Origin of the sequence: Kribbella sp. NPDC026611 (assembly GCF_040638345.1) — a bacterium.
Classification (GTDB): Bacteria; Actinomycetota; Actinomycetes; order Propionibacteriales; family Kribbellaceae; genus Kribbella.
The window spans coordinates 659,713-712,032 of the sequence record NZ_JBEZYC010000003.1 but is presented as its reverse complement, the minus strand read 5'-3'; the positions used below and the strand labels follow the sequence as shown (position 1 = coordinate 712,032).

Here is a 52,320-nt window from a genome sequence, read left to right as displayed (position 1 = left end):
CTGCTGGGTGACCGTCGGCTGCTGGGTGACCGTCGGCTGCTGGGTGACCGTCGGCTGCTGGGTGACCGTCGGCTGCTGGGTGACCGTCGGCTGCTGGGTGACCGTCGGCTGCTGAGTGACCGTCGGCTGCTGAGTGACCGTCGGCTGCTGAGTGACCGTCGGCTGCTGAGTGACGGTTGGCTGCTGGGTGACCGTTGGCTGCTGAGGTGCAGTTGGTTGTTGGGTGGCGGTTGGTTGGGTGGTAGTTGACTGATGGGGGGCCGTGGGTTGGGCGGTCGGTTGCGTGGGGGTTGGGGATGGGTTGGCGGGTGTTGGTGGGGTGGGGGGTGGGGGTGGGTCCGTGGGGGTGGGCGACGCGTGGGGAGTGGGGCGAGGGGCTAGTGCGTGGCCTAGGGCGTGGCCGGAGTCGTGCGCGGCTACTCGGCCGCCGGCCAGCAGGCCTGAGCCGAGGAACTGTTGGCCGACGGCGTTTCCGAGGTCGCTCCAGCGGAGGTCGCCGAGTTTGCCGTCGGCGATCGCCTGGGCGGTGACGGAGGTGATGGGGGACGAGATGCCGTTGACCACGAAGGCGTCGGTCTGGCGTTCCAGCGAGTTCCCGATGCGGCGGACCGCCGGGACGGCGTGCGCGACCGCGCCGACCGGCTTCGACACCAGCCACCCGACAGGTTTCAGCACCGGCGCAAGCAGCGCTCCCCCGGCACCCGCACCAGCTGCCACCAGGATCTGCGTCGGGTCCAGGTGGTCGCGGTATCCGCGGGCGATGTCTATCGCGTGTCCGCCCGCCTCGACCAGGCCCTCCTCGACGACCTCATGGACCACCTCACGTCCCGCCGTCGCCAGCATCGCTGCCGCAGCGTCGGAGATGCGCATCGTGGCCGCGGCGGCCCGTACGATCCCCGCGATCCGGAGCGCGATCGCGGACACGATCCGTCCACGGATCCACTGACCGAGCGGAAACGGCATCACGAAGCTCGCCGCGAACGCCGCCGCGTTCGCGATCAGCTCCGCGTAGATCGCGTCCTTGATGTTGGCGATCTGCCGCGCGTAGTCGTGCGACATCGCCGCCATGTCGTTCATCATCGAGATCAGGTCGTCGTACCCGCCGGTCGCGCCGGCGCCGTCGAGCAGATCACGGACGCGGTCGTGGTAAAGGATCCCGTTCGCGTCCGGCCACGCGGCCGGCAGGGCGTTCATCCCCGCCGTGGCCTGCGCCTTCGTCTGGGTGAGCGCCTGCGCGGCGGCCGTCCAGTGGTCACCGATCCGCCGCGCGGCGTCCTCGTCCACCCAGACCGGGAAGAACCCGTCGATCTGCTGGCGCAGCCACAGCCACAGCGTGGTCGTCGGTTCCGGGATCACGGCCGAGCACCCGGGTCAGCTCAGGGAGTTCATGTACGCCGGCTGTTCCTGCTCGCTGAGTTGCAGGTACTTCGTCACGCCCAGCCGTCCACGGTTCCCGGCGTCGTACAGGTCCGGCGCCACCTGCGCAGCCCGCTTCGGGACGACCTCCTTGTACTTGTTGTACGCGTCCCGGTAGGCGATGCTCAGCGCGTCGAACCCGGTCGACACCACCTGCTCGTCGTGGTCGATCGCCGCGAGCAGCCCCGGGAACGCGTTCCCGAAGATCGTGCCCGCCTGGTAGATCACCTGGGCCGCCCGGAAGGTGTCGTCCGGGTACATCTCGATATCGCCGACCCCGCCGAAGTTGACCGGTTGCGGACTCATCGCACCGCCCTCCCCTGCGCCCGCGCCAGCTCCGCGAGGAACGGGCCGAACGCCGGATCATCAGCATCGAGCGACGGCAACTCGGCAGCGAAGGCCAACAGTACGGCGTCCTGCGCCGCGACCCGCGCGTCGTTGACGGCCGTCCGGACCTCCGCGGCCAGCGTCGCGCTGTCCAGATCACGCAGGACCCGCGGGTCGAGCACCAGCTCGGTCAGCTCACCGCGGGCCGTCACCGTCGCCTCGATCAACCCGTCCGCGCCGTCGGCCGTACCGCTCTCGGTGTCCATCAGCCGTTGCGCGTTGCGGGTCTGCTTCTCCAGGTCCTCCAGGTCGTCCAGCCAGCCGCCGCGGATCTTGTGATCGCCGGTCATCACGCCTCCCGTTCCGGAGCAGTCGGACCCTCACGGTGCCGGACGATCCGCTCCCCCGGACGCGTGTGACCGCTTCAGGCCATCGCGCCGGGCGCTCAGCCGTACCGCTCGACCATGATCGGGTGACCATCACCTCACGTCTGCTCGCCGGCGCGCTCCTGCTCGGCGCGGCAACAGCGCCGAGCGCGGCCGCGGCGCCGCCCAAGGGCGCTTGCACCAATCCCGAGCCCGGCCGTCCGGCGGTCAAACTGTTGCCCTGGGCCCAGGACGCCCTGATGCCAGAACGCGCCTGGCCGTACAGCACCGGCGCCGGCGTGACCGTCGCCGTGATCGACTCCGGCGTCGACGCCGACCATCCGCAGCTCCGCCGCCCGGGCAAGGTGCTCCCCGGCCGCGACTTCTTCCTGGTCGGCAAGCTCCCCGGCAACTACGACTGCGTCTCGCACGGCACCGGCGTCGCGAGCATCATCGCCGCGGACGCCACCGCCGGGATCGGCTTCCGCGGCGTCGCCCCCGGGGCGCGCATCCTCCCGGTCCGGGTCACCGACCGCGAGACCACCGATGCCGGCGGCGTCCAGTACGTCGACCCGAACATCCTTGCCAAAGGCATCGTGTACGCCGTCAACCAGGGCGCCAAGGTGATCAACCTGTCGATGGCCGGCGACCAGGACCAGGCCCCCGTCCGGAAGGCGATCGCGTACGCGGTCCGTAAGGACGTCGTCGTGGTCGCTGCCGTCGGCAACAACCAGCAGTCCGCGACCGGCGTGCTGCCGTCGTACCCGGCGTCGTACTCGGGGGTCCTCGGCGTCGGCGCGGTCGACGCCGCCGGTGCGCGCGTCGGCGCGTCCCAGGTCGGCCCGTACGTCGATCTCGTGGCGCCCGGCGACGGCGTCCTCGCCGCGACCCGGCGTACCGGTCACGCCTACGAATCCGGCACCAGCTTCGCGACTCCGTTCGTCGCGGCCACGGCCGCCCTCGTCCGCTCCGCCTGGCCGAAACTCACCGCACCTCAGGTGATCCAGCGCCTCGAAGCGACGGCCACACCAGCGCGTGGTGGTCGCAACAGTGCGGAGTACGGCGCCGGCATCGTCGACCCGTACCGCGCGGTGACCGAGGACCTGATCGCCACCAAGGCGAAGGCGATCCCCGCGATGACCAAGCCCGCTCCGGACAAGCAGCAGCTGGCCGCGCTCGGCTGGTGGCGCTCCGCGGGCGATCGCGCCCGCGAGCTGACTTTGCTCGCCGGCGGGAGCGCACTGCTCGTCGCATTGATCAGCAGCATCGTCCTGGCCGGCCGCCGGCGTCGGTGGGCCGCAAGCCGTACGCCGGTCGTCCGCAGCCGAATGGCCCCGCCGGCGGACGATCTCCCGCCCGAGTACCTCTTCGCCGGTCCTCCCGAACAGCAGTGAGCCTCGGCCGGCAACCGGCCGAGGCTCACAACCTGCTGTGGTTCACACCGCGCTGACGATGCTCATCACGTTGTTCGAGCAGGCCACACCGAGGTCACCGCAGTTGATCACCGCGTCGCCCCGCGCACCGGTGCGATGCGCCTCGTCGATCGTGTCGTTGGTCATCCGCAGCACGTTGCCGTGGAGCTCGTGGAACTCGGGGCTCAGCCAGTTCCCTCCGGCGGCCGTCACCGTGGACAGGTGGTCGGACGCCGTCTCGCCCTGCGCCCCGCCGACCGCCTTGTAGCCGGTGCCGGCACCGAAGATGCCTTCGAACTTCTGCATCAGGAAGTCGCCCTGCATGATTCGTCTCCTCTCGATCAGATGTTGAGCTGCTGCATCATCACGTGGGCGGTCTGCGAGATCGTCCCGTCGATGATGTTGGCGGACTGCTGCAGGCCGGTGCCCTCGTTGTGGCCGCGCTCGATCGTGTGCACCTTGGTCCGGTCGGCCGCGTTCAGGACGCCCTGCTGGTTGAGGTCGGCGGCGGTGCACTGGAACGACGCGCCGAGCTGGTCGGTCTCGGCCATCAGCCGGGACACGTGGGTCTGGTGCTGCTCGGCCGTGGAGTCGGCGTGCGCACCGAGTCGGGCCACGTCTCCGGAGAAGACGTGGATGAACGAATTGGCCATCGGTCGGTTCCTTTCTCAGTCGGATGTGACCGGGTTCGACGGTAGGAAGCGGCCGCCCCCGGCCGGTGCCGACGGCACGTTCCTGCCAGTACGCCGTCGGCGTTCGCGGCCGCCGTGATGATCGAGGCGCAGACCCCCGACGAAATGAGGTTCGGCATGGCGACGATGGTGGTCCGGCGGCCCGAACGGCGCCCGGCGCCCGAGCTGCCGGCCGGAGAGTTGTTGCTCACGGCACCGCCCGAGGTCCCTGAGCCCGGCGGGCGGCAGTGGGTGCAGGCGCTGATGGTGGTGCCGATGATCGCGATGATGGGCGCGATGATGCTGATGTTCGCCGGCAGCATCGGCGGCGGCCTCCGGTACGCCGTCTTCGGCCTGTTCGGGCTGGCGATGATCGGGATGATCGTGGTCGGTCTGCTGGCCCGCTCCGGCGGCGGCAAGACCGAGATGGGCCAGGCCCGCCGGACGTACCTGCGCCAGCTCGCCCAACAGCGCACCCGGCTCAGCCGCTCGATCGACCAGCAGCGATCGACCCTGTCCTACCTGCATCCCGACCCGAGCTCGCTCTGGGTGCTGGCCGGGAGCTACCGGTTGTGGGAGCGCCGCCGCGACGACAAGGACTTCGGGATCGCCCGGATCGGGGTCGGCCCGCAGGGTCCCGCGGTAACCGTGGTACCACCGGACACCCAGCCGCTGGAGCGCCTGGAACCCCTGTCGGCGTTGGCGTTGCGGCGCTTCGTCTCGACGTACGCGACGGTGCCCGGGCTGCCGATCGCCATGGCGGTGACCGGGTTCGCACGGATCCACCTGCCCGCCGACCGGGGCCGCTCGGCGGCGATGGTCCGGGCGATGCTCGCCCAGCTGGCTACGCTGCAGGCGCCCGACAATCTGCGGATCGCGGTCTGCGCCGGTGCCGACGTACGCGCCGAGTGGGACTGGGTGAAGTGGTTGCCGCATGCCCTGCATCCGGAGCGTTCCGATGCCCTCGGACCGCTCCGGCTGCTGGCCGGCTCGATCACCGCGATCGAGGCGATGCTGGACGACGTACTCGCGAACCGGCCGCGGTTCGACCCGCAGTCCGACACCCGCCTGCCCGGCCCGCACCTGGTCGTGGTCGTGGACGGTGGTGCCGTCGACGGCTCGGACCATCTGCTCACCGGTCCGGGGCTCGAAGGCGTGACCGTCATCGACCTCGGTGCGGCGCCGCCGCGGACGATCGACAGTGGCGCGATCATCCTCGACGTCGGCCCGGACGGCGCGCTGACCAGCGAGACCATGGACGGGACGGCCCGGTTGGGGGTCGCGGACGAGCTGGACGTGGTCAGCGCGGAGGGGCTCGCCCGCCAGCTGTCGCCGCTGCGGCTGACCGCCGGTTCGGTCGGCGAGCAGTCGCTGACCGCCGATCTCGGGCTGGCCGAGCTGCTCGAGCTCGGCGACCCGTACGACTTCGACCCGAACGACACCTGGTTGCAGCGGCCGAACCGCGATCGGCTCCGGGTGAAGTTCGGGATCCGGCCCGACGGGCAGCCGATCGAGCTGGACCTCAAGGAGTCCGCCCAGGAGGGGATGGGACCGCACGGCCTGCTGATCGGGGCCACCGGCTCCGGCAAGAGCGAACTGCTCCGCACCCTGGTCCTGGCGCTGGCGATCACCCATCCGCCGCGGTCGCTGAACTTCGCGCTGATCGACTTCAAGGGCGGCGCGACCTTCACCCGGCTGGACAAGCTCCCGCACACCAGCGCGGTGATCACCAACCTGGCCGAGGAGCTGCACCTCGTCGACCGGATGACCGACGCGATCAACGGCGAGCTGATCCGGCGCCAGGAACTGTTACGGGCCGCGGGCAACTTCTCCTCGCTGCGCGACTATGAGAAGGCCCGTGCGGCCGGCGCACCGCTGCCCGAGGTGCCGACGCTGTTGGTGATCTGCGACGAGTTCAGCGAGCTCCTGACGATTCGGCCCGACTTCATCGAGATGTTCGTCCAGATCGGCCGGGTCGGGCGGTCGCTCGGCGTACATCTGCTGCTGGCCAGCCAGCGCCTCGACGAGGGCCGGTTGCGCGGCCTGGAGGCGCACTTGTCGTACCGGATCGGGCTGCGGACGTTTTCCGACATGGACAGCCGGACCGTGCTCGGTATCGGCGACGCGTTCCGGCTACCGCGGGCGCCCGGTCACGGGTACCTCCGGGTCGGGACCGAGGAGCTTGACCGCTTCCGGTCGGCGTACGTGTCCGGCGTGCACGGCCGGCCGACCGCCGGCGCACTGCCGCCGGCGCCGGACGACACGCTCGTCCTGCACGACTACACCAGCGCGTACGTCGCCCCGGAGGTCACGGACGAGGAGGGGCCCGACGAGCAGCCGGTGGGCGACGACCCGTTCGACGACGCGATCGGCGAGTCGCTGATGGACATCCTGGTCGATCGCCTGGCCGGCAAGGGTACGACGGCCCACCAGATCTGGCTGCCTCCGCTGGATGCGTCACCCGGCCTCGACGAGGTACTCGGTACGTCGGCCGTCACCGACCGCGGGTTGACCGCCGGCACCCCTGACCTGGCCGGGAACCTGCGCACGATCGTCGGCATCGTCGACCGGCCGCTCGAGCAGCGCCGCGACCCGCTGCTGCTCGACCTGTCCGCGGGCGGCGGCCATCTCGCTGTCGTCGGCGGTCCGCACACCGGCAAGAGCTCCGCGCTCGCGGCCGTGATCACCGGTCTCGCGCTCACCCACACGCCGCGCGAGGTGCAGTTCTACTGCCTCGACTTCGGCGGTGGCGTGCTCGGCGGCCTGCGCGACCTCCCGCACGTCGGCGGCGTCGCCGGCCGGCAGGACGTCAACGCCGTCCGCCGGACGATCGCCGAGGTGATCGGGATCATCGCCCGGCGCGAGCGCGAGTTCGCCGCCGCGGGCATCGACGGGATGCCGGCGTACCGGCAGCTGCGCCGCAGCGGCGCACCGAGTGACTCGCCGTACGGCGATGTGTTCCTGGTCGTCGACGGCTGGCTGACGATCCGCAACGACTTCGACGACCTGGAGCCGGTGCTGGCCGACATCGCGACCCGCGGGCTCGCGTACGGCGTGCACCTGATGATCGGCGCGGCTCGTTGGTTCGACCTACGAACGAACGTCCGCGACCTGTGCGGCACCCGGCTCGAGCTGCACCTCGGCGACCCGACCGACTCCATGGTCGACCGCCGGACCGCGACGCTCGTCCCGGCCAACACGCCTGGCCGCGGCGTGACCGCTTCGAAGCACCACTTCCTGATGGCCCAGCCGCGGTTCGCCGCCGACGGCGAGGGCGGTACGGCGGCGCTCGTGCAGCACATCCGTTCCGCGTGGACCGGCGAACGCGCGCCCGCGGTCCGGCTGCTGCCGACGAGCCTGCCGTTCGAGCAGCTCGACGGCCAGAGCGACGCCGAGCGCGGGCTCGCGATCGGTCTGACCGAGAGCGACCTGTCGCCGGCGCGGCTCGACCCGGAGGGCCATCCGTGCTTCATCGTGCTCGGCGACACCGGCTCCGGGAAGAGCAGCTTCCTGCGCGGTGTCGCCCGCCGGGTCCAGCAGGTGTACACGCCGGACCAGGCGCGGCTGCTCGTCATCGACCACCGGCGCAGCCTGCTCGGTGGAGTAAAGGGGGAGCACCTGGTCGGCTACGGCACGAACCACCAGAGCAGCGCACAGCTCATCTCCGACGTGTGCCACGCGCTCGAGGCGCGGTTGCCGGGGCCGGACGTGACGCCCGAGCAACTGCGGGAACGGTCCTGGTGGCGAGGCCCCGACCTGTACCTGCTGATCGACGACTACGACCTGGTCGCGGCGTCCGAGGGACACCCGTTGATGCCGCTGATGCCGTTCATCCCGCAGGCGTCCGACATCGGCCTGAAGGTCATCGTGACCCGGCGGATCGGTGGCGCCGGCCGCGGCTTCTACGAGCCGGTGCTGGCGCGGCTCCGCGACGTCGGGTCACCCGGCCTGATGATGTCCGGCGGCCGCGACGAGGGCCCGCTGCTCGGCGGCATGCGCCCGCAGCCGCTGCCGCCCGGCCGTGGCTGGCTGATCGCCCGCCAGGGCAGCGCCGAGCTGATCCAGCTCACCCAAGCCCCGGCGACCGACTGAGTCGCCGGACCCCGACAAGACCCCAGCAGAAAGGACTTCGGCATGTCTCCTCCCAGCGGGTCCGGCGACCAGCCGGACATCGGCGTCGTCACGCCGGACATCTTCTTCACGTTCGCCGACGCGATGAAGAACAACTCCACCGAGTTCCGCGACCGAACGGCCGCGGCCAGGTCGGCGCAACCCGGTACGCCGGGCGTGCTGAGCGGCAGTCCCGCGCTCATCCAGCAGCTGAACGACGCCGCGACGCAGCGGGTGACGTACCTCGACGCCACGACGATCGGGGTCGAGGGCTACGAGGGCTCGATCACGGCGGTGGGCAACGAGCACCGACGTCTGCACTCCGCGACCACTCTGCTGATGCGCGGGATCCTGACCGTGCACTCGTCCAAGGACGGAGGCAACTGATGGCGAACGAACCGGCGGACTCGATTGCCGCGGCCACGACGGCCAAGACGTTCGCGGTGCTGCTCCAGGCCGCGACCGCGATGAAGAACGCGGCCCAGCTCGAGCTGGACACCACGGGTCAGTCGCTGCAGCGGGAAGGCCCACTGTGGAGCCAGACCGGCGCAGCGGTGAACACCCTGGCCAACTCGTTCCAGTCCGCCTCCGGTGCGCTCATGCAGGGCTGGACTAGCAAGCGGGAGGCGCCGGTCTTCGAGAGCGCCAGCTCTGCGACCCAGAAGGCGCTGCACGACTCGGCGTCGGCGGTCGACGGCTCCGAAGGCCGCGGCACGATCGAACAGATGTGTATCGAGACCGTCCACTACATGAACTCGAGCCTGAACGCCGCGACTCAGGCGGAGGAGCAGGTGCGGGCGGCCGCGGCGGCGTACCTGGCCACTCGCCCGACGGGGACCTCTTACCAGGGGATGGGCGGGCCGCTCGGGCGGGGGCCGGATCCGGCGGCGGTAGCGGCCTTCGTGGCTGCCGAGGCTGCTGCCGTCGAGGCGGTACGGCCCGTCGTCCTGCACGTCGGCAATCTGCTGAGCACGCAGAACACCGTGTACTCGTCGATCGGGCAGCAGATTCTCGCAGCTGCCCAGGGCCTCCAGTGGGTCGGCCCGAACGGCCAGGCCCGCGCCGGCACCGGCGGCGACACCGGCGGAAATGCAGGCAGTCGCGCGGGCGATACGAGCGCCGGTGACACCGGCGACCAGACCGGCACTGCCGGTGACCAAGCGGGCGCGGACCAGACGGGCGCCGGCGCCGGCGGCGATGCGGGTGGTGGCGCGGGTGGTGGTGCCGGTGGCGATCAGGGTGGCGACCAGTCCGGGCAGGTGCCTGGGGCGGGACAGCTGCCTGGCGGCGGATCCAGTGCCCTTCCGCCCGGGTCTCCGGGACACGGCACCGGGCTGGCCGGCCTGCCGGCCATGCCCGCACTGACACCACCGATGGGCGACTCGATGATGCCGTTGCCATCTGCAACGATTCCTCCGGTTCCCCCGATGGCCGACGTTCCGGCGCTGCCCGTCGGCGGAGTCGGCGGCCTGGGCGGGATCGGCAGCGGCGGCAGCGGCGGCATCGGCGGCATCGGCGGCGGCTCCGGCGGGATCGGCGGTGGGATCGGGAAGGGCGATCTCGGGAAGTCCGCGGTCGGGCTCGGCAAGGCTGATCAGCAGATCGCGCAAGCTGCTCGGCTCCAGCCGGCAGCCCCGCCGAGCGCCGGCCAGGCTCCAGCCACGCCGGCCGGTCTGACCGGCGGCACCGGAGCGGCGGGCGCCGCGGGCGGTGGCATACCGCCGATGATGCCTCCGATGGGTGCCGGCGCGGGAGCCGAGGGCGGCTCGCGCCGGTCCGGTTCGGGCGCGATTCGCCCGGTCGGGCGGGAGCGTCGCCGTACCAACGGCTCGACGCCTGGGGTCCCGGAAGCCTTGCAGGGCAGGGCGAGCAAGGCGAGCTTCCAGGCCAAACCGGCGCGCCGGGAGAAGGAGCAGGCGGCCACCCTGGAAGTCCTCGACGAGGACCTCTGGACCGTCGAGGCCAGTGAACCGGCCGCGGCCCCGAAACAGGTCCGCCACCCGGCCCACTGAAGACAGCCGAAAGGGACCCCGGACAAGGCACACCTTGTCCGAGGTCCCTTTCAGTTGTTCAGGAAACGGTCACTGGACCGGCTGTGCAGCCGCGGCCGGGCTGAGGCCGCTGCCTTCCGGGATCCGGCTGATCAGGGTGGCGGGCATCCGGACCGGGGTGACGCCCTGGTAGCCGAGGGCCGTGAGGACTTCGGGCTTGGCGACCGGGTAGGCGCGGCCCAGGTCCGTGACGACCGAGATCGTGCCGGCGGCAGCGCGGTCGGTCGGCATCGCCTCGACGACCGCGGCCGCGCCCGGCGGGACGAGGACCCGGTCGGCCAGCGCCGTGCCCAGCGGGCCGCGGTGGGTGGTCGTCGTCGCCGGGTCACGAGCAGGCATCCGCGGGTCGACCGTGATCGCGGGCAGCGCCGGGCCCGGCGCGAACACGGCGCAGACCGTCCCTTGGCCGTCGCGCGGCGCGACGAACGTCGGCCAGTCGCGCGGCACCTGCCCGGAGTCGGTGTCCAACGCCGGCTGCTCGGTCTGCCCGACGGACAGCAGCCCGAGTTCGATCGCCCGCGGTTCCTTCCCGCCGTACGCCGCGCGCATCGGTGCGTACGCGCGTTGGACGTCGTACTGCACCGGCGAGATCGGCACCGGGCGGTCCTTCGCGGCCAGGTAGTACTGCACGCTCCCCGCCGCCGTGTGGACCATGAACAGCTGCCCGATCCTGGTGCCCGGGCGATCCGGGATCGCGTCCGACGGCAGCCCGATCCCGGCCGGCTTGACCGGCGCGAGCCGCTCGCCGTCGGGCAGCGCTGCCACGAAGGCCGCACCGACGAGCGCCCACGGTTTCGACGCCAGGGCGCGGCCGACCGTGACCATGTCCGCGCGGTCGACCTTGTGCCGGTAGCCCTTGCTGATCAGGTACCGGTCACCGGTCTCGATCACCTGGACGAGCATCGCGGCATCACCCATCGGCTGCCCGGATTCCGGCTGCTCACCGACCATCAGTACGGACTCGCTGGTCCGCCTGCCGGTCGGGTCGAGCGCGGGCTGCGAGCACAGCGTCCACCCGCCGGTCAGCAACCGATCCTTCGCCGGCAGCGCGTCGGGCGCGTCCTCGATTCCGATCAGCGGCCCCCGCGGCACGCCGTGCAGCGACTTGGCCGAGACCCGGCGGGTCTGCGTATATTTGCCTAGGGCAAGTAATCCCGAGGTGTAGTTGGTGACCGGGTGCAGGTGGCCGTCAACGTACACGAAGCGGGTGCCGGTCTCCTTCTCGACGATCACCGCGTCACCGCCGGCCCACGCCTTGTTGCCGCCCGGCACGACCATCCCGTACACCCACGCCCCGGCGAGCACCACGACCGCGATCGCGAGGCTGCCGAAGGCCGCGGCGGTCGGCCGGCGGAACGGCGGCTGCTCCGGGTCGGACTCGCGGGTGACCAGCGCGGACACCATCCGCTGGACCGAGAACTGGTGTGACTGCAGCTGGTCCTTGCGGGTCGCCACGTCAGCCGCCGAACCCGCGGACGACGCCGTACAGGCCGAGGACCGCGCACGCGACCGGGATCAGCGCCAGCGTGATCAGTACCTCGACGATCTCGGCGTACCGACCGAGGTACGGGCTCGGAGGCCGGGCGCTGTAGCGCAGGCCGAGGAAGACGGCCAGGACCGCGACCCCACCGGCCAGCGGGACGACGACCGGGACGGCATCGTCGTACTGCCGGCTCAGTGGCCCGATGGCGAGACCAGCCAAGCCGACGAAACCAGACAGCAGCAGCATCAGCCGCTGCTTCACGATCGGATAGAGACGAGCGCGGATCAGTACGCCGGCAGTCAGCAACGCAGCCAGAACGGTCGCGGACCGGCTGCCGTCGCGTAGCAGTTGGACGAGGCACACAGACTCGGTGATCAGCAGCCCACCGAGCATGCCGGTCAGCAGACCGTCCGCACGGACGACCGCGCTGTGCACCTGACGCCGTGGTGGCAGCGGATCGTCCCGGACCAGGTCAGCGGTCGTCCGCGGCAGGATCGGCATCGGCAGCCGGCCGATCCGGATCGCGAGCGGCGCCAGCAGCGGGGAGAACGCGAACAGCGCCGGCCCGACGATCGCGGAGACCTCCGCAGCGCCCAGCGCGTTCGACGTACCGACCCAGCCGCCGATGACTCCCAACAAGCCCGCACTGATCGCCCCGGCGAAGAAGGCGGCGCCGTCCACCACGCCGACGTAGCAGGCGACGGCAGCGACCAGTACCGCGGCCGATGCCGCCAGCAACTGAGGTGCTCCGACAGCCGGAGTTCGCTCAGCTCCTGCAAGCAGCAGACCGCCTCCCACAGCAGCAAACGGCAGGCTCAGGCCGCCGACGATGGCGCCGGCTCCCGCGTCCCCGGCGACTCTCGCCAGTACTACGGCCGCGGCGACCAGCAGCAGCGCGAGCAGAAGCAACCGGCCGGCCGGCTGCGCCCAGGGCTGCCCGGCACGCAGCACCGTGACCAGTGCGACGAGCACACCGGCCGCAGCGAGGAACAGGCCCGCGGCCCTGGTGTGCCAGGCCGTCCATACCGAGCCGAGACGACTGGACCCACGGGCGACCGCATCAACCAGGTCGTCGTACTCCAGCTCCGGCCAGTCGACCTCCCGACGAACCAGGTGCAGGATCTCGCCGTCCTTGACCCGGTGCGAACCCAGGCTGCGTCCCAGCGCCAACGGGGAACCGTCGGTACGCCGCAAGACCCAGCCACCGTCCGGCACGCCGGCATCGGCGAGGTGCTCACCCGCCTTGGCGAGCAGGCCCGGTACCAGCTCCGCCACCGACGACTGCTCGGGCAGAGCCAGGTCCATCCGCCGCTGCGGAGCAGCCACCGTGACTCGTACCAGTCCAGTGATGTTCATGGGTCCAACCATCGGTCGAGCGAGCTGCGCGCAGCAGGCCGCGACAGCTTCCTGCCGTCGCCGGTACGACGGCTTACGCCGCCCTAGCCTGGGCGCGACGAGACGGAGGAGCACCGGTGGAGCTGTTGATTCCCGTGGGACATGACATCGGGGTGCTGCACTCCGACGGTGGTGCGCGGACGCAGCAGGTCCGCGTGGGTGTCGAGCTGACCGAGCTGGCCGACCGGGAGTTCGCGGTGTGGTTGCTGGCCCACGGCGCCGACGACCGGGACCGCCCGACGCGGGCCACGGTAGTGGAGCGCGCCGAGAAGCTCGGGCTGGCTCAGGTGGAGCCGGTGATCGAACGCTTCCTGGCCGACGGCCTGCTCGTGACAGTCGATCCGGAGGCCGACAGTGCGGTGGAGTTCGCGCGGCAGCATCAGCTGTTCCCTTTGCTCTATGGCCTCGGCGCAGACCGGGATCAGCCTTGGCTGCAGGCCATCGGCCTGTTCAACCAGCCGATCGCCCACGCCTCCAGCGCGGTCTACGCGGTCTGGAGCTGGGCCCACTTGGCGCCGGAGCTGTGGACCGGTTGCCACGACGCGGCGAAGGTCGCGCTGCAGGCCGGAGTGACCGCGCTGGAGGAGACAGACCCGAGGCAGGTGCTCACCGGCGTACTGGGACAGGTGCACGGGCTGCTCGCAGTACGGGCAGCGTACTTCGATCGGCGGAGGTTGCGATGACCATGGTCTTTCCGGTCGGTCACTACAACGGCGTGCGTCCGGGCGACGAGCATGTGATCCGGGTCGGCCGGACCCAGCACCAGGTGGACGCGGACGCGTTCGCGGTCTGGGTGCTGGCACACGGCGTACCTGAGGTGGGCAAGGGCGAGTGGACCGTCGACGACGTGGTGGCGCGGTCCGCCGACGCGGCTGTCGAGGACCCGGCCGGTCAGCTCGAGCAACTGGCCGACGCCGGTCTGCTCGCGATGGTCGGCAACACTCCGCTGCCGGCAGCGGAGTTCGCGCAGCGGCATCGGCTGGACGTACTGTTCGTCGGCCTCGGCAACGCGCCGGACCAGCTCGAAGGACACGCGGTCGGCGTACCAGGCCTGGGTACGGCGGCCGTGCTCGACCCGGACTGCTACGAGCTCTGGCAATGGGGCTCGGTGGCGCCGACGCTCTGGCACAGCTGCGAGGTACGGGCGACGGTCACCGCCGAGCTCGGGCGGCAGGCGGATCCGGTGGACGCGATCGGCGAGATCCTCGGGGACCTGCGGTTCCTGGTCGCGCACGGATGCGTCTACCTGGACGTGGCCGGGTGACAAGATGACCTTGATGGCAGAGATCTCACCGGATTCGCTGGTGCCGCGGGCTGTGGGTCCGGTGGCGTCGGTGTTCTTGCTGCCGGGGCCGGGGCCGACCTCGGTGCTCAAGGTGTACCCGCAGCCGTTGGACCGGCGGACCTACAACGGCATCGAGGTCGAGCAGGCCAAGCTGTCCAGGCTGCGATCGGCCTCGTCGATCCTGCTCGTGCAGTCGCTCGAGGAGCTGGCCGACGGCCGGACGGGCTTGCGGATGGAGTTCTGCGCGCAGTCGCTGCCGGAACTGGTCGCGACCGGGCCGCTGCCGATCGGGGACGTGATCGTGCTCGGGCAGATCCTGAGCTCGGTGCTGGCCGAGGCGCACCACGCGGGGCTGGTGCACGGCGGCGTCACCCCGTCGAACGTGGTCGAGCGGCCGAGCGGGCAGCCCGCGCTGGCCGACTTCGGGATGGCGTTACGGCTGCGGTTCCCGCGGGACCTGATGGGTGACGCGGCGTACACGGCACCCGAGGTGCTGCGGGACGGCGAGCTGTCCGAGGCGGCTGACGTGTACGGGCTGGGCGCCGTACTGCACCTGGCTCTCACCGGGCAGTCGCCGTTCCCGGCGCGGCCGGGTGAGTCGGCCGACGACGTCGTACTGCGGGTGCTGCGCGAGCCGCCGGCCGAGGTGACCGGGCGGGACGTACCACCCGCGCTGGCCAAGCTGCTGGTACGGATGATGGCGAAGGACCCGGAGCTCCGGCCGGAGGCAGCTGCTGCCGTTCGTGAGTTCGAAGCGCTGCTGGCCGGTGCTGGGTCGGCTCCTGAGGACGAGCTGGACTTCGACGACTTCCGGGACGAGCTGGCAGCGGGCCGCAGTACTCCGGTGGCGGCTGTCGCGTCTACACCCATCAAGAAGAGGCCGAAGCCGCTGCTGATCGGAGCAGGCGTAGTGGTTGCGCTGGTGGCAGTCGTCGCGGTCCTGGTCCGGCCAGGGCACGACAAGGCGTCCACCGAGCCGCCACCGACGGTCAGTACGCCGGTCACGACCACCCTGTCGCCGACCCAGACCAGCACAACGCCCAAGCCGGTCACGATCAAGCTGAATCCCCCGCAGGACCACGGGACGTCCGTAGCCCTCAGCTGGTCCTACCCGACCGCATCGACGTACTACTACGTGTTCGTTGCCGAGCAGGGCAGCAAGCAGGCAAGGCCGACGTACACAGGGACCCGGACCAGTCTGACCGTGCCGGTCAGCCCCACCCTGAAGTACTGCTTCCAGGTGCAGGGAAGCAACCGCGGAGAGTTCTTCGAGAGCGCCCCTGTGGGCATCCGCGGCGCCTCCTGCGCGAGCTGAGTGGATGGCGGCTGGACCGGTTCTGGACCTTGGTCGCCTAGGCTGACGGAGTGAGGCTGAGCACCTTCCGCCCCAGGCGGCTCTCCGGAACGCTCCGCCGCCGTACCCGCTCCGAGGCGGGACTGGCCGCGGTCGTGGCGGGTTGTGTCGCGCTGATGAGCGTCGTGGTGCTGACCGGAGCGGGCTCGCCGAACAACGGGGTGAAGTTCACCCAGTCCGGCCACTGGGTCTACAACAGCATCCTCGGCAAGGTCTTCCACCTCGACGGCGCCACCGGCGACGTGGACTCCGACACCGACGTCAAGACGGCCACACCGGGTGCTCAGGTCGTGCAGACGGACCAGCAGGGCTACGTACTGTCCCGGGGCCGGATCGACCAGTTCGGCAAGTCCGATCTGACCGTGACCGACCCGGTCGAGGCACCGGTAGCCAACGAGCAGCCGGTCGGTCTGGAGGCCGCCGGCGCGGCCTTCGCAGTGTTCCAGCAGGCCGGCCGCGTGGTGCGCTTCGGTGACAAGCACACCGTCGCCGTACCGGGTGGGCAGCTGGGTGACCCGGTGGTGACGCCTGACGGCACGCTGTGGGTGCACCGGGTGGATCAGGGTGACCTGTGCCAGCTGGCGATGTCAGCTGACCAGATGTCGTGTCCTGCCTCGGTTCCGCGGGGCCACAAGGGCGGGCTGAGCGCGGTCGGCAGCAATGCGGTGTTCGTGGACCTCACCGCGGGACAGGTGTACACGCTGACCGGTGACGGTATCGACGACCGCAGCTCGCTCGGCGACGTCGACGTACCGGACACCGCGCTGGTCGCCGGGAACGATGTCGGCGGCAAGCTCGCGATCGTCGACGCGGAGCACAACAAGCTGCACCTGCTGGACATCAGCCACCGGGACAAGCCGGCCGCGCCGGTCACCACGTCGATCCCGAAGGGCCACTACGACAAGGTGGCGTCGTCCGGCGACGGGCTGGCGCTGCTGGACCGCAAGGACGCCAGCCTGATCACGCTGAACCGCGACGGGCGTCAGGTCGGGTCGGAGAAGGTTCCGAGCCAGCCGGCCACCGGCCGCGAGAGGCCTGAGCCGAACCTGTACCGGGGCGACGACTCGCGGGTGTACGTCGAGAACGGGACCGGTGACCGGGTCGTCGTGGTGAACCGTGACGGCAGCGCCGAGGCGGTCGAGGTCGGTACGTCGGAGACCGGCAAGCCGACCGTGGCCCCGACGACCCCGAAGACCCCGGAGAAGTCCACCCCGCCGAAGACCGAAGAGCCCAAGCAGCCGCCCAAGACCCAGCAGCCGACACAGCCGACACAGCCGCCGCGGACGGAGACGCCCAGGCCGCCGCAGCGGACGGAGCAGCCGAAGCGGCCGACGCAGCCGCGGCACACCGAGCGGCCGACCCAGCCGACCCAGCCAACGCAGCCGCCGCGGACCAAGGAGCCCAAGCCGCCAAGGACCACGCAGCCGACCCCGCCGGCCACCGCGAAGCCGACCCGCCCGGGCGCGCCGCTGAGTGTGCAGGCGCGAGCCCTCGACGGCGGCGCGGTGGTGACCTGGAAGGCGGCGGCCGCGCACGGCGCGACGGTCACGTCGTACCAGCTCACCTGGACCGGCGGCGGGAGGCAAACCGTCAGCGGCGGCACCCGATCGGCCACGATCCCGAACCTGTCGACGAAGACGACGTACGCGTTCACGATCAGCGCGGTGAACGCGGTCGGCACCGGCCCCGCGGTCGTCTCGAACACCGTCCGGCTGAACTACGCGCCGGCCGAGTCGCCGCGCGAGCTGCTGGTGAAGACCGACGGCGTCTCCGGCTCGCTGACGCTCGGGTGGATGGCACCGACGTTCGGCGACGGCAGCTTCGTCCGCTACGAGGTGAGCTACTCCCGGACCGGGCCGGCGATCGCGACGTCCAGCACCGAGCAGGCCACGGTCAGCGGGCTGACCGACGGCAAGGCCACCACGTTCTACGTGCGCGCGATCACGAAGGCCGGCGGCCAGGAGATCTCCGGCAAGTACTCGAGCCTGTCCGCCGCGTCCGTCGGCGCGCCGCAGAAGACCAAGCGCGTGGTGGCGTCCCGCGGCGACGGCACGGAGTACGGCGACTGCCGGCATCCCGAGTGCGCGTTCGTCCAGGTCCGGCTCGAGAACCTGCGGCCGAACACGAAGTACACCTTCAAGCCGTTCACGTCGGGGTGGGGCAACTTCAACCCCGGCTACTCGACCACGACCGACAGCACCGGCGCGGTGCTCGTCGCCGACCAGTTCCCGTGCGACGCGGTCGGCCAGCTGACCTGGGTGACGGTCACCGGGCCGGAAGGCACCTACACCTCGAACAAGTTCTTCTGGAAGTCCGGCTAGTCCTTGCGCGGCCCAGCGATCCCTGCAGCAGCTCCTCGAGCTGCTTGCTGTGCGGGTCGTTCTCGCTCGCTGTGGAAGTCGGCGCGCCTGCTTGCGGCCCCGGCACGTCTCGGTCTCCCGACCGGTGCCCGGACGGTTCCTACCGCGTGAACAGCGTTCGCAGCTCGACCGACGCCTGGAAACGGTCCATCAGCGGACGCCCGCGCAGGGCCTTGCGGAGGTCCCGCACACCGCTCCAGGCCTGCTGTTTCACATCAGGTGTGGTCGGTGCACCCGACCACAAGGCGTGGTCGAGCGCTTGTGCGACGCGCGCCAGCCCGCCTGCCGTATCCGGTAGGTCCCGGGCCGCGTGCCTGAGGTCCCGCACGGTCATGCCGGGGGTGACTGGCAAGCCGTACGCGCGCAGCCGGTCCCGCGCCTCGGCCCACGCGCCGACCACCGACGCACTTCCGCCTCGCCGCCTGCGCCGGAGTGCCCGCAGAGCCTTCAGCAGAGGTACGCCGGCCAACCAGAGCAGCAGCAGCCCCGCAGAGACGATGAAGACGGCCACCAGCGGCACGTGCGGCACTGGGAAGTCCGTGCCGGTGTCGCGCGGCTCGGACGGCGGCGGTACGTCGGGATCCTTGATCTTCTCCACCGGCGGGACCGCGGCCCGCGCCTGGTTGGTGATGTCGTCGATCGACCCGGCCACCGCGGTCTTCCCGGTCGCCGCGTCCTGCGCCGGATCGAGCGGCCACCAGCCGGCCCCGTCCACCGCGACCTCCGGCCAGGCGAACGCGTCGGAGTTGTGCACGACGTAGTACCCGTCCGGCCCCGGTGCCGCCGGTGCCCGGAACCCGACCACGAGCCGGGCCGGGATCGCGTTCAGCCGGGCGAGGACGACGTACGCCGCCGCGAACTGCGCGCTCGTCCCCGGCACCCCCGCGACCGACTGGGCGCCGCCGGACCGCCCGCTGACAAGGAACTTCTTCAGCTGCGGCCAGCCGTACCCGGTCGGCAGCGTCGGCCCGACGGCGACCGTGTAGTGCGAGCGCAGGTACTTCTCGAGCGCGATCGCGGTCGCGAACGTCGCCCGCTTGCCCTGCAGCGGATCGATTGACGCGATGTCCGGCGGCACCGGCCCGAGGCTACTGAGCCCGCCGGGTGCGTCGCCGTCGAGCCCCGCGCCGAGCAGGTACGCCGCGTCGACGTCCGGCTTACGCCAGGTCAGGTCGTACCGCGCCGGCCGGCCGGATGCGAGCAGCGTGCCGCCGATCGGCTCGATCTGCGGGTCGGTCACCCCCGAGACCGTTGCTGGCAGCAACTGACTGGGCAGCCACGGGCCGTCCAGTCCGTCCAGCTCGACGGTCGCCCGCTCGTTCGTCGTCGGAACCCGCACGTCGGCGCCGACCACCGCACCCATCCGCAGGAACGGATGGTTGGTCGTCCAGTTCACGCCGTCGAAGTCGTCCAGCGCGACCTGCCGCCAGCGGTCCACCGGCTGTGACGCCCGGTACCGGAAGACCACCTGGTCGCGCTCCCGCGGGCTCAGGCGGCTGGCCAGCTCGTCCAGCGGACTCGCCTGCCGCTCACCCGGCGACGTGGCCGCCTGCACCTTCTGCAACGAGTACGGCGTCCGGCCGGCCGGGGCGATCGCCCCCACGACGAATCCGCACCCGATCGCCACCACGGTCACCGTCGCGGTCGCGACCCATGGCGCGATCCGGCGGTACTCCGGGCTGTCCGGCATCAGCAGCGCCACCAGGACCAACCCCAGCGCCGCCGCGACGAGTACGGCGGACCAGCCGCTCGCCGCGATGTAGAGCTGACTGATCCCGACGACTCCCAGACCGGGGAGCAGTGCGGCCAGCGGCGGTGCCCGGTCGAGCAACTCGACGGCGAGCAGACAGGCCAGGAACGTCAGCAGCGGGACGAAGATCACCAACTCCGGGTCCGGCCGGGCGGGCCAGGTCGACTCCAGCGTCAACCGCCAGGCGCTCAGCCCATGGCCGATCGCCCGCAGCGACGCGAGCGTCGGAAGCCGGGCCACGGTCGTTGCCTCGAGCACCGTTTCGATGATCGCGAGCAGGCCGCCGCCCACCAACAGCAGCAGTCGCCAGCCGATCAGCCAATGCCGGCAGACCTCGGTCACGACGAAGGCGACCAGCACCACTGACCCGACCGGCAGCCAAAGGCTGGCCAGGCCGAACACCGGTCCGAAGCAGAGACCGCCGATGAGGACGGCCGCCAGCACGGCAATCGTCTGCCGGCGGCTCACCGCAGCACCCCTGTCCACTGCTGCAACACCGCACGTGCGGACGTCCCCAGGACCACGTGCGCGCCGAGCACCGGCGCGACGCCCTGTGCCGGCCCAAGGCCGAGCACGGTGACCGAGGAGTACCGGCGGAGCAGCGGCGCGAAGTCGGACGCCGAGCCGCGGACGCCGGTGACGACGACGATCGCACCGCCTGCCGACGTTCCGGTGGTCAAAGCGGCCGGCACCAGGCCGGACCTGTCGTCGCGCTGCTCGGTGATGCACAGTTCGTCGAGGAACATCCGGGACGCGACCGCTCCGCCAGGCGCGGCCAGGTCGGCGCCGGCAGTGGTGACGAGCCGGCAGCGGTGCCCGGCCGTGGACGCGGCGACCAGGATCGACGCGGCCACCTCGGTCGCTTCCTCGAAGGTTGCCGCTGACAACGGTTCGCCGCGGGTGTCGAGCAGGACGGTGAGCCGCGGCTGGTCGGGATCGGCGTAGTCGCGGACCATCAGCTGGCCGGTGCGCGCGGTCGCCTTCCAGTGCAGGTGGCGTACTTCGTCGCCGACGACGTACGGCCGGACATCGCGCAGGTCGGCGGAGCCGCGGAGCGAGTCGTCCGCCGTACGGCCGACGTGGTGGTGGCGTGGGCGGCCGGCGACCACCGTCTTGGTGGGGTGGCGTTTCGGGTGCACCCACAGCGTCGCGACCTCGCCAGTGGCCTTGCTGTTCTTCGCGAGTCCGAGCGGGTCGCGGCGTTCCAGGGTCAGCGGACCGACGACGATCCGGCCACGGTGTGAGGTCGGTAGCTCGTAGCGGTAAGTCGCTTCGCTGCCTGGGCCGAGGCGCCGGATCCGGACCTCCTGGCGCTCGGCACCGGCCGAGTCGTGGGCCGCGAACGCGCCTTGCCAGCGGGGCGCCTCGTTCCGCACCCGCAGGGTGGCGAGCGCAGGCCGGCCGCGCTCCACCCGGTCCGGGGACAGCACGCGCTGGACCACGACCTGCGGCTGGCGGACGGTCAGCGCGGTCGCCGCGATCAGCGCCCCGAGACCGATCCCGGCCAGCGCCCGGAAGACGCCGTACCCGGCGAGCTCACCGATCACGTACGCCGCGACCGAGCCGAGCAGCACCGCGATCCCACGCCCCGTCAGACGCATGTCAGCTCGCGGTGGAACCGGCCGTCGGCGCCGGTACGGCGGCCAGGACCTCGTCCACCACCGACGCCGGTGGCCGTTGGCTGAGCTCCGCGTCCGGCGTGAGCACCAGCCGGTGCGCGAGGACCGGCTGCGCGACCTGCTTGACGTCGTCCGGCGTGGTGAACGCCCGGCCGTCCGTCGCCGCGAACGCCCTTGCCGCGCGGACCAGGGCGATGCTGCCGCGCGGGCTGGCGCCGTACCGGACCGCGGTGTGCTCGCGAGTGGCGGCGGCCAGCTTGACCGCGTACGAGCTGATGGCCGGGTCGACGTGCACCGACCGAACCGCGGCGATCGCGTTGCGCAGCGCGGGGACGTCGATCACCGGGCTGAGCGAGTCTGGGCCGATCCGGCCGGTGTCGCCCAGCACGATCCGCACCTCGGCGTCGTGGTCCGGGTACCCGATCTCGATCCGCATCAGGAACCGGTCGAGCTGCGCCTCGGGCAGCCGGTAGGTGCCCTCCATCTCGATCGGGTTCTGGGTGCCGATGACCAGGAACGGGTCCGGTACGGCGCGGGTGTTCGAGTCGACCGTGACCCGGCGCTCGGCCATCACCTCGAGCAGCGCCGACTGCGTCTTCGGCGTACCGCGGTTGATCTCGTCCGCGACCACCACGTTCGCGAAGATGCCGCCCGGGTGGAACTCGAACGTCTCGTTGCCCTGGTGGTAGACCATCACGCCGGTGATGTCACCGGGCAGCAGGTCGGGCGTGAACTGGATCCGGTTCCAGGTCGCGTCGATGCTGCGCGCGATACACCGGGCCAGCGTGGTCTTGCCCAGGCCGGGCACGTCCTCGATCAGCAGGTGCCCCTCGGCGAACAGCGCGGTCAGCGCCAGCCGGATCACCTCGGGCTTGCCGTGGATCACCTTCGCCAGGTTGTCCGCCACCAGCCGGTACGCAGCACCCGGCGGGATGGTTGCGCTCATGGTTCTCCCCAGGTAGGCGATGGGCTGCAACCAGTGACCATACCGAGCAGAGGTCCAACCGGCGTCCAGAACCGGTCCAGAACGGTCCGCTACTGCACGGTCGGCAGATGGATCTCGAAGATCGCGCCGCCTTCGTCGGCGTTGTAGACCTTCAGCTCACCGCCGTGGGCCAGCACGACCCAACGCACGATCGACAGGCCGAGCCCGGTCGAGCCACCGCCGGTCGTGTACGGGTCGAACAGGTCCGCGCCGACCGCGGGATCGATCCCCGGCCCCTGGTCGGCCACCGTGACCCGCCCGTCGGCGACCGTGACCGTGACCACCGCCTCGTCCGCACCCGGGGCCCGGCCGTGCCGCATGGCGTTGGCCAGCAGGTTGCCGACGGCCCGTTGCAAGAGCGTCGGATCGGCTCGCACCATGCTGGGCGCGGTGACCAGTGAGAACCGGGCACTGTCGGACGGCATGTCCTCGACTACGCCCGCGACCAGCTGGTCGAGCCAGACCGGCTGCATGGCCAGGTGTTCCACACCGGAGGCCAACCGGGCCCGAACCAGTAGGCCGTCGATGATGTCGCCCATCCGGCCCGCCAGCCGGACAGTCCGCGGCAACAGCTCGCCCCGTTGCTCCGGATCACGCGCCGCCGTCTCTGCCAGTGCTCGCAGCGCAGCCACCGGCGTACGCAGGTCGTGCGCGGTCTCGGCCAGCAACGTTTCCTGTTGCTCCAGCGCGGTCATGGCCGGCCGGATCGCCCTCCCGGACAGCCAGTAGCCGACAACCGCGGCGGCGGCGATCAGGGCCGCGCAGACGAGCAGGACCGTGATCGTCAGCCGCTGGTGCCGCTGGTCCTGGTCGTGCGTGTCCTGCCACGCCAGTACGGCGCCGAAGTACCGGCCGTTGGCGTCCTTGAAGGGCTCGACGGCGACGCGGATGTGGTGCCCGTTCTGGGCGGTGCGGTCCGCGAGCAGGGACGCACCGCCCCCGTTGACCGCCTGCGCCGCCAGGTCCGCCAGCACCTTTTGGTCGACCGGTGTGCAGTGGCGGGCGCTCAGGTACGGCTCGAAACCACGTGCAGTGTCCGGCATGACCGCGAAGTCCGGGCAGCCGTTGGCCAGCGGGTCCGTGGTGACCCGGTTGGTGACCAGTGCGCCGCTGTTGTAGTTGAGCAGCCGCAGCACCGGCTGAGTGACGACGTTCAGGTCGTTGTCGATCTGCGCGGTACCGCGCTGGCCGTCCAGGACCAGGATGACCGGGGCGAGAATGATCAGCGCGAGCGTGTTGGTGGCGGTGAACAGCACGGTCAGCCACCACCGCAACCGCCGCAAGCGGTCGGCGGCCGGCCCGCGCATCCCGCGCCTGCTCATCCGGCGCTCGCCGGGCTGATCAGCCGGTACCCCTGGCCGCGGACGGCCTGGATCAGGTCCGGACCGCCGCGCAACCGGCTGCGCAGGCGGGTGATCGTGACGTCGACGACGTTCGACATCGGGCCGTCGCCGTCCCAGCAGTGCTCGATCAGCTCGGACCGGGTGACCAGCTGCTCCGGCCTGGCCATCAGGTACTCCAGCACGCTGAACTCCTTCCCTCGCAGGGTCAGCAGCACGCCGGCCCGGTGGGCGGTTCGGCGGGCGGTATCCAGCTCGACGTCGGCGTAGCGCACGATCGGCGGGCGGATGGTCGGCCCCCGCCGGACCAGGCTGAGCACCCGGACGATGAGCTCCTCGACCGCGAACGGTTTGACCAGGTAGTCGTCGGCGCCGCTCTCGAACCCGTCCAGCCGGTCCGACAGCGTGGCCCTCGCGGTCAGGAACAGTACCGGAACCGCGAACCCGCGCTGTCGAAGCCGCCGGACGTGCTCGATCGAGTCCCCGTCCGGCAGCATCCGGTCGAAGACCACGCAGTCGTAGGAGTTTACGTACAGCGCCTCGTCCGCGGACGCCATGTCCCCCGCCAGGTCGACCGCGAGATTGGCCGATCGGAGCGCGGCCGGTACCGCCACCTGCAGCTCCGCGTCGTCCTCTACCACCAGCACCCGCACAGTCGTCCCCCGGTGTCATCGAGATGTCATCGTCACCCCGGATCGTATGTGTCATGAACGGTCACGCAGCGCGCACACCAGACCGGCCGGCCTTCCGGGTGCTCGGTCCGCTCGAGGTCGACGGCCCCGGCGGCCACCCGCTCGACGTCTGCGGCGGCAAGCCGGCCACGGTGCTCACCCTGCTCCTGCTGCACCGCAACGCCTGGGTCAGCACCGAGCAACTGGTCGAGGCGGTCTGGGCCGGCCGCGACGTCCCGGCATCCGCGCAGAACAACCTCAAGACGTACGTCTGGCAGCTGCGCCGGGCCCTGCCCGAGGACCGGATCGAGAGCCGCCCGGGCGCCTACCGGGTGCGGGTGGCGGCCGGCGAACTGGATGCCGACGTCGCCGCCGACCTGTGCGACCAGGCCCGCGAACTCCTCGGCCGCGGCGAGGCTACCGAGGCCGCCAGCCTGATCCAGCGCGCGCTCGGGCTGTGGCGTGGCACTCCGTACGACGGGTTGACCACGGACGCGGCCTCCGCGGTGGGTCGGCTGACCGAGCTGCACCGGACCCTCCGCGAGGACCTGGCGGACGCCCACCTGCTGTTGAACCGCCCGGCCGAAGCGATCGCCGTACTGCGGGCGCTCACCGAGGAGGAGCCGCTGCGCGAGCTGGCCTGGGCCCGGCTGATGGCGGCGTACCGCCAGGTGGGGCGCCGGCACGACGCGCTGGCGGCGTACCAGCGAGTGCGGACTGCGCTGGTTCGCGACCTGGGAATCGAGCCGGGCGCGGAGCTGACCGCCCTGCACCAGCGGATCCTCAGCGAGGATCCCGGCGCTGGTACTGGCCCTGTCACCGTGACTGGGCCGGTCAGCTCGAACCTGCCGCCGCGCGTCCGCGGTTTCGCCGGCCGCGAGCCCGAGCTGCGCTCGCTGCGCGGCGCCACCGGCGTGGTCACGATCGACGGGATGCCGGGGATCGGCAAGACCGCGTTCGCGCTCGAGGTCGCCGCCGCCTCCGGCTTCGAGACCCAGCGGTACGTCGACCTGGACCGGCCGATCTCGTTGCCGTCGGCAACCGACCTGCTGATCGTGGACAACGTGCGCGGCGCCGGTCAGCTCACGCACCTGCTGCCGAACGATCCGGACGCACTGGTACTGGTGATCAGCCGGCACCGGCTCGCCGGCCTGAACCGCGAGGCGGCGATCACGCTCGGCTTCCTCGCCCCGCACGACGCCGCCCGGCTCACGGACGTCGAGCAGATCCTGAACTGCTGCCACGGGCATCCGGGCGCGATCCGGCACCTGGCCGAGCGGCTGCGCAACCGGCAGCCGTGGACCGCCGCGCGGATGGCAGCCCAGCTGGACGACCCGGCCGCCCGCTGCCACGCGCTGGCGGAACTGCTCGCCCGCTTCGACGCCGCGTACGACGCGTTGCCTGCCCCGGTCCAGCGCTTCTACCGGCTGACCGCGGTGACACCGTGCTTCGATCTTCGCCAGGCTGCGCGCATGGCCGGGACCAGCCGATCCGACGCCGAGCTGATGATCGACCGCCTGCTGGATCTCAACGTGCTAGCCGAGCCCGCACCGGGCCGGTTCGAGCTGCTGCCGATCGCCCGTGACCACGCCGGCCGGCTGCTCGTGGCCGCCGAGCCGAAGGCCGAGCTGGTCGCATGAACCCGACCGGTCCTGCCGCGTACGGCGCCGCACCCGCATACCAGCCGCAGGCGGGGTACGCGGCAGCCGCGGCGACGATGCCGCAGGCGACCGCCGTAGGCACGCCGGCGGCGCAACCACGCCCTCCGGCCACCCGCAGACTCGTCGCGTCGGCCGCGGTGGCGAAACCGCCGGAGCAGCGGCTTCACGTGCACACCGAGCCGCCGGTCACCACGCCGGACGGCGACTCCGTGCAGCGACCGGATCACGCCGTACGCGTCGGACAGATCGTCTGCTGGCAGCTCGCGCTCGTCGCTGTCGGTGCGGCGACCGCCGGCTCGCGGACCGTGCTGGTCCTGACGTCGTTGGCGGGGCTTTCACTCATCCTGCTGACCACGGTTCGGATTCGCGGCCTGTGGCTGTACCGCTGGGCCGCCCTGCTGCTCGTCTTCGTACTGCGCCACCGCAAGCACGACCTGAGCGACGACATCGCGATCCGGCTGGTCAGTACGTTCCACGGCCGGACCACTGCTGACGAGGTGGTCGTGCGGGAGCAGCCGTACGGCGTCCTGAGCCGGCCGGCCGGTGCCAGCGTCGCCCTGCGGCTCGGACCGGACGCACAGCATCGGTTGCTTCCGCAGCTCGCTTCGCTGGCCGACACCATCGAAGAGCAGCCGGTCAGCATCGGCGTACAGCTCGTGCTGCACACCGGAGTGAAGCAGGGTCCGCAGCCGCGAGTCTGGCTCGCAGTAGCAGCCGAGCGGACGCCGGAGATCGCTACCGACGAGCAGCTGCACCAAGTACTGGCCAACACGGTGCGGCGACTGGTCCGGCGGTTCGACCGCGAGCGGGTCGAGAGCACCCCGCTCGACGGGTCCGACGTCCTCTCTTCGATCGGTGCGCTCGCCCACGCCAACGCCGGCCGCGGCCAGATCGCCGAACGCTGGACCAGCTGGTCCTGCGGGCCGGTCCGGCAGCTGACCGTCCGGCTGGCCGGCTCCGCTTCTTTGCCATCAGCAACTACCCGGGCGCTGGTCGGCACCTTGCTCGGTACCGCGACCGGGGCGGCCCAGACCATCGCCGTCACCGTGACCGGTCGCCCCGCGGCGCGTCACGACGTCGTCCTCCGCCTGGCCGCGGCTCACCCGGCCACGCTCGACACCGCCCTTGCTGTCCTCACCACCCTGGCTCGCTCCTTCGGGGTCGAGCCCGAACGCCTCGACGGCCGGCATGCCACCGGCGTCGCCGTCACGCTACCTCTGGGGGTCCCACTGCCATGACCGTCACAGTTCTGAACCGCCCCGTCGGCTTTCACCAGATCCCCGCGCGCGGGGGCCTCGCCGAGCTGCTGGCCTCGGCCGAGAACGAGGTGATCGCGATGAGCAACCTCACCGGCCCCGGCTTCAGCCCCCAGGAGGTGAAGCACGGCGTGCGGTACCGCGCGCTCTTCCCCGACACCGCGCGCACCAACCCGATCAACGGCCGGCACCTCAATGCGCTGTCGACGGCCGGTGCCGCCGTCCGGACCGTCCCGCACGTGCCGGAGAACGTGATCGTCATCGACGGCGCGATCGCGGTGCTGCCCGCGGACGGCGCGACCGGCAGCGTCGCCGTACTGCGGCTGACCAGCGTGGTCGTCACCGCGGTGGAGCTGTTCGAGCGGATCTGGCCGGACGCCGTACCGCTGGCCGGCTGCGGCCTGCCGGACGCGACGGACCTTTCGCTGCGAGAGCAGGAGATGCTGCGGCTGCTCGCCCTCGGCGCCACCGACGAGGTGGCCGCGGCGCAGCTCGACATCTCGGTCCGGACCGTACGGCGAATGGTCGCGCAGATCATGAACCGGCTCGGCGCGCGCAGCAGGTTCCAGGCCGGCGTGAAGGCCGCCGACCGCGGCTGGCTGCTGGAGCGGGCGTCGTGATCACCTCCGCGAGGGTGCTGGTGGTGGCGGACCGGCCGGGCGCCTACCCGACCATCGGCGCGGCCGTTCTGGACGCGCCCGACGGCGCCGCGGTCGAGATCGCCGCCGGGACGTACGCCGAGACGCTCGAACTGACCGGGCGCTCGGTGACGCTGCGGGCCGAGGAGGGCGCGAGCGTGGTCCTGGACGGGTCGGGTGCCGACTGGCCCACCGTCCGCGCGGTCGACGGCGCACTGACGCTGCGCGGGCTGGAGATCAAGGCGCTCGACGGGATCGCCGTGTCGGTGCACCGGACGGCGCTGACGGTCGCCGACTGCACGGTCGTCGGACGGATCCGCCCGGCGATCAGCGTGCACGCGAGCTCGGAGTTCACGATCTCGGGCTGCACGGTCAGCGGCGCCGGGACCGGGATCGTGGTCGAGGGCGCCGGCGGGCAGATCGTCGACACCGTCGTCCGGGAGATCTCCGGTGACGGGATCGTGGTCGCACTCGGAGCGGATCCAGTGATCCGCGGGTGCACGGTCAGCGGCTGCGGCGGCCGGGGTTTGTACATCTACCAGTACAGCCGGCCGGAGGTGGTCGACAGCGAGATCGGCCGGACCGGCACCGAGGGGATCGGGGTCGGTGGCGGCAGTACGCCGCTGATCCGGCGGACCGGCGTTCACGACACCCGGGGCCCGGCGGTCACCTTCGCCGCCGGCTGCGGCGGGACGGTCGAGGCGCTCCGCCCGTCGAACACCGCGGAGCCGGCCATCTCGCTCGCTCCCGGCTGCACGGTCGAGGTGCTGGCCGAGAGTTCGGCCGCCGCCCAGAGCGGGCCGGTCGACGAATTGCTCGCCGACCTGGACGCCATGGTCGGGCTGCCCGGCGTGAAGGCTGAGGTCCGCGCGCTGGTGGACGAGATCCAGGTGAACGAGTGGCGCCGGTCGGCCGGGTTGTCGATCGGCGCGGGCAGTCACCACCTGATCTTCGCGGGCGCCCCGGGGACCGGGAAGACGACCGTCGCCCGGCTGTACGGGAAGCTGCTGAAGGCGCTCGGGGTGCTGCCGGACGGCGGCTTCGTCGAGGTGTCGCGGCGGGACCTGGTCGGGCAGTACATCGGCCACACCGCGGAGAAGACCGCGCAGGTGTTCGAGAAAGCGCTCGGCGGGGTGCTGTTCATCGACGAGGCGTACACGCTGTCACGCGCGGCCGGGAACGGCGACTTCGGTCAGGAGGCGATCGACGCACTGGTGAAGCTGATGGAGGATTACCGGGACGAGATCGCGATCATCGTTGCCGGGTACACCACCGAGATGACCGACTTCCTGGCCGCGAACCCGGGGCTCGCGTCGCGGTTCTCGAAGACGATCGAGTTCGAGAACTACTCGGCAGCCGAGCTGCTGCTGATCACCGACCGGATGGTCGCCGGCGGGGACTACCTGCTGGATCCCGCGGCCGGGGAGCCGCTGACCGCGTACTTCCACCGGATCGCGACCGGGCCGAACTTCGGCAACGCCCGCGAGGCGCGGCGGCTGGTCGAGGGGATGCGGAAGGCACAGTCGCAGCGGCTCCGGACACTCGGCCGGCGGCCGACCTTGGACGAGCTCCGCTCGCTGCTCGCCGACGACGTGATCACCGCCGCGGGCTGAGACGGCCGCGCCGCGAGAACGCGCGCTGACGCGGCCGTGCCGCAGCGGCCGTCGAGTCTGGCGCGCGACGGCCGCTGCGGTGTGCTGACGTGCGGTGACCTGGTCTGGCGGGCCCTGCCACCGGGGGGTTCAGCTGTGGGCGGTTGTGGGCTTCTCGCGGTCGCGGACGGATGCGAGCCGCTCGTGGGGTGGTGTGTGGTCGGTCGCTCGTGGGGCCGGACACACCGGGCCGCGGCGGATGGGTCCACCACCCAGTCTCCGGCTCTTCCACTGCTTGTCTTCGTAGTCGTAGTAGGTGTCGACGCCTCCGACTGTCATCCAGATCGTCCTCCCGTCGTCCCCCGGCTCCCCTGACCCACCCACAGTCCGTCACGACAACCCTGTCAGACAAGCGATTCCGGAAATCACCACGGATCAACACGCTCGAACGCCTGGATCTGTTGAATTCCACGCCTTTGTGCGTTCTTGGTAACTAACGGACCGCGACAAGGGCGACGCTGTGACCCGGCAACCGGACCGCGTCCTCGGCCAGTTCCGCCGTACCGAAGGACATCACGACGTACGTCGGGTTCTGGTCGACTGGGATCTCGAGCGGATCCGTGGACAGGTTGACCACGACGCGCAGGCTGCCGCGGGCGACCACCAGCCAGGCGCCGGCGGGGTCGTAGGAGATGCCTACGGAGTCCAGGTTGTCGTCGCGAAGCTCCGGCATCTTGGCACGGAACGTGAGCAGGTGCCGGTACCAGTTCAGCAGCTCGTGGTGCGGTGCGTCGTCCAGCTCGGACCAGTCCAGGACCGAGCTCCGCCAGCTCTCCGGGTCCTGCGGATCCGGGATCTCCTCCGCGGTCCAGCCGAACTCGGCGAACTCCCGCCGCCGCCCGGTCCGCACGGCCTCGGCCAGCGCGGGCTCGTCGAAGTCCGTGAAGAACCGCCACGGCGTGGACGCGCCCCACTCCTCACCCATGAACAGCATCGGCGTGTACGGCGACGTCAGCACCAGCGCGGCCCCGATCGCCAGCTGCCCGGGCGTGAGATTCGGCCGGTCGCCGAGCGCGCGGTTGCCGATCTGGTCGTGGTTCGACGTGTACGCGAGGTACGAGCCGCCGCGATGCGTCCGTGGGTCGACCGGATGTCCCCAGAGCTTGCCTCGGAACGTCGAGTACGTGCCGTCGTGCAGGAACACCCGGGTCACCGTCTTCGCGAACACCGCGGGGTCGCCGAAGTCCACGTAGTACCCGAACCGCTCGCCGGTCAGCAGCGAGTGCAGCGCGTGGTGGAAGTCGTCGCTCCACTGCGCGGTCATCCCCTGCCCGCCCGCCGACACCGGCTCGACTGTCTTCGGGTCGTTGAGGTCCGACTCGGCCACCAGCCCCAGCGGCCGGCCGACCTCCGCCGCCAGCGCGGCCGTCTCGGTCGACAGCTGCTGCAGGAGATGCACCGGACTGTCGTCGACCAGGGCGTGTACGGCGTCCAGCCGCAGGGCGTCCAGGTGGAAGTCGCGGAACCACCGCAGCGCGTTGTCACAGATCCAGCGCCGTACCTCGGTGCTGCCGGTGTCGTCGAGGTTCACCGCCGGACCCCACGGCGTGGAGTGCTTGTCGGTGAAGTACGGGCCGAACTTGCCGAGGTAGTTGCCGCTCGGACCGAGGTGGTTGTAGACCACGTCGAGACAGACGGCAAGTCCGGCCTCGTGGCACTTGTCGACGAACCGCTGCAGGGCTTCCGGTCCGCCGTACGGGTGGTGAACGGCGTAGAGGTCGACACCGTCGTACCCCCAGCCGTGGACGCCAGGGAACGCGGCCACCGGCATCAGCGAGACCACCTCGATGCCCAGCACGGCCAGGTAGTCCAGGTGCTCGGCCGCTGCGTCCAGCGTGCCTTCGAGCGTGAAGGTGCCGAGGTGCAGCTCGTAGAAGACCGCGCCACGTACGTCCCGGCCGGTCCAGTTGTCGTCGGTCCACTCGAAGCGGTCCGCCTCGAAGACCCGGCTGAAGCCGCTCACACCCTCTGGCTGCCACGGACTGCGCGGATCGGGCAACGGGTCGCTACCGTCGATCGAGTAGGCGTAGTCGGTGCCGTGGTGCGCCTCGATGACCTCCCGGCGCCACCAACCACCGTCGGCGAACCGCATCGGCAGTACGCCGTCTCGCAGCACGAGGTCGACCGACTCGGCGTCGGGTGCCCAGACGGAGAAGGTGTGCACGTCGATCAGCTCCTGACAAGCAGAGCCACTGGGTGGTCGGCCAGCAACTCGTGGATACGAGCCGCTCCACTACCCACCTCTCGGCCGGTCAACACGTTCTTCCACTGGCCACTCGGCAGCACCACCGTGCTGTCGCCCCAGCCGCCCAGCCGGTACAACGCCGCGGGCAGGCGGGTCGCGACGGTGATGACGGCGTCGCCACGGGCATAGGCGACCGCATGTCCGTTGGAGGTTGGCAGCGGCGTGTAGCTGCCGGCAAAGGCCTCCGGGTACTGCCGACGGACGCGCAAGGCTCGCGAGGTGACCAACAGCTTCTCGTCGGACAGGTCCTCCGGCTTACCGCCCTCGTCCAACCGTTTCAACCGGTCGATGCGGGCCTGGTAGTCCACCGGCCGCCGGTTGTCCGGGTCCACCAGGGACAGGTCCACCAGCTCAGTCCCCTGGTAGACGTCCGGTACGCCGGGCATCGTCAGCTGGACCAGCTTCTGGCCGAGCGTCGCCGCGCGGACGTACTCGCTCTGCTCGTCGGCGAACCGCCGCACCGAGTCCAGCACCGCTTCGTCGGCCAGAACTGCCGTGACGAAGGCGGCGACGGTCTGCTCGTACTCCTCGTCCGGCGAGGTCCAGCTCGTGTGCACCTTGGCTTCGCGGATCGCCTTGAGGATGTAGGTCTGCATCCGCTCTTCGGCGATCGGACCCCAGGTGCCGTAGAGCGTCTGCCAGAACAGGTACTCCGTGCTGCCGTCGAGCAACGGGCCACGGTGGTCCTCCGACAGCCGCCGCCACTCCCGGACCGCGTCCGACCATGCAGCAGGCTGCTCGGACAGCACGCCGAGCCGGGCGCGCACGTCCTCGGACCGCTTGGTGTCGTGCGTGGACAGAGTCGTCATCGTCTTCGGCCAGTCCCGGTTCAGCTGCCCCGCGAACGCGTGGAACTCTTCCGGCGAGACACCGAAGTGCTCCGGGTCCCCGCCGACCTCGTTCAGCGAGGTGAGCCGGAACCACCGGTAGAACGCGGTGTCCTCGATGCCCTTGGCCATCACCGGACCGCACGTCTGCTGGAACCGCACGATCAGTTCGTGCCGCGCGTGCTCGTCGATCGTGCTGGTCTCCCGGCCGAGCAGCAGGTGCAGCACGACGTCCAGCGTCTCCTGCCGGTCCTCGTCCAGGTTCGCTCGGGCCTTGTCGGCCGCGCGCTCCAACACCTGTACGGCGGTGGGCTCCGGCTCCTCGCCAGGCACGACATACGCGCGGTAGACGTCGAACTGGACCAGCAGCTCGGCCACGACCTCGTGGAACGCACGCCTGGTGTGGTCGCGCAGCCGGATGTCGTCCTGGCAGATGCGGGCCAGCAGCTCGACCAGCCGGTGCACCTCGGCGTACTGCCCGTTGCGGACGATCTCCCGCTTCGCCTCTTCCACCACGGGGTTGAAGTCGGCCGGTCCACCGGTGAACTCGGAGTGCAGCGCCAGCAACGGTGCAGCACCGGAAGGGTCAACGAAAAGGCCGCCGACGCGCAGGAGAGCGTCGTACCCCGTTGTGCCGGCGCAGGGCCAGTCGCGGGGCAGTTGTTCCTCGCCCTCGAGGATCTTCTCGACCACGACCCACGCGCCGCCGGTCTGCTCGGCCAAGCGGCGCAGGTAGCCGCGGGGGTCGGCTAGTCCGTCCGGGTGGTCGATGCGGAAGCCGTTGAGCTTGCCCTCGTGCAGCAGCGCTAGCAGCAGCTCATGCGTCGCGTCGAAGACCTCCTGGGTCTCCTGACGCACGGCAGCGAGCGTGTCGACGTCGAAGAAGCGCCGGTAGTTCAGCTCCTCATCGGCGACCCGCCAGTGCGCGAGGCGGTACCACTGCTCGGTCACCAGCTCCTCGAGCGGCAGCCCTTCGGTGCCCGGGCGCAGCGGGTACTGGTGGTCGTAGTACCGGAGGATGTCCCCGGACACGGACAGCTCGCCGTCTGCGAGCACCTTGCCGATCCGCTGCCCCAGCACGGCCATCAGCAACGGCTGGTTGCCCGATCCCCAGTCCACGTCGAACCACTCGGCGTACGGCGACCCCGGTCCGAGCCGAAGCACCGACCACAGCGCCTTGTTGAGGCTGGCCGGTGTCGGCACGGCGACATGGTTGGGTACGACGTCCGCGATCGCGCCCATGCGGTGATCGGACAGCCGCGCCGACAGCCGGTCGAACGCGGGCCGGCCGCCCATCGGTTCGGACAGCCGGCTGTGGTCGACCACGTCGTACCCGTGCGTCGAGCCTGGAGCGGCCTGGAGGATCGGGGACAGGTAGGCGTGCGAGATCCCCAGGCTCTGCAGGTACGGAACCACCTCTGCGGCGTCGTCGAAGCCGAACTCCGCCCTCAGCTGGAACCGGTACGTCGCTTGGGGGACCTGACCGGGGTGGTGGGGCGGGGAAGGTATCGGCACCGTCATCCGGCAACCTGTCGCGGCCGAGTGAGGACGACCGTACTGCGGGCTGCCAGTTGGATCGTGCTGCCGGCGGGGTGCGCCTCGTCGCTCGCGCCACCCGTTGTGGTGCTCGTGTCGATCGCGACCGTCCAGCTCTCGCCGTACTCCTCCGGTGGGAGCAAGAAGTCCATCGACTCGTGGTCGCCGTTCAGCAGCACCAGGAACGAGTCGTCGACCACTGGCTGCCCCCGCGGGTCCGGCTCCGAGATGGCGTCGCCGTTGAGGAACACCGCGATCGACCGCGCGTCGTCGCGCTGCCAGTCGCCCTCCTGCATCTCGGTGCCCTTCGGCATGAACCAGACCAGGTCACCGAGCCCGTCGACGCCGGTGTCGCCGTGGAAGAAGCGGCGGCGGCGCAGGACCGGGTGGTTGTTGCGCAGCCGGAGCAGCGCCCGAGTGAACTCCAGCAGGTGCTTCTGCGGCTCGTCGAGGTCCCAGTTGATCCAGGAGACCTCGTTGTCCTGGCAGTAGACGTTGTTGTTGCCCAGCTGCGTCCGGCCGAGCTCGTCGCCGTGGGCGAGCATCGGCACGCCCTGCGAGATCAGCAGCGTGGTGAGGAAGTTGCGCTGCTGGCGGGCGCGCAACCGCAGTACCTCGGGGTCGTCCGTGGGCCCCTCGACACCGCAGTTCCAGGAGCGGTTGTGGCTCTCGCCGTCGTTGCCGCCCTCGCCGTTGGCCTCGTTGTGCTTCTCGTTGTACGAGACCAGGTCGCGCAGCGTGAACCCGTCGTGCGCGGTGATGAAGTTGATGCTGGCCAGCGGCCGCCGGCTGTCGTCCTGATACAGGTCGGACGAGCCCGTGAGGCGCGAGGCGAACTCGGCCAGCGTGTACTTCTCGCCGCGCCAGAAGTCCCGGACGGTGTCGCGGTACTTGCCGTTCCACTCCGTCCACAGCGGCGGGAAGTTGCCGACCTGGTAGCCGCCGTCGCCGACGTCCCACGGCTCGGCGATCAGCTTCACCTGGCTCACCACCGGGTCCTGCTGGACCAGGTCGAAGAACGCGGACAGCCGGTCCACCTCGTGGAACTGGCGGGCCAGCGTGGCCGCGAGGTCGAAGCGGAAGCCGTCCACATGCATCTCGGTGACCCAGTAGCGCAGCGAGTCCATGATCAGCTGCAGGACGTGCGGGTGCCGCATCAGCAGGCTGTTACCGGTACCCGTGGTGTCGTAGTAGTGCCGCTTGTCCTCGTCCACCAGCCGGTAGTAGGCCGCGTTGTCGATGCCCTTGAACGACAGCGTCGGACCGAACTCGTTGCCCTCGGCGGTGTGGTTGTAGACGACGTCCAGGATGACCTCGATGTCGGCCGCGTGCAGCGCCTTCACCATCGCCTTGAACTCCGTCACCTGCTGACCGAGCATGCCGGTCGAGGAGTAGGCGTTGTGCGGCGCGAAGAAGCCGATCGTGTTGTAGCCCCAGTAGTTGGACAGGCCGCGCTCCTGCAGCGTCCCGTCCTGGGCGAACTGGTGCACCGGCATCAGCTCGATCGCCGACACCCCGAGCTCCTTCAGGTGCTCGATGGTGGCCGGGTGGCCGATCCCGGCGTACGTGCCGCGGATGTCCTCCGGCAGCCCTGGGTGGGTCTTGGTGAGGCCCTTGACGTGCGCCTCGTAAATCACCGTCTCGTGGTACGCGTGGCCCGGTGGGCGGTCGTTGCCCCAGTCGAAGAACGGGTTGGTCACCACCGAGTGCATGGTGTGGCCGCTGTTGTCCATCGTGTTCAGCTCGTCCGGCTTCTCGAACCGGTAGCTGAACAGTGACTCGTCGCTGTCGACCTGTCCCTCGATGGCCTTGGCGTAGGGATCCAGCAGCAGCTTGGACGGGTTGCACCGGTGTCCCTCGGCCGGGTTGTACGGCCCGTGCACCCGGAACCCGTACCGCTGGCCAGGCTGCACGCCCGGCAGGTACCCGTGGTGCACGAATCCGTCCACCTCGGTCAGCTGCACCAGTTGCTCACTGCCGTCATCGGCGACCAGCGCCAGATCTACTCGTTCCGCAACCTCCGAGAACACCGCAAAGTTCGTCCCGGCGCCGTCGTACGTGGCGCCGAGCGGGTAAGGACGGCCAGGCCATTTCTGCACCTGATGACAGTAGCCACCCGCACCCCCAGAGACCGCATCGCGGGGTGTCGACCGCCGACCGACGGCAGCTGTTCGCCCAGCTTGCCGACGGTGGACAGCCCGGAGGTCCAGGCCATCGAGCTGCAGATCCCGGCGGCGAGAGGTTGACAAACCGTAGGGAGACTGCAACACGAAAGATCTTGTCAGGAAAGAATTCGACCGGTCACATCGTCGGCGGAGTCGAGTATGATCTCGCCCTTGTGAGACCGCCTTCCCACCGGCGGCCGGTGTTTCTGGACTCGACCGGGCGTCGTCGCCGCATGTTCCGCCGTACCGGCGTCGTGCTGGCCGTGCCTGCCGTCGGTTACGTCCTGCTGACAGCGAGCAGCCTGTTCGGTGGGCCGCGTCTCGACACCCCGCTGATCCCCCTGCCCGAGGCCGCCAACCACCAGCCGCGCCCACGCACCACTCCGGAGCCGGCTGTCGCGCAGACGGTCGAGTCGACCGAAACCCCGGCGGGCCGCACCGAGCCGACCGACGGTCCGACCCAGGACCCGAGCAGCACGGACAGCCCGACCTCCTCGTCGCCGACCCCGGTCACCACGACCACCACAACTGGTACGCCGATGCCGACCACGGTCCCGTCGACGCCGGTCGTACCGACCACCGCGGTACCGTCGCAGCCGCCAACGACCACCCCGGCCCCAACGACGACCACACACGGCAACAAGCCGAGCATTCCGCCGGGCCACACGAAGACACCCGGCAAGCCGTGAGCCGACCGGTCGCGCGTCGCGCCAAGCCGGTCCCGCTCAGAACGCACTGGCTCGTCCTGACGCTCCTGCTCATCTGCCTGTCGAGCATGCTGCTGCTGAACGGCTACACGCACCACATGTTCGGGGCGGAGCCCGACGGCGCGGTCGCACCGATCGGCAGCGCGGCCGGCGTACCCCGCTCGATCGTCAAGGGCGGTCCGGTCATCGACGCCAGACCCGGACAGCCGCGGTCGGTAGGCCCGCGAGCCCGCACCATCGCCCTCACCTTCGACGACGGACCGGACCCGGTCTGGACCCCGAAGATCCTCGCCATCCTGCGCGCCCAGCAGGTGCATGCCACCTTCTTCGTCGTCGGTACGGCGGTCGCCGAGCACCCCGAGCTGGCCCGCCAGATCGTTGCTGAAGGCCACCAAATCGCCGTCCACACCTTCACCCACGCCAACCTCTCCGCGGCACCCGGCTGGCGGCGCTCGCTCGAGCTGCGGCAGAGCCAGCTGATCCTCGCCGGCGCCACCGGTGTCAGTACGACGCTGCTCCGGCCGCCGTACTCCTCCGAGCCCTCCTCGCTGACCGACCACGACTGGGCAGCCCTGCAATCGGCTCGCGCGGCCGGCTACCTCACTGTGCTGAGCAGTCAGGACAGCGAGGACTGGCGGCGCCCGGGCACCGACCGGGTGATCGCCAACTCGATGCCACGCAGTCAGGCCGGCCAGGTGCTGCTGATGCATGACGCCGGCGGCGACCGCAGCGAAACCGTGGAGGCGCTCGCGCGGATCATCCCGCGGCTCAAGGCCCGCGGCTTCCGGTTCGCCACGGTCAGCGACGCCGTCGGCCTGCCGGACCCGACGCGGCGGACGAGTGGGCTGGAGCGCGGTCGCGGCCTCGCCGTGATCTGGGCGATGCATATCAGCGACGCCGCCCTCAAGTTCCTGACCTGGCTGCTGTACGCCGCCGGCGCGCTGAGCGTCCTGCGCGCGATCACGACCGTGGTGGCGGCCCGCCGGCACGCCCGGAAAGCCCGGTTGCGCGGCTCGTCCTGGGGCCCGCCGGTGACCGAGCCGGTCAGCGTCATCGTCCCGGCGTACAACGAGAGCGCGGGGATCGAGGCGGCGATCCGCTCCCTGGTCGCCTCAGACCATCCGCTCGAGGTGATCGTCGTCGACGACGGTTCGACCGACGGTACGGCGGACCTCGTCGAGGCGCTCCGGATCCCGGGTGTCCGGGTGATCCGGCAGGCGAACGCGGGCAAACCGGTGGCGCTCAACACCGGCCTGCGGGCGGCCCGGTTCGAGCTGATCGTGATGGTCGACGGCGACACGGTGTTCGAGCCGGACGCGGTCCGGATGCTGGTGCAGCCGTTCGCGGACCCGGCGGTCGGTGCGGTGTCGGGGAACGCGAAGGTCGGCAACCGCGGTGGGCTGCTCGGTCGCTGGCAGCACATCGAGTACGTGATCGGCTTCAACCTGGACCGGCGGCTGTTCGATCTGGCCGAGTGCATGCCGACCGTCCCCGGTGCCGTCGGCGCGTTCCGTCGTACGGCGCTGGAACGCATCGGCGGGCTCAGCGACGTGACGCTCGCCGAGGACACCGACCTGACCATGGCGATGTGCCGTGACGGGTGGCTGGTGGTCTACGAAGAGCGTGCGGTGGCGTGGACAGAGGCACCGGCGTCGCTGGGCGCACTGTGGCGACAGCGGTACCGCTGGTGCTACGGGACCATGCAGGCGATGTGGAAGCACCGCGGGGCGTGGGTGCAGCGCTACCAGGCCGGCAAGCTCGGCCGCCGCGGACTGACGTACCTCCTGCTCTTCCAGGTGTTGCTGCCGTTGCTGGCGCCGGTCGTGGACGTGTTCTCGATCTACGGCCTGGTGTTCCTCGACCCGGTGCGCGTGCTGGTCGTGTGGGTCGCCTTCCTCATCATTCAGCTAGGCATGGGCCTCTACGCGTTCCGGCTGGACGGCGAGCGGGCTGGACCGCTGTGGACACTGCCCCTGCAGCAGTTCGTCTACCGGCAGCTGATGTACCTGGTCGTCATCCAGTCCGCGTTCACCGCACTGACCGGCACGCGGCTGCGCTGGCAACGGATGGAGCGCTACGGCAGCCTCCAGGCGCCGGCCGGCACCGATGGTGTCGCTTGACGGATTTGAGCGCTCACGTGCAGTAACTTCGAGTGTGTGCTGAAGCGCGCTGCTCTCCTCTGCGTCCTGCTGCTGGCCACAGCGCTGCCGGCGTCTGCCGGTCAGCCGGTGGTGGTCGGCGGCACGCTGGCCAGCGTGAGTGAAGCGCCGTGGGCGGTTGCGCTGACCAACCCACATTCGGCGGCCGCAAGTGGGCGATGGTGTGGTGCCGTGCTGGTCAGACCGGACAAGCTGGTGACGGCTGCGCACTGCATGGACCAGGCCGCCTCGACGTACTCCGCGGTGCAGGGCCGGGCCAACCTCGCCGACCGCTCCGTCGGGCGGGTCTCGGCGATCAGCAAGGTCTGGATCCACCCGGGCTACACCACGAAGAACAACCGGTACGACGTTGCGGTGCTGACGCTGAGCAAACCGTTCACCGGAGTGCCCTCGCTTCCGCTCGAGACCCGCGTCCGGATGGACCGGACCGGCGTCGTACCGACCGTGTATGGCTGGGGCGACACGCAGGGCACCGGGCCGGACGAGACGCTGCAGAAGGCCGCCGTACCGGACCTCGGCGACAACGCCTGCCTGGCGGACAAGAGCTACGTCGCGAACGGGTACGCCGCCGCGACCAACATCTGCGCCGGATACCTCGAGGGCGGAATCGACGCCTGCCAAGGCGATTCGGGCGGTCCACTGGTCCTCAACGGTCGGCTGCTGGGCGTCGTCTCCTGGGGCGAGGGCTGCGCCCAGCCGGGCAAACCGGGCGTCTACACCGACATCGCCGGGGTCGCCGAGCCGCTACTCCAACAGGTTCGTTAAGCCGAAACATACCTGTCAGTACTGGCGTCGAGACGTCACCGTCCCGATACGCTCCGAAAACACTATGTCCTTACTTTTCTGGTCAGCTACTCGTTGCCCAGTGAGGAGAAGGCATGGCACAGACCAGGCGTCAGTTCCTGCAGCAGGTCGGCATCACCGGCGGAGCCGGTGTCCTCTACTCCACGATGTCGGCGCTCGGCCTCACGGGCGTCGCCGAGACCCCGGCGTACGCCGCTCCGACGCGTACCGACCTGAACGGCCGGCGCGGCAAGCACGTAGTGATCCTGGGCGCCGGCATCGCCGGACTCACGTCGGCGTACGAGCTGCTGAAGGCCGGCTACAAGGTCACCCTGCTCGAGGCCCGCAACCGTCCCGGCGGCCGGAACTGGACCGTCCGCGGCGGTACCGTCGAGACCGACCTGGCCGGAAACACCCAGCGGGCAGCCTTCTCGCCCGGCCAGTACATGAACGCCGGGCCGGCGCGGCTGCCCCAGCACCACGTGACGCTCGAGTACTGCCGCGAGCTCGGTGTCGAGATCCAGCCGTTCGTGAACCAGAACGCGGACGCCTACCTGTACCGCGAAGGCACCAGCAGCCTGTCGAACCAACCGATCCGGCACCGCACGGCCAAGGCCGACGTGTACGGCTACGTCGCCGAGCTGCTCGCCACCGCCGCCGACCAGGGCGCGCTCGACAGCCGGCTGACGGCGGCCGACAAGGAGGCGCTGATCGGGTTCCTCAGCAGCTTCGGCTCGATCGGGAACAAGGCGGCCGGGTTCGCCTACACCGGGACCGACGGGCGGCGGGGGTACGTCGTCGAGCCGGGCGCCGGGCTCGAGGGTGGCTCGACCGCCGCGCCGTATGCGCTGAGCGACGTGTTGGCCAGCGGCGTCGGCAACTACTTCTCCTTCGAGTTCGGCTGGGACCAGGCGATGATGATGTTCCAGCCGGTCGGCGGGATGGACCGGATCCCGTACGCGTTCGAGAAGGCGATCGGGCGGGACAAGATCCGGTACGGCTCCGAGGTGACCGGGTTGCGCAACACCGGCACCGGCGTCGAGGTCAGCTACACGAGCGGTGGGCGGACCCGAGCGGTCACCGCGGACTACGCGATCTGTGCGTTGCCGCCGCACCTGGCCGCGAAGGTGCCGTCCAACCTGCCGGCACCGATCCTCGAAGCGCTGCGGTACGCGCGGCCGACGAACGCCGGCAAGATCGGGATCGAGTACGGCCGGCGCTGGTGGGAGGAGGATCACCGGATCTACGGCGGCATCACCAACAGCAGCCTCGACACGGTCAACACCTGGTACCCGTCGTACGGGTTCCACGGCGAGCGCGGCACGGTGATCGGCTACTACAACACCGGCGCCAACGCGAACGCGTACGGCGCTCTGACGCCGGCGGCCCGGCTGGAGCGCGCGCTCGCACAGGGCGCGAAGATCCACGGCGACGTCTACACCAAGGACGTGAAGGCAGCGTTCTCGGTGAACTGGCTGGGGACCCGGTACTCCGAGGCGTCCTGGGTGAGCTGGCCGTCGCAGACCGACGGTATCTACGCCCGGCTGCTCGAGGCCACCGGCAACATCTACTTCGCAGGCGACCACCTGTCCCATGCCATCGCCTGGCAGCACGGCGCGATCGTCTCCGCCCGGGCCGCCGTCACGGCGCTGCACAGCCGGGTGGTGACGAGCCGATGAGGAAGTCACGTGTGCTGACCGGTGTTGCGGCGTTGGCTGTGGTGGTTTCGTTTGGCGCGGGGGCGTCGACCGCCGCCGGCTGGTGGGACCGGCCGAAGCCGCCGCGGCCCGGCACCGTCGTACCGGCCCTGCCGGCCGGCCAGGCGAACCCGCTGATCGCCACCGGGGTCGGCATCGGCGCGAACACGCCGATCTACAAAACGAGCGGGATCGGCCCGTCGGCCCTCAACACCGGCGCGCCGGCCGGGACCGAGGCGGCGTACGTCGACACGGCGATCTTCCCCGGCGGCGTACTGCCCGCGGGTGTCACGATCACCGAGGCCCAAGGGATCAACGTCCTCCGCCGGATCGGCGAGAACCTGCAGGCCGCCGGGTTGTCGTACGCCGACGTCTACACGATGCGCGTCTTCCTGCAGAACCCGGCCGGCGCCGCCGCGGCGGACTTCGCCGGCTGGAACCGCGCCTACCGGCAGTACTTCGCCAACACCGACCTCACCACTGGCGCCTACGTCCCTGTCCCGCTCGGCACCGCTGCCCCCGCCAAACCCTTTGTGGTCAACAAGGCCCGCCCCTCCCGCTTCGCGCTGGAGATCGAAAACCTCCCGGTCGCGGGCTGGCTCGTCGAGGTGGAGGTCGACGCGGCGTACCCGAAACCCTGACACTGGACAGATGAGCGAACCCGTCCGCGTCATCAGAGCCGGCGATCTGGTCGCCGCCGACCCGACCGCCGGCATGCTGCGGATGCGCGCCTTCGAACTCCCGATCCTGTGGGCCGGCCAGGTGATCACGCAACCCGGCGCGATCTCCGGCTGGCACCACCACGACAAGAACGAAAGCAGCCTCTACATCGTCTCGGGCGTCCTCCGCCTGGAGTTCGACGGCTCCGACGACTACCTCGACGCCGTAGCCGGCGACTTCGTCCACGTCCCCGCCTACACCATCCACCGCGAAAGCAACCCCACCACCACCCCGTCCCTAGCCATCATCGCCCGAGCCGGCGGCGGGATCCCCACCGTCAACGTCGAGGGACCTCAGGTAAAGCGTTCGTAGAACGCTCAAACCTCACAAGTCAGCTCGAGCCCCGGACAGCCGACGAAGACGGCGTCATGTGCCACCAACGGCAACTCCCATCGAATGGCAGCCGCCGCAATCCACAGATCCCCGAGATGCTGCTTCTGGTGCAGGGGATGACCAACCCGACGACACTCTGCACGCAGCCCAGGTCGTCTCGCGTCCCCGGGGCAGCACTGCACTGCGATGGAAGACGTTGGTGTCGAGCAGGATGGCCTAGGGCGTCACTCGTGGATCGCCTGGATGAAACGGTCCCACTCGTCGTCGGAGAGGTCCGAGAGCTCGAACGACTCGTCCTCACGGAGCGGTTCGGAGCCGGCGAGGATCTGCATTAGATCTTCCGGCCGCCAAAACCCCGCGTCGGCGTGGGCGAGCGCAGCCGACGCCGAGGTTGGTTCTGACATACAAATCACCTCCTGTCCGTGCCTCCAGAAATACCGGAGACGTCACTCGAAGCGTTCGTAGGCGGGGAGGGTTAGGAAGTCGGTGTAGGTGTCGGAGAGGGCTACTTCGAGGAAGAGGGTGCGGGCTGGGGCGTAGGGGGCGGGGTCGCCTAGCTTGGCGATCTCTTCGGTGGCGATTTGTTCGACCAGGTCGGTGGTGACGGTGGCGCCGGTGTCGAGGACGACCTGGTTCTGGCGCCACTGCCAGATCTGGGAGCGGGAGATCTCGGCGGTGGCGGCGTCTTCCATCAGGTTGAAGATGCCGACCGCGCCGGTGCCGTTCAGCCAGGCGGCGAGGTACTGGATGGCTACGCTCACGTTGCTGCGCAGGCCCGCCTCGGTCACCTCTCCGGGGGTGGAGGCGACGTCGAGGAGCTGCTCGGCGGTGACGGAGACGTCCTCGCGGAGCTTGCCCAGCTGGTTGGGCTCCGAACCGAGTACGCCGTCGAAGACCTTGCGGCAGGTCTCGACCATGCCGGGGTGCGCGACCCACGAGCCGTCGAAGCCGTCGCCGGCCTCGCGGGTCTTGTCGGCCTCGACCTTCGCGAACGCCTGCTCGTTCACCGCCGGGTCCTTGCTCGGGATGAACGCCGCCATCCCGCCGATCGCATGCGCACCGCGCTTGTGGCAGGTCCGCACCAGCAGCTCGGTGTACGCGCGCATGAACGGCACCGTCATCGTCACACTGTTCCGGTCCGGCAGCTGGAAGTCCGTACCGCGGGTGCGGTGCGTCTTGATCACCGAGAACATGTAGTCCCAGCGCCCCGCGTTCAGCCCCGCCGAATGCTCGCGCAGCTCGTAGAGGATCTCCTCCATCTCGAACGCCGCCGGGTACGTCTCGATCAGCACCGTCGCCCGGATCGTCCCCCGCGGGATCCCAAGGGCCTCCTGCGCGGTCACGAACACGTCGTTCCAGAGCCGCGCCTCGAGGTGCGACTCCATCTTCGGCAGGTAGAAGTACGGCCCCTGCCCGCGGTCGAGCTGCAGCTGCGCACAGGCCGCGAAGTACAGCGCGAAGTCCACCAGCGACCCCGAGGTCCGCTGACCGTCGACCAGGATGTGCTTCTCCGGCAGGTGCCAGCCGCGCGGGCGGACGACGATCGTCGCCAGCTCGTCGTCCGGCTTCAGCGCGTAGCTCTTCGCGTCGGTGCTGAAGTCGATCTGCCGGGTGATCGCGTCAAGCAGATTGAGCTGGCCGCCGACCACGTTCTCCCAGGTCGGCGTGTTGGCGTCCTCCTGGTCGGCCAGCCAGACCTTGGCACCGGAGTTCAGCGCGTTGATCGTCATCTTCCGGTCGGTCGGCCCGGTGATCTCCACCCGCCGGTCGACCAGCCCCGGAGCGGCGGGAGCGACCCGCCACTCCGGGTCGTCCCGCACGTCCTTCGTCTCCGCCAGGAACCCCAGCGACGCCCCGGCCGCGATCTCCGCGACCCGCTGCCGCCGGCGCTCGAGCAGTTCGAGTCGTCGCGCGTCGTACGCCCGGTGCAGCGTCTCGATCAGCCCGAGCGCCCGCTCGGTGAGAATCTCGCCGTACCGCTCGTTCATCGGCCCGGTGACGTCGATGGACACGTGGGACTCCTTAGCTCAGTACTACGACCTCGTGATCGGTGATCCGGTCTACCTCGAACTTAATCCAGCCGTCCTGCTCGTTCACCTCCACCTCAGCACCCGAGACGAGGAACCGCGCCCGCGACCCGCTCACCCTGAGCGACACTGTGAACGGGCCGACGGGCGTGAACTCCTCCAGACGACCCCGCCAGGCGCCACCCTGGTCCAGATTGACCAGGTGCAGGATGTGGCGGTCGCCCTGCCGGTAGAGCTGGCAGTCCAGTACGCCGGCGCCGGTCACCCCGCAGCGGGATCCCGTCGTGACGCACCAGGTTGGCCAGCACGCGGCCGTGGTCCGGGTGGTGGTGCTTGGCGTACTGCCGGTCCAGGTCGGCCGCGAGGTACGCCGTACGCTCGCCGAGGACCAGCGCTGGTACATCGCTCCGCGGCTCCTCCATCCACGACTTCTCCGGCGGGTAGATGGGGAACGGCGGGATCCACGTCAGCGCACCCGGCGTGGTGGCCTCCACGACCTCCAGCTGCCCACCGAACGGGAGTATGTCGGTGTCGCCCTCAAAGACCGACCTGTCCTCGATCCGCAGGTAGCTGTGGCTGTCGTAGTGCTCCCAGTCGGTCACCGCGCCGTCGCCGAGCCGCTTGCCGGTGTGCCGTACGCCGACCAGCTCGCCGACTGCCCATTCGTCCCGGCGAATGCCCCACTCGTCGTAAAGCCCCGACTCCCCAGTCACGACCAAACGACCGCCGTAGGCCTGCAGTTGCGCAATCTGCTCATCCGTCAACACACCCACGTTCGGAACGATCAGGACGTCGAACCTGTCGTCCACCACAGCTGTGGGCAAGTACGGGACGCGCGCCCTCACCAGGGCATCCGTCCACCCCCGGTAGGGCAGCTGGCTCACCTCCTCCGGGGCGTCCTGACCGTGGAAGTCGACGGATCGCTGGCTCCACAGCACCCCGACCGTAGCCACCGGCTCCCGATCAACCAGGTACTCCTCATGCGCCTCGTGCCACTCGAACAGCGGCTGCGCGGTCGCGTACTGCCGGCGGTCGTCGTGCACCGACCCGATGTGGTGCCACCACGGCTGGATCCCACCGGCCCAGCCCTCCAGCGCCCACATCCGCGCCTCCGGCTCCGGCTTGCTCCCGAGCCGGAACGTCGGTACGTCGGCGTCGTACATCGCCGTGCTCTCCGGGATCAGCGTGTCCCAACCGAGCAGCCCGTGCAGCCGCTTCCCGGAGTCCGCGTTCGCCTGAAACCCGGACCCCTCGTGCCGCCACTGCGAGTCCAGCATGAAGATCCGCGCCCGCTTGCAGATCTCCACGTCATCCCGGAGCCGCTTGCTCTGGGCAACGATATCGCCACCGTTCATCCCGATCCACAGGCAGTCCGGACCGCCGGCCCGCCGCGTCACCTCGTTGTTCAGGTCCCAGACGTCGAGCCGCCGGTCGTAGCTCCACCGGATCCACTGCTTGTAGACGGGATCGTCCCAGCTCGGTGCCTTCGGCAACTCCTGACCGAAACTGTCCCGGCAGTTCGGGCAGTAGCAGATATGCTCCCGCCCCTGACCGGTCCAGCTGTTGTCGGTCAGCCCGTCCGGCGCCGACCGCTCGATGATCTCCTCGAGGATCCCGGTCAGGAACTCCTTGTAATACGGACCGGTCACGCACGCGACGTACAGGTCACCGGCTCGGTAGGGCTTGCCGTCAGCGTCGACGGCGAACCAGTCCGGATGCGCGTCGTACAACGGCTGGTGCGCCCGGTTCGAGTCCATCCGCGCCAGCACCGTAAGCCCGTCGGCGCGCGCCAGCGACACGATCTCGCCGTACAGGTCCCGGTCGCCGAGGTACTCCGCCCGGTGCTGCAGCTCGAACTTGCTCGGGTAGTAGGCGACGATCCCGCCCGCGTTGACGATCACCCCCTGCACGCGCGTCCGCCGCCAGTGCTCCCGCCACCAGTCCGCGTCGTACCGGGCCGGGTCCTTCTCCGTCAGGTTGGTCTGAGCCCACCGCAAAGTCCTTTGGTACCAGGGCTTCACGCGAGACTCCGTACGGCGTCGCCGGCGCCGGACAGGTTCTCCAGCAGCATCTCGGAGTACTTGCGACTCAGTACGACGCCTTCCGCGCCACCCTCGAACGCGGCCAGCGTCGCATCCCGCACGGACTCGCGCGTGCAGCGGGTCAGCTCACCCTCGTTGTCGTCCCAGTTGATCTTGGTACCGACGTCCCGCGGCGACTCCAGCCCGCGCTGCTTGGCCACGCCGACCGGGATGTCGATGTCGATCCCGGGGTAGATCTTGCTCTGCCCGCCGACCCCGGCCACGGCCCGTGCGGTCTCCCGCCGTACGTAGTCCGCGCTGAATCCGGTCTGCGGCAGCTTGGCGTAGTCGCCCTCGTCGAGCTGCAGCAGCTTCATCATCAGCGGGTAGACGTCCTCAGGGTCCGCGTCCGCGAACAGCGCGCCGCAGATGCTCTTCACCCAGGTGAAGAACCGCGGGCCGGCGCAGTTGTTGTAGATGACCACCTTGATGAAGTCGGAGAACTTCGCCATCTCGGTGAAGTCCTGGTCCGCCCGGTAGAACGGGCTGAACGAGATGTTGTGGTACACGTGCCAGCCCACCTCGACCTCGGGCGAGATCGCCTTGGCCACCCCGTAGATGTCGCGGTACAGCTGCCGCTGGCTCTCGGTCCACAGCGTCTGCCAGGCCAGTACTTCGGGGAAGTTCAGCAGGATCCGCCAGAACGTGACGAACGCGCCGTCGACCGGCCGCTCGCCCGCGCCGACGCGCTGGTTCCACTCGACGAGCTCGCGGTACCCCTGCATCGCCCGGTTGACGTCGATACCCCGCTCGCGCGCCACCGCGCGGCAGTGCGGGCAGAAGCAGCCGATCTCGGACACGTCGACCGTGCCCTGCATCAGCATGTTCAGCGGACCGGGCCGCTCCGAGCACCAGGCCAGCCCGTCCAGCTCGTAGCTCTGCACGTAGTCCTCGACGAAGCCGAGGTGCCAGTTGCGGTAGTCCGGGTTGTTGAAGCACGGCCGACGGCCCGGGCGGCCCCACGCGTCGACCTCGAGCACCTTGGCGAAGTTCGGGTACGTGCGGAGCTGCTTGGCGCCGCCGCTCTCCTCCATCCAGGCGTACGACTTGATCCCGCGCTCCTTCGCCTTCGGGATCACCTCCGCGAAGAGGTCGAGCCCGGGGTGCTCGGGCGCCTGACCGGCCGCGCCGAGCACGGTGTTGCCGTAGTACCGCGGGTGCGTGGTCGCGTAGTTCCCGCCGACCCAGCCGAGGTCGTACTCCTTGACCCCGTGGTCCGGGATCGGATGGCCGGGAATCTGCCGGCCGCCGGTCCCCCGGGTCCAGGTCGGCGTGGCCAGGAACAGCGCGTTCACCGCGCCGCGGTCGGCCAGGATGTCGAGTGTCCGGTCGACGCCTTCGTCGACGAACGAGATGGCTCCGATCTGCATGGCAACGACCCGTTCGGGCACGGTGCTCACCCCTTCATTCCTGTCATCGTGATGCCTTGGATGAAATAGCGCTGGGCAAAGAGGAAGACGGCGATGACGGGTACGACGGAGACCGTCGCGCCGCACATCAGCAGACTGATCTGGGTGAAGTACTCGCCCTGGAACTGGGCCAGCGCCACCGGCAGCGTCTGCAGGTTCTCGGACGTGATGTAGATGAGCGGGCCGAACAGGTCGTTCCAGGACTCCAGGAACGTGAACACCCCGATCGCCGCCAGGGCCGGTTTGGTCTGCGGCAGCATGATCCGCCAGTAGATGCCGAACGTGGACGCGCCGTCGATCTTGCCGGCGTCCTCGAGCTCGTTCGGAATCGTCAGGAAGGACTGCCGCATCAGGAACGTCGCGAACACCGGCGTGAGCACCTTCGGCACCCACAGCGGGTACTGCGTGTCCACCCAGCCGATGTGCTGGAAGACGATGTACTGCGGGATCAGGTACGCGATCCCCGGGATGATCGAGGTGGCGAGCAGCACCATGAACGCGAGGTCCCGGCCGGCGAACTTCAGCCGGGCGAACGCGTACCCGGCCATCGACGCCACGATCAGGATGCCGATCACGTTCAGCCCGGCGAGCTTGACGCTGTTCCAGAGGAACACCGGGATCAGCTCGAACACCTGGCCGTAGTTGCTCCACTGCGTGTCCGACGGCAGGAACTTCGGCGGCACGCTCAGAACCTTCGCCTCCGGCCGTAGCGACGCGCTGATCATCCACACCAGCGGCGCCAGGAACGCGATCGCGAACAGCGACATGACGACGTACTGCGAGGTCTTTCCGACGACTCTCATGCGTAGAACACCCACCTCTTCTGCAGCCTCCACTGCACGAAGGTGACGGCCGCGATCACCACGAAGAGGATCCAGGCCATCGCCGAGGCGTAGCCGACCTTCCCGTAGCTGAACGCGTTCTGATAGATGTTGTAGATGTAGACGCTGGTGGCGTGGCCGGGCCCGCCCTTGGTCATCACGTAGATCAGGCCGAACACCTGGAACGACGAGATGAACTGCGTGATCAGCAGGAACAGGAAATGCGGCGTCAGCAGCGGCAGCGTGATGAACCGCAGCCGTTGCCAGTTCCCGGCACCGTCGAGCTTGGCGGACTCGAAGTACTCGTTCGGCAGCCCTTGCAGACCGGCCAGCAGGATGATCATCGGGTAGCCGATGCCCTGCCAGACGCTGACCATGATCACCGCCGGCATCGCCCAGCTCGAGCTCGACAACCACTGTGGGCCGGTGATCCCGAGCTGGTGGAGCAACCCGTTGATGACGCCGTTGTCGGGCTGGAAGAACCAGAACCAGACGAAACCGATCGCCACCACGTTCGTCACGTACGGCGCGAAGTACGCCGTCCGGAAGAACGCGACGCCCTTGATCGGGCGGGCGCAGAGCAGCGCCAGCACCAGCCCGATCCCGATCGTCAGCGGGATGCTGACCAGGGTGAAGTAGACGGTGTTCTTGAAGGTCTGCAGGAACAGCGGGTCGTCGGTGAACATCTCGGTGAAGTTCTTCAGCCCGACGAACCTCGGCGCCGAGATGCCGTTCCAGTCGGTCAGCGAGGCGGCGACCGAGACCAGGATCGGGAAGAACTGGAAGGCGACCACCCCGACCACGATCGGACTGATGAACAGCCAGCCGGTGAGGTTCTGCTTCCGGCGGGCCCGGCGTACGTCGTTCTGCTGGACTGCGCTCCGGGTCTTCTGCGCCATCGTGATGGTTGCCATCGGCCTCAACCCTTCAGCGCGTTCTCCACCTGGGACCTGACGCCTTGCAGCACGTCGCTGACGGGTTTCTCGCAGTTGTAGGCGGTGTCCAGCGCCGGCCGGTAGAGCTCGCGGGCGCCGATGGTGTTCTTGGTCTGATTGGTCGCGGTCAGGTGCTTGGCCGCCTCGGCGAAAAGCCCGATGTGCGCGGGCGCCTTGCCGTTCGGCGCGAGCCCGGCCGCGGCCTTCAGGTTGATCGGCGTGAAGGCGCCGCCCTGGAGCAGGATCTTGCCGCCGTCCTCGCTCGCGAGGTACTTCAGCAGCGACCAGGCCTGGTCGGGGTTCTTCGCCTTCTTCGGGACGCAGAACACGATCACGCTGGACTCGGTCTTCTGCTCCACGTCACCAGGCGGCGGAGCGACGTCCCAGGTGAAGTCCTTGACCGCCTGCCGCAGGTACGGAACCGTGCCGAAGGTCGCGAACATCATCGCGATCTTGCCCTGGGCAAACATCTGGTTCTGCACGTTGTCCTGCTGCAGCGCGGACCAGGGCGGCTGCACCTTGTCCTTGCAGGTCAGGTCGGTGGCCCACTGCAGCGCCTCGGTCTCCTTGCTGTCCGCCAGCGTGAACTTCGTGCCGTCCGGGGAGAAGATGCCGGTCTGGCTGCCGTGGTTGACCGTGAACGTCTGCTCGTAGCCGGTGTCGAGGTACACGAGTGCGCCGTACTGCTTCTTGGCCGGGTCGGTCAGCTTCTTCGCGGTCGCCTCGAAGTCGGACCAGGTCCAGTTCTGTGACGACCACGTCGTGGGCGGCAGCGGTACGCCGGCGGCCTTGAACAGGTCGACGTTGTAGAAGATCAGGCGGGGCTGGTAGCCGAGCACCCAGGCCGTGTGCGAACCGTCCGGCTGCTGCGGGAAGTCGAACGTCTCCTTGGCGTACTGCGACGTGTCGAGCTTGTCCTTCTCGATGTACGGCTTGAGGTCCAGCAACGCGCCCTGCTGGGAGAAGCCGCGGACGAAGTCGTCGTTGATCCGCATCACATCCGGCGGACTGCCGCCGGCGATCAGCGTGCGCATCTTGGTGTCGTACTCCTGGGTGACCGCGGGCTGGATGGTGACCTGCGTCCCGGATTCCTTCTCGAACGCCTGGATCGCCTGCTCCAGCGGGTTGCCCTTGACCTGTTCCCAGTTCAGGAAGGTCATGGATTTCTTGCCGCCACCACTGCTCGCGTTGCCGTTGCCACCACACGCCGCCAGCACGCCGGCGGCAGTGAGTCCCGTCAGACCGGCAAGGAACCTGCGGCGGTTCAGGTTTGGGGGGTTGGTCTGCACCGGAATCTCCCATCATCGTGGGATGAATACGTATTCAATGAATACGTATACACAGCTGTTTCGGCGTGGTCAACGGCTGACCGGGACACTCTTGAGTAGGGTTCACATCGTGGGACGAGGGGAGGCGCGACGATGACCCGACCACCGACCAGCCGAGACCTGGCCCGGTTGGCAGGAGTGTCACAAGCGACGGTGTCGCGGGTGCTCACGAACAACCCGAAGGTCAACGCGGCGACGCGGGAACGCGTCCTGCAGGTGCTGAAGGACGCGAACTACACGCCGAACGCGCTGGCCCGGGCGATGAAGACCGGCCGGACGGACACCATCGGCGTGTTCATGACCCGGGTGACCAGCCCGTTCCACGCCGAGCTGCTGGACGAGATCGGTCGGGTGCTCAGTTCGGTCGGTCAGCACATGATCCTGTGGAACATCGAGCACGATCCCGAGGAGACCGTCGTAGACGTCCTGCACCAGCGGCTGGTGGACGGGTTCGTGCTGACGTCGGCGACGTACGACTCGAAGCTGCACACGATGGCGCTCGCATCCGGGACACCGACCGTGCTGCTGCACCGCGGGATCGACGGGCTCGACTGCGACCAGGTGGTCGGCGACAACTGGCAGGGCGCATACGACGCCGGCCGGTACCTGATCGAGGCCGGGCACACCGACATCGGGCTGGTGATGCTCGAGCACACCGGGAACACGTCGCGCGACCGCGACCTCGGCTTCCGGGCCGCCCTGGCCGAGGGCGGCGTCAAGCTCAAGCCCAGCAACGTGATCTCGGT

42 protein-coding genes (1 of these 42 only partly in view) are annotated in these 52,320 nt (G+C 70.0%); 19 read left to right on the top strand and 23 right to left on the bottom strand.

Translation table 11 applies throughout. The features are described 5' to 3' along the window. The 3 genes from AB0E69_RS15295 to AB0E69_RS15285 form a co-directional block, all read right to left on the bottom strand. Window positions 1-1,356 (bottom strand): hypothetical protein (locus AB0E69_RS15295; protein WP_360144821.1); only part of this gene is annotated, 1,356 nt, incomplete at its 3' end. Window positions 1,357-1,371: 15 nt separating this feature from the next. Continuing rightward, complete coding sequence (locus tag AB0E69_RS15290; protein WP_360144818.1) at window positions 1,372-1,722, bottom strand: hypothetical protein; 351 nt, start codon at window positions 1,720-1,722, stop codon at window positions 1,372-1,374. After that, window positions 1,719-2,093: a YbaB/EbfC family nucleoid-associated protein gene (locus AB0E69_RS15285; RefSeq protein WP_360144815.1), complete on the bottom strand. Its 375-nt coding sequence runs from the start codon at window positions 2,091-2,093 to the stop codon at window positions 1,719-1,721. The genes AB0E69_RS15290 and AB0E69_RS15285 overlap by 4 nt, the downstream gene beginning before the upstream one ends. A gap of 122 nt (window positions 2,094-2,215) precedes the next feature. Between AB0E69_RS15285 and mycP the strand changes: the two genes are divergently transcribed. Next, window positions 2,216-3,502 carry a type VII secretion-associated serine protease mycosin gene (gene mycP / locus AB0E69_RS15280; RefSeq protein WP_360144812.1) on the top strand — a complete coding sequence of 429 codons (1,287 nt, stop codon included), beginning with the start codon at window positions 2,216-2,218 and terminating at the stop codon, window positions 3,500-3,502. Between the two features lie 42 nt (window positions 3,503-3,544). Here the strand turns inward: mycP and AB0E69_RS15275 are convergent, their stop codons facing one another. Together AB0E69_RS15275 and AB0E69_RS15270 are read right to left on the bottom strand one after the other, a co-directional pair. Beyond that, complete coding sequence (locus tag AB0E69_RS15275) at window positions 3,545-3,844, bottom strand: hypothetical protein (RefSeq protein WP_360144809.1); 300 nt, start codon at window positions 3,842-3,844, stop codon at window positions 3,545-3,547. A 17-nt stretch (window positions 3,845-3,861) separates the two neighbouring features. Then, window positions 3,862-4,173: a hypothetical protein gene (locus tag AB0E69_RS15270; RefSeq protein ID WP_360144806.1), complete on the bottom strand. Its 312-nt coding sequence runs from the start codon at window positions 4,171-4,173 to the stop codon at window positions 3,862-3,864. 156 nt (window positions 4,174-4,329) lie between these two features. Between AB0E69_RS15270 and eccCa the strand changes: the two genes are divergently transcribed. Genes eccCa through AB0E69_RS15255 form a run of 3 tightly spaced genes read left to right on the top strand, consistent with a single transcriptional unit; the run spans window position 4,330 to window position 10,313 of the window. Continuing rightward, on the top strand, window positions 4,330-8,283 hold the full coding sequence (gene eccCa / locus AB0E69_RS15265) for a type VII secretion protein EccCa (RefSeq protein WP_360144803.1): 3,954 nt from the start codon (window positions 4,330-4,332) through the stop codon (window positions 8,281-8,283). A 42-nt stretch (window positions 8,284-8,325) separates the two neighbouring features. After that, window positions 8,326-8,688, top strand: a complete 363-nt coding sequence (locus tag AB0E69_RS15260) for a hypothetical protein (RefSeq protein WP_360144800.1) — start codon at window positions 8,326-8,328, stop codon at window positions 8,686-8,688. Further along, window positions 8,688-10,313, top strand: coding sequence for a hypothetical protein (locus AB0E69_RS15255; protein WP_360144797.1), 1,626 nt, complete (start codon window positions 8,688-8,690; stop codon window positions 10,311-10,313). The genes AB0E69_RS15260 and AB0E69_RS15255 overlap by 1 nt, the downstream gene beginning before the upstream one ends. 69 nt (window positions 10,314-10,382) lie before the next feature. On the opposite strand, the gene eccB is transcribed toward AB0E69_RS15255, so the two are convergent. Together eccB and eccD are read right to left on the bottom strand one after the other, a co-directional pair. Continuing rightward, entirely contained in the window at window positions 10,383-11,807 is a 1,425-nt protein-coding gene (gene eccB / locus AB0E69_RS15250) for a type VII secretion protein EccB (protein ID WP_360144794.1), read from the bottom strand. Between the two features lies 1 nt (window position 11,808). Then, entirely contained in the window at window positions 11,809-13,191 is a 1,383-nt protein-coding gene (eccD, locus tag AB0E69_RS15245) for a type VII secretion integral membrane protein EccD (protein ID WP_360144791.1), read from the bottom strand. A 116-nt stretch (window positions 13,192-13,307) separates the two neighbouring features. Between eccD and AB0E69_RS15240 the strand changes: the two genes are divergently transcribed. Genes AB0E69_RS15240 through AB0E69_RS15225 form a run of 4 tightly spaced genes read left to right on the top strand, consistent with a single transcriptional unit; the run spans window position 13,308 to window position 18,190 of the window. Then, complete coding sequence (locus AB0E69_RS15240; RefSeq protein ID WP_360144788.1) at window positions 13,308-13,913, top strand: hypothetical protein; 606 nt, start codon at window positions 13,308-13,310, stop codon at window positions 13,911-13,913. Continuing rightward, window positions 13,910-14,494, top strand: coding sequence for a hypothetical protein (locus tag AB0E69_RS15235; protein ID WP_360144785.1), 585 nt, complete (start codon window positions 13,910-13,912; stop codon window positions 14,492-14,494). Before AB0E69_RS15240 ends, AB0E69_RS15235 begins: the two co-directional genes overlap by 4 nt. Window positions 14,495-14,507: 13 nt before the next feature. Beyond that, entirely contained in the window at window positions 14,508-15,830 is a 1,323-nt protein-coding gene (locus AB0E69_RS15230) for a protein kinase (RefSeq protein ID WP_360144782.1), read from the top strand. Between the two features lie 50 nt (window positions 15,831-15,880). Beyond that, window positions 15,881-18,190, top strand: coding sequence for a fibronectin type III domain-containing protein (locus AB0E69_RS15225; RefSeq protein ID WP_360144779.1), 2,310 nt, complete (start codon window positions 15,881-15,883; stop codon window positions 18,188-18,190). A gap of 139 nt (window positions 18,191-18,329) precedes the next feature. Here AB0E69_RS15225 and AB0E69_RS15220 read toward each other — a convergent pair whose 3' ends face one another. From AB0E69_RS15220 to AB0E69_RS15200, 5 genes are all read right to left on the bottom strand, one after another. Continuing rightward, complete coding sequence (locus AB0E69_RS15220; RefSeq protein ID WP_360144776.1) at window positions 18,330-20,447, bottom strand: DUF3488 and transglutaminase-like domain-containing protein; 2,118 nt, start codon at window positions 20,445-20,447, stop codon at window positions 18,330-18,332. Then, the gene (locus AB0E69_RS15215; protein WP_360144773.1) at window positions 20,444-21,580 is read right to left on the bottom strand and encodes a DUF58 domain-containing protein; all 1,137 of its coding nucleotides are present in this window, start codon (window positions 21,578-21,580) and stop codon (window positions 20,444-20,446) included. Before AB0E69_RS15215 ends, AB0E69_RS15220 begins: the two co-directional genes overlap by 4 nt. A 1-nt stretch (window position 21,581) precedes the next feature. Next, the gene (locus AB0E69_RS15210; protein WP_360144770.1) at window positions 21,582-22,544 is read right to left on the bottom strand and encodes a MoxR family ATPase; all 963 of its coding nucleotides are present in this window, start codon (window positions 22,542-22,544) and stop codon (window positions 21,582-21,584) included. Between the two features lie 89 nt (window positions 22,545-22,633). Next, window positions 22,634-23,905: a HAMP domain-containing sensor histidine kinase gene (locus tag AB0E69_RS15205; RefSeq protein ID WP_360144767.1), complete on the bottom strand. Its 1,272-nt coding sequence runs from the start codon at window positions 23,903-23,905 to the stop codon at window positions 22,634-22,636. Next, window positions 23,902-24,570, bottom strand: coding sequence for a response regulator transcription factor (locus AB0E69_RS15200; RefSeq protein ID WP_360144764.1), 669 nt, complete (start codon window positions 24,568-24,570; stop codon window positions 23,902-23,904). The genes AB0E69_RS15205 and AB0E69_RS15200 overlap by 4 nt, the downstream gene beginning before the upstream one ends. 59 nt (window positions 24,571-24,629) lie before the next feature. On the opposite strand from AB0E69_RS15200, the gene AB0E69_RS15195 reads away from it, so the two are divergent. From AB0E69_RS15195 to AB0E69_RS15180, 4 genes are read left to right on the top strand one after another with little or no spacing between them, the layout of a single operon-like run. Continuing rightward, complete coding sequence (locus tag AB0E69_RS15195) at window positions 24,630-26,234, top strand: AfsR/SARP family transcriptional regulator (protein WP_360144761.1); 1,605 nt, start codon at window positions 24,630-24,632, stop codon at window positions 26,232-26,234. Continuing rightward, on the top strand, window positions 26,231-27,493 hold the full coding sequence (locus AB0E69_RS15190; RefSeq protein WP_360144758.1) for a type VII secretion protein EccE: 1,263 nt from the start codon (window positions 26,231-26,233) through the stop codon (window positions 27,491-27,493). The genes AB0E69_RS15195 and AB0E69_RS15190 overlap by 4 nt, the downstream gene beginning before the upstream one ends. Next, the gene (locus tag AB0E69_RS15185; RefSeq protein ID WP_360144755.1) at window positions 27,490-28,131 is read left to right on the top strand and encodes a helix-turn-helix transcriptional regulator; all 642 of its coding nucleotides are present in this window, start codon (window positions 27,490-27,492) and stop codon (window positions 28,129-28,131) included. Before AB0E69_RS15190 ends, AB0E69_RS15185 begins: the two co-directional genes overlap by 4 nt. Further along, window positions 28,128-29,762, top strand: a complete 1,635-nt coding sequence (locus AB0E69_RS15180; protein WP_360144752.1) for an AAA family ATPase — start codon at window positions 28,128-28,130, stop codon at window positions 29,760-29,762. The genes AB0E69_RS15185 and AB0E69_RS15180 overlap by 4 nt, the downstream gene beginning before the upstream one ends. Window positions 29,763-29,891: 129 nt before the next feature. Here AB0E69_RS15180 and AB0E69_RS15175 read toward each other — a convergent pair whose 3' ends face one another. From AB0E69_RS15175 to glgX, 4 genes are all read right to left on the bottom strand, one after another. Continuing rightward, window positions 29,892-30,080, bottom strand: coding sequence for a hypothetical protein (locus AB0E69_RS15175; protein WP_360144749.1), 189 nt, complete (start codon window positions 30,078-30,080; stop codon window positions 29,892-29,894). A 154-nt stretch (window positions 30,081-30,234) separates the two neighbouring features. Further along, complete coding sequence (gene treZ, locus AB0E69_RS15170; protein WP_360144746.1) at window positions 30,235-31,965, bottom strand: malto-oligosyltrehalose trehalohydrolase; 1,731 nt, start codon at window positions 31,963-31,965, stop codon at window positions 30,235-30,237. A gap of 5 nt (window positions 31,966-31,970) precedes the next feature. Further along, window positions 31,971-34,394, bottom strand: a complete 2,424-nt coding sequence (gene treY / locus AB0E69_RS15165) for a malto-oligosyltrehalose synthase (protein ID WP_360144743.1) — start codon at window positions 34,392-34,394, stop codon at window positions 31,971-31,973. Next, window positions 34,391-36,508 (bottom strand): glycogen debranching protein GlgX, encoded by a 2,118-nt coding sequence (gene glgX / locus AB0E69_RS15160; RefSeq protein WP_360144740.1) that lies wholly within the window; start codon window positions 36,506-36,508, stop codon window positions 34,391-34,393. The genes treY and glgX overlap by 4 nt, the downstream gene beginning before the upstream one ends. 239 nt (window positions 36,509-36,747) lie before the next feature. On the opposite strand from glgX, the gene AB0E69_RS15155 reads away from it, so the two are divergent. The 6 genes from AB0E69_RS15155 to AB0E69_RS15130 all read left to right on the top strand — a co-directional run bounded on the left by AB0E69_RS15155 (window position 36,748) and on the right by AB0E69_RS15130 (window position 42,952). Beyond that, entirely contained in the window at window positions 36,748-37,263 is a 516-nt protein-coding gene (locus AB0E69_RS15155; RefSeq protein WP_360144737.1) for a hypothetical protein, read from the top strand. Beyond that, the gene (locus AB0E69_RS15150) at window positions 37,260-39,401 is read left to right on the top strand and encodes a glycosyltransferase (protein WP_360144734.1); all 2,142 of its coding nucleotides are present in this window, start codon (window positions 37,260-37,262) and stop codon (window positions 39,399-39,401) included. Before AB0E69_RS15155 ends, AB0E69_RS15150 begins: the two co-directional genes overlap by 4 nt. 36 nt (window positions 39,402-39,437) lie before the next feature. Beyond that, window positions 39,438-40,205: a serine protease gene (locus AB0E69_RS15145; protein WP_360144731.1), complete on the top strand. Its 768-nt coding sequence runs from the start codon at window positions 39,438-39,440 to the stop codon at window positions 40,203-40,205. 113 nt (window positions 40,206-40,318) lie between these two features. Next, window positions 40,319-41,902, top strand: coding sequence for an FAD-dependent oxidoreductase (locus AB0E69_RS15140; protein ID WP_360144728.1), 1,584 nt, complete (start codon window positions 40,319-40,321; stop codon window positions 41,900-41,902). Next, window positions 41,899-42,561 (top strand): Rid family hydrolase, encoded by a 663-nt coding sequence (locus tag AB0E69_RS15135; RefSeq protein ID WP_360144725.1) that lies wholly within the window; start codon window positions 41,899-41,901, stop codon window positions 42,559-42,561. Before AB0E69_RS15140 ends, AB0E69_RS15135 begins: the two co-directional genes overlap by 4 nt. Before the next feature lie 10 nt (window positions 42,562-42,571). Next, a complete protein-coding gene (locus AB0E69_RS15130; RefSeq protein WP_360144722.1) occupies window positions 42,572-42,952 on the top strand; it encodes a cupin domain-containing protein in 381 nt (126 codons plus the stop codon). A 245-nt stretch (window positions 42,953-43,197) separates the two neighbouring features. Here AB0E69_RS15130 and AB0E69_RS15125 read toward each other — a convergent pair whose 3' ends face one another. The 7 genes from AB0E69_RS15125 to AB0E69_RS15095 all read right to left on the bottom strand — a co-directional run bounded on the left by AB0E69_RS15125 (window position 43,198) and on the right by AB0E69_RS15095 (window position 51,535). Further along, a complete protein-coding gene (locus AB0E69_RS15125; RefSeq protein ID WP_360144719.1) occupies window positions 43,198-43,377 on the bottom strand; it encodes a hypothetical protein in 180 nt (59 codons plus the stop codon). A 42-nt stretch (window positions 43,378-43,419) separates the two neighbouring features. Then, window positions 43,420-44,985 carry a malate synthase A gene (aceB, locus tag AB0E69_RS15120; RefSeq protein WP_360144716.1) on the bottom strand — a complete coding sequence of 522 codons (1,566 nt, stop codon included), beginning with the start codon at window positions 44,983-44,985 and terminating at the stop codon, window positions 43,420-43,422. Window positions 44,986-45,077: 92 nt separating this feature from the next. Continuing rightward, a complete protein-coding gene (locus AB0E69_RS15115) occupies window positions 45,078-47,021 on the bottom strand; it encodes an alpha-amylase family protein (protein WP_360144713.1) in 1,944 nt (647 codons plus the stop codon). Beyond that, entirely contained in the window at window positions 47,018-48,472 is a 1,455-nt protein-coding gene (locus AB0E69_RS15110) for a hypothetical protein (RefSeq protein ID WP_360144710.1), read from the bottom strand. The genes AB0E69_RS15115 and AB0E69_RS15110 overlap by 4 nt, the downstream gene beginning before the upstream one ends. Window positions 48,473-48,477: 5 nt before the next feature. After that, window positions 48,478-49,293, bottom strand: coding sequence for a carbohydrate ABC transporter permease (locus AB0E69_RS15105; protein ID WP_360144707.1), 816 nt, complete (start codon window positions 49,291-49,293; stop codon window positions 48,478-48,480). Then, a complete protein-coding gene (locus AB0E69_RS15100) occupies window positions 49,290-50,225 on the bottom strand; it encodes a sugar ABC transporter permease (protein ID WP_360144704.1) in 936 nt (311 codons plus the stop codon). Before AB0E69_RS15100 ends, AB0E69_RS15105 begins: the two co-directional genes overlap by 4 nt. A gap of 5 nt (window positions 50,226-50,230) precedes the next feature. Further along, window positions 50,231-51,535: an extracellular solute-binding protein gene (locus AB0E69_RS15095; protein WP_360144701.1), complete on the bottom strand. Its 1,305-nt coding sequence runs from the start codon at window positions 51,533-51,535 to the stop codon at window positions 50,231-50,233. Window positions 51,536-51,667: 132 nt separating this feature from the next. Here AB0E69_RS15095 and AB0E69_RS15090 point away from each other — a divergent pair, with 132 nt between their 5' ends. Continuing rightward, window positions 51,668-52,320 carry the 5' portion of a LacI family DNA-binding transcriptional regulator gene (locus AB0E69_RS15090; protein ID WP_360144698.1) on the top strand. Its footprint extends 352 nt past the window's final position, so 653 of the gene's 1,005 nt are visible here — the first part of the coding sequence; the start codon lies at window positions 51,668-51,670; the stop codon falls past the right edge of the window.

Bases quoted from the DNA above. Each gene is read 5' to 3' on its own strand.
- AB0E69_RS15100 (WP_360144704.1), bottom strand. From the start codon at position 50,225: ATGGCAACCATCACGATGGCGCAGAAGACCCGGAGCGCAGTCCAGCAG.
- AB0E69_RS15125 (WP_360144719.1), bottom strand. From the start codon at position 43,377: ATGTCAGAACCAACCTCGGCGTCGGCTGCGCTCGCCCACGCCGACGCG.
- AB0E69_RS15175 (WP_360144749.1), bottom strand. From the start codon at position 30,080: ATGACAGTCGGAGGCGTCGACACCTACTACGACTACGAAGACAAGCAG.
- eccCa (WP_360144803.1), top strand. From the start codon at position 4,330: ATGGCGACGATGGTGGTCCGGCGGCCCGAACGGCGCCCGGCGCCCGAG.
- AB0E69_RS15190 (WP_360144758.1), top strand. From the start codon at position 26,231: ATGAACCCGACCGGTCCTGCCGCGTACGGCGCCGCACCCGCATACCAG.
- AB0E69_RS15185 (WP_360144755.1), top strand. From the start codon at position 27,490: ATGACCGTCACAGTTCTGAACCGCCCCGTCGGCTTTCACCAGATCCCC.
- AB0E69_RS15290 (WP_360144818.1), bottom strand. From the start codon at position 1,722: ATGAGTCCGCAACCGGTCAACTTCGGCGGGGTCGGCGATATCGAGATG.
- AB0E69_RS15195 (WP_360144761.1), top strand. From the start codon at position 24,630: ATGAACGGTCACGCAGCGCGCACACCAGACCGGCCGGCCTTCCGGGTG.
- AB0E69_RS15260 (WP_360144800.1), top strand. From the start codon at position 8,326: ATGTCTCCTCCCAGCGGGTCCGGCGACCAGCCGGACATCGGCGTCGTC.
- AB0E69_RS15270 (WP_360144806.1), bottom strand. From the start codon at position 4,173: ATGGCCAATTCGTTCATCCACGTCTTCTCCGGAGACGTGGCCCGACTC.
- AB0E69_RS15230 (WP_360144782.1), top strand. From the start codon at position 14,508: ATGGCAGAGATCTCACCGGATTCGCTGGTGCCGCGGGCTGTGGGTCCG.
- AB0E69_RS15140 (WP_360144728.1), top strand. From the start codon at position 40,319: ATGGCACAGACCAGGCGTCAGTTCCTGCAGCAGGTCGGCATCACCGGC.
- AB0E69_RS15255 (WP_360144797.1), top strand. From the start codon at position 8,688: ATGGCGAACGAACCGGCGGACTCGATTGCCGCGGCCACGACGGCCAAG.
- AB0E69_RS15285 (WP_360144815.1), bottom strand. From the start codon at position 2,093: ATGACCGGCGATCACAAGATCCGCGGCGGCTGGCTGGACGACCTGGAG.
- AB0E69_RS15235 (WP_360144785.1), top strand. From the start codon at position 13,910: ATGACCATGGTCTTTCCGGTCGGTCACTACAACGGCGTGCGTCCGGGC.
- eccD (WP_360144791.1), bottom strand. From the start codon at position 13,191: ATGAACATCACTGGACTGGTACGAGTCACGGTGGCTGCTCCGCAGCGG.
- treY (WP_360144743.1), bottom strand. From the start codon at position 34,394: ATGACGGTGCCGATACCTTCCCCGCCCCACCACCCCGGTCAGGTCCCC.
- AB0E69_RS15105 (WP_360144707.1), bottom strand. From the start codon at position 49,293: ATGAGAGTCGTCGGAAAGACCTCGCAGTACGTCGTCATGTCGCTGTTC.
- AB0E69_RS15135 (WP_360144725.1), top strand. From the start codon at position 41,899: ATGAGGAAGTCACGTGTGCTGACCGGTGTTGCGGCGTTGGCTGTGGTG.
- AB0E69_RS15210 (WP_360144770.1), bottom strand. From the start codon at position 22,544: ATGAGCGCAACCATCCCGCCGGGTGCTGCGTACCGGCTGGTGGCGGAC.
- AB0E69_RS15215 (WP_360144773.1), bottom strand. From the start codon at position 21,580: ATGCGTCTGACGGGGCGTGGGATCGCGGTGCTGCTCGGCTCGGTCGCG.
- AB0E69_RS15130 (WP_360144722.1), top strand. From the start codon at position 42,572: ATGAGCGAACCCGTCCGCGTCATCAGAGCCGGCGATCTGGTCGCCGCC.
- AB0E69_RS15205 (WP_360144767.1), bottom strand. From the start codon at position 23,905: ATGAGCAGGCGCGGGATGCGCGGGCCGGCCGCCGACCGCTTGCGGCGG.
- AB0E69_RS15275 (WP_360144809.1), bottom strand. From the start codon at position 3,844: ATGCAGGGCGACTTCCTGATGCAGAAGTTCGAAGGCATCTTCGGTGCC.